48 protein-coding genes, 2 tRNA genes and 1 pseudogene (1 of these 51 cut by a window edge) are annotated in these 57,671 nt (G+C 46.4%); 30 read left to right on the forward strand and 21 right to left on the reverse strand.

The genetic code is table 11. From position 1 onward, the window contains the following. Positions 1-243 precede the first annotated feature (243 nt). From hutU to hutC, 4 genes are all read right to left on the reverse strand, one after another. On the reverse strand, positions 244-1,929 hold the full coding sequence (hutU, locus tag H511_RS0109690; protein WP_027252107.1) for a urocanate hydratase: 1,686 nt from the start codon (positions 1,927-1,929) through the stop codon (positions 244-246). 24 nt (positions 1,930-1,953) lie between these two features. Beyond that, on the reverse strand, positions 1,954-2,961 hold the full coding sequence (gene hutG / locus H511_RS0109695) for a formimidoylglutamase (protein WP_027252108.1): 1,008 nt from the start codon (positions 2,959-2,961) through the stop codon (positions 1,954-1,956). Positions 2,962-2,973: 12 nt separating this feature from the next. Further along, entirely contained in the window at positions 2,974-4,203 is a 1,230-nt protein-coding gene (hutI, locus tag H511_RS0109700) for an imidazolonepropionase (protein ID WP_027252109.1), read from the reverse strand. Positions 4,204-4,465: 262 nt separating this feature from the next. Further along, complete coding sequence (gene hutC / locus H511_RS0109705; protein WP_027252110.1) at positions 4,466-5,173, reverse strand: histidine utilization repressor; 708 nt, start codon at positions 5,171-5,173, stop codon at positions 4,466-4,468. 285 nt (positions 5,174-5,458) lie between these two features. Between hutC and thrS the strand changes: the two genes are divergently transcribed. The 11 genes from thrS to H511_RS0109760 all read left to right on the forward strand — a co-directional run bounded on the left by thrS (position 5,459) and on the right by H511_RS0109760 (position 16,533). Then, positions 5,459-7,387: a threonine--tRNA ligase gene (gene thrS / locus H511_RS0109710; protein ID WP_027252111.1), complete on the forward strand. Its 1,929-nt coding sequence runs from the start codon at positions 5,459-5,461 to the stop codon at positions 7,385-7,387. A 3-nt stretch (positions 7,388-7,390) separates the two neighbouring features. Continuing rightward, on the forward strand, positions 7,391-7,942 hold the full coding sequence (infC, locus tag H511_RS0109715; protein WP_081669239.1) for a translation initiation factor IF-3: 552 nt from the start codon (positions 7,391-7,393) through the stop codon (positions 7,940-7,942). A gap of 95 nt (positions 7,943-8,037) precedes the next feature. After that, complete coding sequence (rpmI, locus tag H511_RS0109720; protein WP_027252113.1) at positions 8,038-8,232, forward strand: 50S ribosomal protein L35; 195 nt, start codon at positions 8,038-8,040, stop codon at positions 8,230-8,232. 40 nt (positions 8,233-8,272) lie between these two features. Then, entirely contained in the window at positions 8,273-8,626 is a 354-nt protein-coding gene (gene rplT, locus H511_RS0109725) for a 50S ribosomal protein L20 (protein ID WP_027252114.1), read from the forward strand. Between the two features lie 330 nt (positions 8,627-8,956). Beyond that, complete coding sequence (gene pheS / locus H511_RS0109730; RefSeq protein WP_027252115.1) at positions 8,957-9,940, forward strand: phenylalanine--tRNA ligase subunit alpha; 984 nt, start codon at positions 8,957-8,959, stop codon at positions 9,938-9,940. Positions 9,941-9,960: 20 nt separating this feature from the next. Then, entirely contained in the window at positions 9,961-12,348 is a 2,388-nt protein-coding gene (gene pheT, locus H511_RS0109735; RefSeq protein WP_027252116.1) for a phenylalanine--tRNA ligase subunit beta, read from the forward strand. A 439-nt stretch (positions 12,349-12,787) separates the two neighbouring features. Beyond that, positions 12,788-13,084: an integration host factor subunit alpha gene (gene ihfA / locus H511_RS0109740; protein ID WP_027252117.1), complete on the forward strand. Its 297-nt coding sequence runs from the start codon at positions 12,788-12,790 to the stop codon at positions 13,082-13,084. A 261-nt stretch (positions 13,085-13,345) separates the two neighbouring features. After that, positions 13,346-14,392: a succinylglutamate desuccinylase gene (locus H511_RS0109745; RefSeq protein WP_036759427.1), complete on the forward strand. Its 1,047-nt coding sequence runs from the start codon at positions 13,346-13,348 to the stop codon at positions 14,390-14,392. A 163-nt stretch (positions 14,393-14,555) separates the two neighbouring features. Continuing rightward, the gene (btuC, locus tag H511_RS0109750; RefSeq protein WP_027252119.1) at positions 14,556-15,548 is read left to right on the forward strand and encodes a vitamin B12 ABC transporter permease BtuC; all 993 of its coding nucleotides are present in this window, start codon (positions 14,556-14,558) and stop codon (positions 15,546-15,548) included. Between the two features lie 4 nt (positions 15,549-15,552). Then, entirely contained in the window at positions 15,553-16,335 is a 783-nt protein-coding gene (gene btuD / locus H511_RS0109755; RefSeq protein WP_036759429.1) for a vitamin B12 ABC transporter ATP-binding protein BtuD, read from the forward strand. Between the two features lie 124 nt (positions 16,336-16,459). Continuing rightward, positions 16,460-16,533: transfer RNA gene (locus tag H511_RS0109760), tRNA-Cys, on the forward strand. Positions 16,534-16,619: 86 nt separating this feature from the next. Here the strand turns inward: H511_RS0109760 and H511_RS0109765 are convergent. Further along, positions 16,620-16,931: a high-potential iron-sulfur protein gene (locus tag H511_RS0109765; protein WP_027252121.1), complete on the reverse strand. Its 312-nt coding sequence runs from the start codon at positions 16,929-16,931 to the stop codon at positions 16,620-16,622. A 308-nt stretch (positions 16,932-17,239) separates the two neighbouring features. On the opposite strand from H511_RS0109765, the gene H511_RS0109770 reads away from it, so the two are divergent. The 7 genes from H511_RS0109770 to H511_RS0109800 all read left to right on the forward strand — a co-directional run bounded on the left by H511_RS0109770 (position 17,240) and on the right by H511_RS0109800 (position 22,490). Then, positions 17,240-17,896, forward strand: coding sequence for an HAD family hydrolase (locus H511_RS0109770; protein ID WP_027252122.1), 657 nt, complete (start codon positions 17,240-17,242; stop codon positions 17,894-17,896). A 159-nt stretch (positions 17,897-18,055) separates the two neighbouring features. Then, positions 18,056-18,439 (forward strand): hypothetical protein, encoded by a 384-nt coding sequence (locus tag H511_RS0109775; RefSeq protein WP_155804852.1) that lies wholly within the window; start codon positions 18,056-18,058, stop codon positions 18,437-18,439. A 212-nt stretch (positions 18,440-18,651) separates the two neighbouring features. Then, positions 18,652-19,062, forward strand: a complete 411-nt coding sequence (locus H511_RS0109780; protein WP_027252124.1) for an ester cyclase — start codon at positions 18,652-18,654, stop codon at positions 19,060-19,062. A 474-nt stretch (positions 19,063-19,536) separates the two neighbouring features. Beyond that, positions 19,537-20,247 (forward strand): helix-turn-helix transcriptional regulator, encoded by a 711-nt coding sequence (locus H511_RS0109785; protein ID WP_027252125.1) that lies wholly within the window; start codon positions 19,537-19,539, stop codon positions 20,245-20,247. A gap of 279 nt (positions 20,248-20,526) precedes the next feature. After that, complete coding sequence (locus tag H511_RS0109790) at positions 20,527-21,327, forward strand: transporter substrate-binding domain-containing protein (protein WP_036759432.1); 801 nt, start codon at positions 20,527-20,529, stop codon at positions 21,325-21,327. An 88-nt stretch (positions 21,328-21,415) separates the two neighbouring features. Continuing rightward, entirely contained in the window at positions 21,416-22,027 is a 612-nt protein-coding gene (locus H511_RS0109795) for an HAD family hydrolase (protein ID WP_027252127.1), read from the forward strand. Between the two features lie 127 nt (positions 22,028-22,154). After that, on the forward strand, positions 22,155-22,490 hold the full coding sequence (locus tag H511_RS0109800; protein WP_051288043.1) for a hypothetical protein: 336 nt from the start codon (positions 22,155-22,157) through the stop codon (positions 22,488-22,490). Between the two features lie 72 nt (positions 22,491-22,562). Here H511_RS0109800 and H511_RS0109805 read toward each other — a convergent pair whose 3' ends face one another. Further along, the gene (locus tag H511_RS0109805; RefSeq protein ID WP_027252129.1) at positions 22,563-24,956 is read right to left on the reverse strand and encodes an ATP-binding protein; all 2,394 of its coding nucleotides are present in this window, start codon (positions 24,954-24,956) and stop codon (positions 22,563-22,565) included. A 942-nt stretch (positions 24,957-25,898) separates the two neighbouring features. On the opposite strand from H511_RS0109805, the gene H511_RS0109810 reads away from it, so the two are divergent. Next, entirely contained in the window at positions 25,899-27,101 is a 1,203-nt protein-coding gene (locus H511_RS0109810; protein ID WP_027252130.1) for an EAL domain-containing response regulator, read from the forward strand. 20 nt (positions 27,102-27,121) lie between these two features. Here H511_RS0109810 and H511_RS23090 read toward each other — a convergent pair. Further along, a pseudogene (locus H511_RS23090) lies at positions 27,122-27,952 on the reverse strand (ISAs1 family transposase); the annotation flags it as partial. A 387-nt stretch (positions 27,953-28,339) separates the two neighbouring features. Here H511_RS23090 and H511_RS23095 point away from each other — a divergent pair. The 6 genes from H511_RS23095 (at position 28,340) to H511_RS0109850 (ending at position 35,181) form a co-directional block, all read left to right on the forward strand. Beyond that, complete coding sequence (locus H511_RS23095) at positions 28,340-28,705, forward strand: tail fiber domain-containing protein (protein WP_051288046.1); 366 nt, start codon at positions 28,340-28,342, stop codon at positions 28,703-28,705. Positions 28,706-28,720: 15 nt separating this feature from the next. Further along, the gene (locus H511_RS0109825; RefSeq protein ID WP_081669240.1) at positions 28,721-29,698 is read left to right on the forward strand and encodes a threonine/serine dehydratase; all 978 of its coding nucleotides are present in this window, start codon (positions 28,721-28,723) and stop codon (positions 29,696-29,698) included. Between the two features lies 1 nt (position 29,699). Continuing rightward, entirely contained in the window at positions 29,700-30,659 is a 960-nt protein-coding gene (locus tag H511_RS0109830) for an ornithine cyclodeaminase family protein (RefSeq protein WP_027252132.1), read from the forward strand. 684 nt (positions 30,660-31,343) lie between these two features. Further along, positions 31,344-32,030 (forward strand): response regulator, encoded by a 687-nt coding sequence (locus tag H511_RS0109835; RefSeq protein ID WP_027252133.1) that lies wholly within the window; start codon positions 31,344-31,346, stop codon positions 32,028-32,030. A gap of 1,059 nt (positions 32,031-33,089) precedes the next feature. After that, complete coding sequence (locus H511_RS0109845; protein ID WP_027252135.1) at positions 33,090-34,736, forward strand: methyl-accepting chemotaxis protein; 1,647 nt, start codon at positions 33,090-33,092, stop codon at positions 34,734-34,736. Positions 34,737-34,806: 70 nt separating this feature from the next. Next, positions 34,807-35,181: a DUF1090 domain-containing protein gene (locus H511_RS0109850; RefSeq protein WP_027252136.1), complete on the forward strand. Its 375-nt coding sequence runs from the start codon at positions 34,807-34,809 to the stop codon at positions 35,179-35,181. Positions 35,182-35,395: 214 nt separating this feature from the next. On the opposite strand, the gene H511_RS0109855 is transcribed toward H511_RS0109850, so the two are convergent. After that, on the reverse strand, positions 35,396-36,877 hold the full coding sequence (locus H511_RS0109855) for an alanine/glycine:cation symporter family protein (RefSeq protein WP_027252137.1): 1,482 nt from the start codon (positions 36,875-36,877) through the stop codon (positions 35,396-35,398). A 743-nt stretch (positions 36,878-37,620) separates the two neighbouring features. After that, positions 37,621-37,697 (reverse strand) — tRNA-Pro (locus H511_RS0109860). Between the two features lie 555 nt (positions 37,698-38,252). On the opposite strand from H511_RS0109860, the gene H511_RS0109865 reads away from it, so the two are divergent. After that, on the forward strand, positions 38,253-38,558 hold the full coding sequence (locus tag H511_RS0109865) for a hypothetical protein (protein WP_027252138.1): 306 nt from the start codon (positions 38,253-38,255) through the stop codon (positions 38,556-38,558). Positions 38,559-38,618: 60 nt separating this feature from the next. Here the strand turns inward: H511_RS0109865 and H511_RS0109870 are convergent, their stop codons facing one another. The 5 genes from H511_RS0109870 to H511_RS0109890 form a co-directional block, all read right to left on the reverse strand. Beyond that, the gene (locus tag H511_RS0109870) at positions 38,619-38,822 is read right to left on the reverse strand and encodes a helix-turn-helix domain-containing protein (protein ID WP_027252139.1); all 204 of its coding nucleotides are present in this window, start codon (positions 38,820-38,822) and stop codon (positions 38,619-38,621) included. Positions 38,823-38,938: 116 nt separating this feature from the next. After that, positions 38,939-41,761 carry an Hsp70 family protein gene (locus tag H511_RS0109875; protein WP_027252140.1) on the reverse strand — a complete coding sequence of 941 codons (2,823 nt, stop codon included), beginning with the start codon at positions 41,759-41,761 and terminating at the stop codon, positions 38,939-38,941. 123 nt (positions 41,762-41,884) lie between these two features. Then, positions 41,885-43,720 carry an Hsp70 family protein gene (locus H511_RS0109880; RefSeq protein ID WP_027252141.1) on the reverse strand — a complete coding sequence of 612 codons (1,836 nt, stop codon included), beginning with the start codon at positions 43,718-43,720 and terminating at the stop codon, positions 41,885-41,887. Then, complete coding sequence (locus tag H511_RS0109885; RefSeq protein ID WP_027252142.1) at positions 43,720-44,334, reverse strand: DUF2760 domain-containing protein; 615 nt, start codon at positions 44,332-44,334, stop codon at positions 43,720-43,722. Before H511_RS0109885 ends, H511_RS0109880 begins: the two co-directional genes overlap by 1 nt. 398 nt (positions 44,335-44,732) lie before the next feature. After that, positions 44,733-45,026, reverse strand: a complete 294-nt coding sequence (locus H511_RS0109890) for a winged helix-turn-helix domain-containing protein (protein ID WP_027252143.1) — start codon at positions 45,024-45,026, stop codon at positions 44,733-44,735. Between the two features lie 569 nt (positions 45,027-45,595). On the opposite strand from H511_RS0109890, the gene lpxL reads away from it, so the two are divergent. After that, positions 45,596-46,525, forward strand: coding sequence for an LpxL/LpxP family Kdo(2)-lipid IV(A) lauroyl/palmitoleoyl acyltransferase (gene lpxL, locus H511_RS0109900; RefSeq protein ID WP_027252144.1), 930 nt, complete (start codon positions 45,596-45,598; stop codon positions 46,523-46,525). A gap of 63 nt (positions 46,526-46,588) precedes the next feature. Here lpxL and H511_RS0109905 read toward each other — a convergent pair whose 3' ends face one another. The 5 genes from H511_RS0109905 to H511_RS0109930 form a co-directional block, all read right to left on the reverse strand. Further along, positions 46,589-47,431, reverse strand: coding sequence for a pirin family protein (locus tag H511_RS0109905; RefSeq protein WP_027252145.1), 843 nt, complete (start codon positions 47,429-47,431; stop codon positions 46,589-46,591). 122 nt (positions 47,432-47,553) lie between these two features. Then, positions 47,554-48,171 carry a DNA-J related domain-containing protein gene (locus tag H511_RS0109915; protein WP_051288048.1) on the reverse strand — a complete coding sequence of 206 codons (618 nt, stop codon included), beginning with the start codon at positions 48,169-48,171 and terminating at the stop codon, positions 47,554-47,556. Between the two features lie 239 nt (positions 48,172-48,410). Then, entirely contained in the window at positions 48,411-50,030 is a 1,620-nt protein-coding gene (locus tag H511_RS0109920; protein WP_027252147.1) for a glycoside hydrolase family 19 protein, read from the reverse strand. A 272-nt stretch (positions 50,031-50,302) separates the two neighbouring features. Next, positions 50,303-50,788, reverse strand: a complete 486-nt coding sequence (locus H511_RS0109925) for a YajQ family cyclic di-GMP-binding protein (RefSeq protein ID WP_027252148.1) — start codon at positions 50,786-50,788, stop codon at positions 50,303-50,305. A gap of 85 nt (positions 50,789-50,873) precedes the next feature. Continuing rightward, positions 50,874-51,926: a 3-deoxy-7-phosphoheptulonate synthase gene (locus H511_RS0109930; protein WP_027252149.1), complete on the reverse strand. Its 1,053-nt coding sequence runs from the start codon at positions 51,924-51,926 to the stop codon at positions 50,874-50,876. 270 nt (positions 51,927-52,196) lie between these two features. On the opposite strand from H511_RS0109930, the gene H511_RS0109935 reads away from it, so the two are divergent. Then, on the forward strand, positions 52,197-53,120 hold the full coding sequence (locus H511_RS0109935) for a putative PEP-binding protein (RefSeq protein WP_051288050.1): 924 nt from the start codon (positions 52,197-52,199) through the stop codon (positions 53,118-53,120). Positions 53,121-53,205: 85 nt separating this feature from the next. Here the strand turns inward: H511_RS0109935 and H511_RS0109940 are convergent, their stop codons facing one another. Together H511_RS0109940 and H511_RS0109945 are read right to left on the reverse strand one after the other, a co-directional pair. Then, positions 53,206-54,675, reverse strand: coding sequence for a protein adenylyltransferase SelO (locus H511_RS0109940; protein ID WP_027252151.1), 1,470 nt, complete (start codon positions 54,673-54,675; stop codon positions 53,206-53,208). Between the two features lie 153 nt (positions 54,676-54,828). Beyond that, positions 54,829-56,172 (reverse strand): hypothetical protein, encoded by a 1,344-nt coding sequence (locus H511_RS0109945; protein ID WP_027252152.1) that lies wholly within the window; start codon positions 56,170-56,172, stop codon positions 54,829-54,831. A 301-nt stretch (positions 56,173-56,473) separates the two neighbouring features. On the opposite strand from H511_RS0109945, the gene H511_RS0109950 reads away from it, so the two are divergent. Then, entirely contained in the window at positions 56,474-57,313 is an 840-nt protein-coding gene (locus H511_RS0109950; RefSeq protein WP_027252153.1) for a CvfB family protein, read from the forward strand. Between the two features lie 211 nt (positions 57,314-57,524). Beyond that, on the forward strand, positions 57,525-57,671 hold the beginning of the coding sequence (locus H511_RS0109955; RefSeq protein ID WP_027252154.1) for a peptide ABC transporter substrate-binding protein. Its footprint extends 1,470 nt past the window's final position; only the first 147 of its 1,617 coding nucleotides appear in the window; its start codon is at positions 57,525-57,527; its stop codon lies off the right edge, out of view.

Below are 57,671 nucleotides of genomic sequence, written 5' to 3' on the forward strand. Positions count from 1 at the left end.
TCATCACAGCATAGACTATATGTTTACCGCTCAGCTGACTTAAATAACAAAAACAGTCAATTAAAAAGTGCAGGGCAGTAAAATTTATATCAAAGCAGTTTTAATAACAGAATCAGATAAAAAAAGCCGGGAAGGATCCCGGCTTGGTTGTGTAGCTGAATTTGATGGCTTTGAATCAGAGACTTGGCGCAAAAGGTTCCGTCGTATTACTGCCAGAATCACCCGTGAGTATTCGTGCTGGAGTTATTTATCTGTGATCATTGGCAGATCAAGGCCCTGCTCTTTGGCGCAGTTGATCGCAATGTCGTAGCCGGCATCAGCGTGACGCATCACACCAGTGCCCGGGTCGTTACGCAGTACGCGGCGGATGCGCTCTTCGGCTTCATCGGTACCGTCACATACGATCACCATGCCAGAATGCTGAGAGAAGCCCATTCCTACGCCACCACCGTGGTGCAGAGAAACCCAGGTCGCACCGGATGCCGTGTTAAGCAGGGCATTGAGCAGTGGCCAGTCGGAGACAGTGTCTGAACCGTCCATCATGCCTTCGGTTTCGCGGTTAGGGCTGGAAACAGAGCCTGAATCCAGGTGATCTCGGCCAATTACGATAGGCGCTTTCAGTTCACCGTTACGCACCATTTCGTTAAATGCCAGACCCAGACGTGCACGGTCTTTCAGGCCCACCCAGCAGATACGTGCCGGCAGTCCCTGGAACTGAATACGCTCGCGCGCCATGTCCAGCCAGTTGTGCAGGTGTGGGTTATCCGGGATCAGCTCTTTGACTTTCTGATCGGTTTTGTAGATGTCTTCCGGGTCGCCGGACAGGGCAGCCCAGCGGAACGGACCGACGCCTTCACAGAACAGCGGACGAATATAAGCCGGTACAAATCCCGGGAAGTCGAATGCGTTTTCAACGCCTTCTTCCAGCGCCATCTGGCGTATGTTGTTGCCGTAATCGACGGTTGCAGAACCTGCTTTTTGCAGATCCAGCATCGCCTGTACCTGTACCGCCATCGACGCTTTTGCCGCTTTCACCACCGCGGCTTCGTCTTGCAGACGCATTTCTGCCGCATGCTCCATGCTCCAGCCCTTAGGCAGGTAGCCATTCAGCGGATCGTGGGCTGATGTCTGGTCAGTGGTGCAGTCTGGCACGATGCCGCGCTTCACCAGCTCAGGGAAGACATCAGCCGCGTTACCCAGCAGGCCAACAGAAACCGGTTTGCCGGTTTGTCTGGACTCTTCAATGATAGCCAGTGCTTCGTCCAGCGTGGTGGCTTTACAGTCAACATAACCGGTACGCAGGCGGTAATCGATACGTGACTCATCACACTCAACGGCGATCATAGAGAAACCCGCCATGGTGGCCGCCAGAGGCTGAGCACCACCCATGCCGCCCAGACCGCCGGTCAGTACCCAGCGACCGGATGCATCGCCATTGAAATGCTTGCGCGCCATAGCAACGAAGGTTTCGTAGGTGCCCTGAACAATGCCTTGTGAACCGATGTAGATCCAGCTGCCCGCAGTCATCTGGCCGTACATCATCAGGCCTTTTTTATCCAGCTCGTTGAAGTGTTCCCAGTTTGCCCAGTGTGGCACGATATTGGAGTTAGCGATCAGTACGCGAGGCGCGTTGCTGTGCGTTTTGAACACCCCGACAGGTTTACCGGACTGAACCAGCAGGGTCTCGTCATCTTCCAGGCGCTTCAGGACTTCAACAATCTTGTCATAACATTCCCAGTTACGGGCTGCACGGCCAATACCACCATAGACCACCAGAGAGTGAGGGTGTTCAGCCACATCTGGATGCAGGTTATTCATCAGCATACGCAGCGGTGCTTCTGTCAGCCATGACTTGGCATTCAGTTTGGTGCCAGTTGGTGCTTTGATGGTGCGTGTCGTGTCCAGACGTGGATTCTGTTGTTGCGTCATTTTGCTCTCCTTGCCGCTCTTCGGTTAACGAATAGCGCGGGCGATTGTCCAGGCAAGCCGTGCAGCTAACCGTGCAGTTTGATTATCAATGTCAAAACGCGGGTTATACTCAGCCAGATCCGCGACCAGGATCTTCGATTCCCCTTTCGGCGTTCTGGCTTTTAAAATCGGTTCCAGCAGCATTTCAACGATGTCGAATGGCACACCGCGTGCAGCCGGGGCACTGACTCCAGGCGCCACGGAGGCCGGGAAAACATCCAGATCAATGGTCAGATAGAGGTAATCACACTGATCAATAAATCGCTGCAGCTCTGTCAGTGTTGGTTCCATCTTGTGATGAACCAGTTCATGGTCATCTTTGTAAAACACCCCTAAACGGTCGGCTTTTTCATACAGCGCCTGGGTATTACTGGTACGCGCCAGTCCCAGACAGGCATATTTGAATGGCCAGTTATGCATTTCGCAGAAACGGGCAGCCTGATGGAACGGGGTGCCTGAGCTGCCTTTCTCCGACTGCTTGCCACCCGGTGGATTACGCAGGTCGAAGTGGGCATCAAAGTTGATGATGCCGACACGCGGTGGTTGCTGTGCTTCATTCTCATTGCCGGCAACATGCTGCTTTTGCACCAGATAATTGCCTATGCCCTGAAACGATCCCCAGGCCACTTCATGCCCGCCGCCAAACACGATCACTTTGTGGCGCTGACGCAGGGCGCGGCTTACATCTTCTGCCAGCCGGTATTGCGCCAGTTCCAGGTTGCTGTCGTCGCAGCTGATGTTGCCGCCGTCATAAACGGGCTCTTCGTGGTGCCAGGCGAGGTTGGCCAGTGCGCGGCGAATCGCGACCGGAGCATCATAAGCACCGGTACGGCCTTTATTGCGCGAGACCCCTTCATCACAGGCGAAGCCGAGCAGCATGATGCCGCTTTCATTGGCATTATCGGCAGGTTGCACTTTCTGGTGCCAGCGCAGGCCTTTGTTACCGTCTTCAGGATCACTGCGTCCTTGCCAGATACTCATATCAATAGGCATACAGCCTCCTGTTTACTGATTCTTGGGTTGATAAAATACGTTGCCATCCACAACCCGGGCGATTAAATCCGGCACACCCATGCGATAGGACAGCTCTGCTGGCGAGTCAAGATTCCACAGTGCCAGATCGGCGGCCATACCCGTGCGAATCTGACCACATTGCTCACTCAGACCCAGCGCCTGTGCGGCATGCGCGGTAACGCCTCTCAGGCATTCTTCCGGTGTCAGGCGGAAGAAGGTGCAAGCCATGTTCATCATGGTACGCAGCGAGGCAATCGGTGAGGTGCCGGGATTAAAGTCGGTGGAAATTGCCATCGGCACACCTTTTTCACGAAGCTGAGCGATCGGTGGCTGCTGGGTTTCACGCAGGAAATAGAAAGCGCCTGGCAACAGGGTAGCGACTGTGTTGTGGGCGGCCAGTGCTTCAACACCGGCTTCGTCCAGGTATTCAATATGGTCGACAGACTTTGCACCCATGCTGGCTGCCAGTGCACTGCCGCCCAGATTCGACAGCTGTTCAGTATGGCCTTTAATCATCAGGCCATGGGCTTTGGCCGCAGCAAAAACCCGCGCACTTTGTGCGGTTGAAAAACCGATGCCTTCGCAGAAAACGTCTACTGAATCTGCAAGGTTCTCTTTTGCTGCTGCAGGAATAATTTCGTCGCATACCAGGGTGATGTAATCGTCGCTGCGTCCGGCATATTCGGGAGGCAATGCGTGTGCGGCCAGCAGTGTGGTTGAGACTTTGATATCGGCCTGCTCGCCAATACGGCGGGCAACCCGCAGCATTTTCAGCTCATCTTCGGTCGTCAGGCCATAGCCGGATTTAATTTCGACAGTGGTGACGCCGTCACGTTTCAGGCCGGCCAGGCGCTCTGAAGCCAATGCAAACAGTTCATCTTCGGTGGCTGCGCGCGTGGCTCTGACTGTCGACAAAATGCCGCCACCGGCCTTGGCGATATCTTCGTAAGGGACACCGTTCAGACGCTGTTCAAATTCGTTAGCACGATTGCCCGCAAACACCAGGTGGGTATGGCAGTCGATCAGACCCGGCGTGACCAGAGCCTGCTTGCAATCCACAATCTCAGCTTGGCTGTCGGCTGCGTCCTGCCAGTTTGCCTGCTGCGGACCGGCGTAGCTGATCTTACCCTGACGGATAATCACCATGGCATTATCAATGATCTGATAACCGTGTTCCGGTTCCATGGTGACGAGTTTGAGATTGATCAGAATACGTTCCATAGCGAGCAGCGTCTCTCTGGTTGTTTGATATGTATATACAAATTAAAGTCTGAATTCGGATAAAACTCAAGATGTGACGTAATGAAAATGTGATCAATGTTGAAGGATTCTATTAACAGTAGCGTATGTAGCAGCGGGAGAGGGAAGCATCAGGTGGAAATGATGAGTTATTCAAAAGCCTGGTCACAGAGTGAGCAGGCTTGTTAATCAATATGACAGGTAAGAAACAACGAGGCTTGCAGCGCCTGAAAACGAACCAGAGTTAAATGACGCGGGTTCTGGAGCTGAGTTTGTATTTATCACCGGGGTGGTACAGCAAAGCTGTACTGATGAGATTGGTGTTACTCCAGGTACGGCGATTGAGTAATAAACATGGCGACTCGATCGCCATTTCGAGTAACTCACTGATATGTGAAGGGGGCAGAATGGCTTCGACAGTATGCTCAATATCACTGAGCGGGCATGTTTGCATCAGATACTCATTGGGTGTCTGAGTCGTAAAATCCTGCTGGATATAATCGGGGGCAAAGTGCGGATTCACCCAGCGTTCTTCCAGCTGAATCGGCACCTTATTTTCGTAATGGACGATTTGAGTGAAATAGACAGTCGTGTCATGCCGTACGCCTAAGCGTAATGCAATTTCATCGCGGGCTTTGACCTGCTGCTGCGTGATCACTTTGCTGGAATACTGATGGCCCCGGCTGGTGACTTCCGCTGCAATGTTCCGAATTTCCATCAAAGGAGATTCGGCTTTTTTATTGCAGACAAAAGTGCCTAAACGGGGGGTGCGTTCCAGAAACCCTTCATTCACCAGTTCTTTGATAGCTTTATTGGCCGTCATCCGACTGACTTCAAACTGCTCTGACAGCTCAATTTCGGTGGGGATCTTATATCCGGGTGGCCATTCACGACTCTGGATTTTCCGGTCGAGGTACTCTTTGATTTGCTGATAACGCGGTGCGCTTGCCATGGTGTTGTCTCTGCGTCATTATTGACTCTAAATTGCCTATACAAATGAAAGCAACTTTTCCCTTATTTTGCAAGTGGCTCACAGGTCACTGGCTTTTCTATCTTTAGTTTTGTGAGTCAATCCATTACAATTCGCCCTCTGTCTGGGGTCAGCAATTTTGATTTGTACCAAAATTCACACCGAAACAGACATTATCTCATCACCGTACTGCACCTTGGCAGGCGGTAAAATACGAAATTGCATGTGCTACTTGGTATGTGGCACCACTGAACAAAGGATCAATGAATGCCTGTAATTACTCTTCCTGACGGCAGTCAGCGTCAATTTGATAACCCGGTTTCAACTCTCGATGTGGCGCTGTCTATCGGCCCTGGCCTGGCGAAAGCCTGTATCGCCGGCCGTGTTGACGGTGTTCGCGTTGATGCCTGTGATTTGATTGAAAACGACGCAAAACTGGAAATCATCACCGCAAAAGATGAAGACGGTCTGGAAATCGTTCGTCACTCTTGTGCTCACCTTTTGGGTCATGCGATCAAGCAATTGTACCCGGATGTGAAAATGGCGATCGGTCCGACGATTGATTCCGGTTTCTATTATGACGTCGATCTGGAGCAACCATTGACGGCTGACGATCTGGAAAAGATCGAAAAGCGCATGGTCGAGCTGGCGAAAACCAAGTACGACGTTATCAAGAAGAAAGTCAGCTGGCAGGAAGCACGTGATACCTTTGAGTCTCGCGGCGAACCGTACAAAATGGAAATTCTGGATGAGAATGTCTCTCGCGATGATCGTCCGGGTTTGTACCATCACGAAGAATACATCGACATGTGCCGTGGCCCGCACGTGCCGAACATGGGCTTCTGCCAGCATTTCAAACTGCTGAATGTGGCTGGCGCTTACTGGCGTGGTAACAGCGATAACAAGATGTTGCAGCGTATTTACGGTACAGCCTTCCATGATAAGAAAGCACTGAAAGCGCATCTGACGCGTCTGGAAGAAGCGGCTAAGCGTGACCACCGTAAACTGGGTAAGCAGCTTGATCTGTATCATATGCAGCAAGAAGCGCCGGGTATGGTATTCTGGCATCACAACGGCTGGACCGTGTTCCGTGAGCTGGAAGTGTTCGTCCGTGACAAGCTGACTGAGTATGACTACCAGGAAGTGAAAGGTCCGCTGATGATGGACCGCGTTCTGTGGGAGCGCTCTGGTCACTGGGACAAATACGCAGAAAACATGTTCACGACTGAGTCGGAAAAGCGTGAGTATGCGATTAAGCCTATGAACTGTCCGGGTCACGTTCAGATCTTCAATCAGGGTCTGAAATCATACCGTGATCTGCCGTTACGTATGGCCGAGTTCGGCAGCTGCCACCGAAATGAACCATCAGGCGCATTGCACGGTCTGATGCGTGTGCGTGGTTTTACTCAGGATGATGCGCACATTTTCTGTACCGAAAACCAAGTTCAGGAAGAAGTCACTTCCTGTATCAAGATGGTTTACGATACCTATGAAACTTTCGGCTTCAACAATATTGTGGTGAAGCTGTCTACACGCCCTGAAAAGCGTGTGGGTTCCGATGAAATGTGGGATAGAGCCGAGTCTGATCTGAAAATCGCACTGGAATCAATGAGCATTCCTTACGATATTCAGGAAGGTGAAGGGGCGTTCTACGGCCCTAAAATTGAATTTACTTTGCATGACTGCTTAGATCGAGCTTGGCAGTGCGGTACAGTTCAGCTAGACTTTGCTCTGCCTGAGCGTCTGGGGGCGACTTATGTCGGTGAAGATAATGAGCGTCATACGCCGGTTATGATTCACCGCGCCATTCTTGGCTCCCTGGAGCGTTTCATCGGTATCCTCATCGAAGAATACGCGGGTTATTTCCCAACCTGGTTGGCGCCACAACAAGCAGTTGTCATGAATATTACTGACAGTCAGTCAGAATATGTTCGCGAAGTTGTAGAAAAACTGCAAAAAAGTGGAATCCGAGTCAACGCGGACTTGAGAAATGAGAAAATTGGCTTTAAAATCCGCGAACATACTTTAAAGCGAGTTCCGTATATGCTTGTCTGCGGTGACAAAGAAGTCGAAGCAGGTGAGGTTGCGGTCCGTACTCGCAAGGGTAACGATTTGGGTAAATTTAAGATTGATGACTTTGTTGCGTACATGCAACAAGAGATTAGCAGTCGCAAGCTCAATGTTTTGGAGGAATAAGGTATTAAAGGCGGAAAAAAAACTCAAGCACCAGTTAAGCAAAACGCACACCGTATCAATGGCGAAATCCGTGGCGTACGCGAAGTTCGTTTAACTGGTATCGATGGTGAGTCTATCGGTGTTGTTTCTATTGAAGAAGCAATTAGTGCAGCGAATGAAGCTGGTGTCGATCTGGTTGAAATCAGCCCTAATGCCGAGCCACCAGTCTGTCGAGTGATGGACTATGGCAAGTACCTGTTCGAAAAGAGCAAGGCTGCTAAAGAGCAAAAGAAAAAGCAAAAACAAATCCAGGTTAAGGAAGTTAAATTCCGTCCTGGTACAGATGAAGGCGACTATCAGGTAAAACTGCGCAACCTGACTCGCTTTTTAGAAGAGGGCAACAAGGGTAAAGTCACACTGCGTTTCCGCGGTCGTGAAATGGCCCACCAAGGTCTGGGTATCGATCTTCTGAACCGTATTAAGGATGAACTGGTCGACATCGCTGTCGTCGAGAGCTTCCCTAGTCGTGTAGAAGGTCGTCAAATGACCATGATGCTTGCCCCTAAGAAGAAGTAATTCAGGCCTTCAAGTAGCAAAAGCGCTGCTCAGTGCAGCGCTTTTTGTTCGCCTGATTACTATGTTATTAACTATCAACAATGCGGAGTCTCATCATGCCTAAGATGAAATCCAACAAAGGTGCTGCTAAGCGTTTCAAGAAAACTGCTGGTGGTTTTAAGTACAAGCGTGCGACCAAGCGTCACATTCTGACTAAGCGTACTACTAAGAACAAGCGTCAGCTACGTCCAAACTCTCTGCTTCCTGCATGTGAAGTAGCAGCAGTAGCACGTATGCTTCCGTTCGCTTAATCGTTTTTAGTTATCGTATTTAATTAGTTAGGAGTTTCCTATGCCTCGCGTAAAACGTGGTGTACAAGCGCGTGCACGTCACAAAAAAGTTCTTAAACAAGCTAAAGGTTACTACGGTGCACGTTCACGTGTATATCGTGTAGCTTTCCAAGCAGTTACTAAAGCCGGTCAATACGCTTACCGTGACCGTCGCAACAAGAAACGTACTTTCCGTCAACTGTGGATTGCACGTATCAATGCTGCGGCACGTCAAAACGACATGACCTACAGCACCTTCATCAATGGTCTGAAGAAAGCATCTATCGAAATCGATCGTAAGATCCTGGCTGATATCGCTGTTTTCGACAAAGCGACTTTCACCGTTCTGGTTGAAAAAGCGAAAGCTGCACTGTAATTTCAGTTCAGTTTGATGAAATAAGGAGAGCCTAGGCTCTCCTTTTTTTCGTTTCAATATACAAGTCCTCTCAGGATCACTTGAGCCAGTGAACCGTTACGACCAGTCTCTGCTTGCCCAAGGGCTCTCGGTTATCTGAGCTTTCTTACCCCCTGAAACGTGCCTAAATGCTTTCTGGCGTTGTTCAGGGCTATTTTTCTGGAAAATTTTTTAGCAAATACACAGCTAAGTAGCGATTGAGTTTGGATTTAGCACCAGCTTTCATTAATATGTATCGTTACGCGAATTTATCTCCCTGAAGGACGCCACCAGTGTGTGGATGAGGAAACGATGCAACATCTAGAAGAGATTATTGCCAACGCAACGGCAGCAATTGAGCAGGCTGACTCAGTCGCTGCTCTGGACGAAGTCCGTGTCCATTATATGGGTAAGAAGGGTGAACTGACCCTTCAACTGCAAAGCCTGGGTAAATTGCCACCTGAAGAGCGTCGCGAAGCCGGTCAGCAGATCAACCTGGCAAAGCAAGCTGTTCAGCAGGCAATTGCCGCTCGTAAAGACGCACTGCAGCGTGCTGAACTGGAAGCCAAGCTGGCTGCTGAAACCATCGACGTGAGCTTGCCGGGTCGTCGTATTGAAAATGGTGGTTTGCACCCGGTAACCCGTACTATTGAGCGTATCGAAAGCTTCTTTGGTGAACTTGGCTTTACCGTTGAGTCCGGCCCAGAGATCGAAGACGGTTTCCATAACTTTGATGCTTTGAACATTGCCAAAGATCACCCGGCTCGTACCGATCACGACACTTTCTTCTTTAATCCTGAGCTGATGCTGCGTACGCATACTTCTGGTGTACAGATTCGTACCATGGAAGCCAGCCAGCCGCCGCTGCGTTTTATCGCTCCAGGCCGGGTGTACCGTAACGATTACGACCAGACGCATACTCCAATGTTCCATCAGGTTGAGGGTATGCTGGTTGATGAGAATGTGAACTTTGCTCAGCTGAAAGGTATCCTGCACGACTTCCTGCACAACTTCTTTGAAGAAGATCTGGAGATTCGTTTCCGTCCTTCATATTTCCCGTTTACTGAGCCTTCAGCTGAAGTGGATGTACGCCGTAAAGGCGGAAAATGGCTGGAAGTGTTGGGTTGCGGAATGGTCCACCCTAATGTACTGCGTGCCGTTAATATCGATCCTGAGAAGTATTCAGGTTTCGCATTTGGTATGGGTGTCGAGCGTCTGACCATGCTGCGTTACGGCGTGAATGACCTGCGTGCATTCTTCGAAAACGATCTTCGTTTCCTGAAACAGTTCAAGTAAGTATTAGGGGCTAGCAAATTATGAAATTTTCTGAATCTTGGCTACGCGAGTGGGTCAATCCTGCTAACAACAGCGAAGAACTAGCTCACCAGATCACTATGGCAGGTCTGGAAGTTGACGGTATTGAACCTGTATCAGGCAGCTTTAGCGGTGTTAAAGTCGGTCAGGTGGTTGAATGCGGTCAGCACCCGGATGCGGACAAACTGCGTGTGACCAAAGTGGATGTGGGCGAAGAAGAGCTGCTGGACATTGTCTGCGGCGCGCCAAATTGCCGTCAGGGCCTGAAAGTTGCTGTGGCAACTGTGGGCGCTGTTTTGCCGGGTGATTTTAAAATCAAGAAAGCGAAACTGCGTGGCCAGCCATCTCATGGCATGCTGTGTTCTTTCACTGAATTAGGCATTGATGTTGATTCAGATGGCATTATGGAACTGCCGGACAATGCTGTGATTGGGACAGATTTCCGCGAATTCCTGAGCCTGAACGATGTCATCATTGATGTTGATCTGACACCCAACCGTGCTGATTGTTTGAGCATTGCAGGTCTGGCGCGTGAAGTTGGTGTATTAAACCGTGCTGAAGTGACTCCGCCATCTTTTGATGCTGTTGCACCGGCTATTGACGATAAGATCGCTATCGAAGTGAAAGCGCCGGAAGCGTGTCCGCGCTATCAGGGACGTATCGTTCGCAACGTGAACGTGAAGGCGGAATCTCCGTTGTGGCTGCAGGAAAAGCTGCGCCGTTGTGGTGTTCGCTCTATCGACCCAATTGTTGATATTACCAACTATGTGATGCTTGAGCTGGGACAGCCAATGCATGCGTTCGATCTGAACCAGATCGACGGCGGCATTGTTGTTCGTATGGCGGAGCAAGGCGAGAAGCTGACCCTGCTCGACGGCACTGAAGCGGAACTGAACAGTGACACACTGGTGATTGCTGATCAGTCAAAAGCGCTGGCTATGGCGGGAATCTTTGGTGGTGAGCACTCAGGTGTAAGCGAAAACACCAAAGATGTGCTTCTGGAGTGTGCGTTTTTCACGCCGGATGCCATTCGTGGCCGTGCTCGCAGCTACGGTTTGCATACTGATTCGTCTCATCGATTTGAGCGTGGCGTGGATGCAGGCCTGCAAACCAAAGCAATGGAACGTGCAACTGCGTTGCTGATTGAGATTTGCGGTGGTGACGTTGCGCCAATCGTAGAAGCCGAATCTGAACAGCATCTGCCTGAGCAAAACAGTATCGTATTGCGTCGCAGCAAGTTGGACAGCCTGCTGGGCCACTTTGTCTCTGATGAAGACGTCGTTGAGATTCTGAGCCGCCTTGGCTGTATGGTCGAACCTACTGATACCGGCTGGCGTGCAGTTGCACCAAGCTGGCGTTTTGACCTGGCCATTGAAGAAGATCTGATAGAAGAAGTTGGCCGTATCTACGGATACAGCAATATCCCGACTCAGTCGCCGGTGGCGGCGTTGAGCATGAATCTGCACCAGGAAGCCAACCTGCCACTGAAACGCGTTCGCGATCTGCTGGTTGACCGTGGCTATCACGAAGCGATTACTTATAGCTTTGTTGAGCCAGAGCAGCAGAAACTGATCGTGCCGGATGTGGACGCGATCATTCTGCCGCACCCGATTTCTGCTGAAATGTCGGCAATGCGCCTGAGCCTGTGGACGGGTCTGCTGAATACGGTTGCCTTCAACCAGAAGCGTCAGCAGCCTCGTGTACGTCTGTTCGAATCTGGTCTGCGTTTTATGCCAGATGAAAATGCTGAAAATGGTATCCGGCAGGAATCCATGCTGGCTGGTGTGATTGCGGGTGCCCGCAGTGAAGAGCACTGGGATATCGCAACAAACACCGTTGATTTCTTTGATCTGAAAGGTGATCTGGAAGCGGTTCTGGAACTGACTGCCAACGATGCTGAATTTACATTTACTCCAGCCAAGCACCCGGCTCTGCATCCGGGACAGTCAGCGGCTATCATCGTAGATGGTAAGGAAGTTGGCTTTATCGGTACGGTTCATCCTGAGCTGGAGCGCAAGTTCGACCTTAACGGACGTACTATTGTGTTTGAAGTTGAGTGGAATGCTATCGCAAGTCGAGCGATCCCTCAGGCTAAAGCTGTGTCTAAGTTTCCTGCGAACCGTCGTGATATCGCCGTAGTGGTTTCAGAAGATGTTGCCGCTGGTGATGTGTTGCAGGTTTGCCTGGCGCAGGGCGGCGAGCTACTGACAGATGTGAATCTGTTCGATGTTTACCGCGGTAAAGGTGTTGAGGAAGGTCAGAAGAGTCTGGCGATTGCTTTATACCTTCAGTCTGCTGACCGAACGCTGGAAGAAACGGATATCAATGGTGCCGTAGAGGCGATTGTTGCGGTTCTCGGCGATCAGTTTGGCGCAACGCTTCGCGATTAACTCACTGTTATCACTTAACAATTGATGAAAAAGCAGCCGAAAGGGCTGCTTTTTTTTGATTTTTTTTCAGTTAAAGCTAAGATTTTGATAAATAGTAAAAATTCTCTGTACGATACATGTTTGTGGTTTTATTGACTGCAACTGACTTTAATTTTGGTTTTTATTGTTGCTGCTCGACAAGCGTAAACACAACAAGGTGCATGTGAGCATGCTTGTCAGGAATGTAAGAGTCAATCATTTTACGGTAAGTTTACCTAAAAAAGTTGGCGGAAATCAGCTAGTTGGCATAAACTTGTCTCTAGTTAAGGTCAGCCACTGAAGTGAAGGCTATAATGCATTTTAGTGCATAGGTGGGCAGCCTGGCTACACATGAAGTATTCGCAGTAAGCATAAGTGATATGTTTACTATTTGTTCAACATAGTCTTGAGGGAGTTATCTATGGCGCTCACAAAAGCCGAATTGGCTGAGAACCTGTTTGAGAATGTCGGACTAAGCAAACGGGACGCCAAGGATACGGTGGAAGTCTTCTTCGAGGAGATCAGAAAGGCACTTGAGTGTGGCGAACAGGTTAAGTTATCAGGTTTTGGTAATTTTGATCTGCGCGATAAAAACGAGCGTCCCGGACGAAATCCTAAAACCGGTGAAGATATTCCAATCTCGGCACGGCGAGTGGTGACCTTTCGCCCTGGTCAGAAGCTTAAAGCACGCGTTGAGAATATCAAAATCGAAAAATAAGTGGTTTGAGCCGACAAGAAACCCAAGTAAGCGAGTTGCTTACTTGGGTTTTTCATTATCAGCTCTGAAAAGAGTATACCCTGGTCTCATTCTTGTCTGCAGTTATCAATATAGTGTTGAAACTATGTAGCCAGGATGTATAGTAAAAGCAGTTTATTTCACTGATTTTCTTTCATCTTTTAGTGTTCTTTATTGGTTGTTATTCGTGCAATCATGAAATCGCCTGTAAGAACATGCCTGTTACAAGGACGAGGAGGTATAATGGCTTTGTTAAAGGCAGTGCAAAACGGGGAATTTCTTTCTGCGACCCTGGATTTATCTTTGCCGTTTGAGGCGGGGGAGTGGCAGTTAGAAAATGGTGTATTGTGTCAGTTGACGGCGCGTGGTGTTTTAACCGTTATTCCACCTGACTTATCCGCTGCCAGTAAAGACATCATTATTTCGGCAGGGGTACACGGTGATGAAACCGGCCCGATTGAACTGCTGCAGCAGTTAGCGGAAAAAATCCTGCTTGGTGATTTGATGCCCGAGCATCGTTTATTGCTGATCATTGGTCATCCTGAAGCCATTAATGCCCATACCCGCTTTATTGATGAAAATATGAACCGGCTATTTGGCGGTATCAATGATGAAAAGAATGTTGATCGTATTCGCGCGAACTTACTTCAGCGCTTAGTGGATGCATTCTTTCAGAACTCGCCATCAGAGAATGCCGAACGCTGGCATTTGGATCTGCATAGTGCCATCCGTGATTCACAGCACTACACTTTTGCGGTCAGCCCTTATAGTGAACATAAAACGCGTGGCTTAGCGCTGTTTAATTTTCTGCATCACGGTGAGATCGAGGCAATGATGCTCTCTGGTTCTGCGGCACCGACATTCAGCTGGTACAGTGCTCAGAATTATGGCGCGCAGGCACTGACGATGGAGCTGGGCAAGGTGGCACGGCTGGGTGAGAACGATTTAGAGCGGCTTGAAGCCTTTAACCAGGCGATGCTCGCACTCGTTTCACAACAATCACTGCCAGACTACCAGGGCGACAAACAAGTGTGTGTGTATCGGGTGACCCGTACTCTTACTAAGCACACAGATCAGTTCGCTTTCACCTTTCCGGCTAATCAGGCTAACTTTACCTACTTTGAAGAAGGTACGGTGCTGGGGAGCGATAACGGTGAAGAATTCGTGGCTGCCAAAGGGGGAGAGTCTGTTGTTTTCCCTAACCCCAATGTGGCGCTGGGACAACGGGCATGTTTGCTGGTCAAGCAATCAGAGGTTGATCTCACAGATCAGGTCGTTGCTAAATTCTAAGCGCTGAGTGCTCAGGCTCTGAAGGACTGAAAACCGTCAGATAATCAGCAGCCGCAGTATAAATACTTCTGAAAGCAAGCCAATTTAACTGGCTTGCTTTTCATTTTTTGAAAGACCCTGTATGTTTCCTCTTTGGTTCTCACTCACGAACACACACGACATCATGCACTTAGACCGTATTCTTCATCAGCGTCGCCATAAATGGAAAGTGAGCTTCTGGCTTGTTGCGATTTTGCTTATCAGCTGCGGTCTGTTTTCATTGTCGGTGGGTGAGATCTGGCTGAAACCCTGGCAACCTTTTGGCGAGCTTGAGAAGCAATTGTTATGGCAGCTCAGACTGCCAAGGCTAGTGGCCGCCATGGCAATTGGGGCTGCGTTGGCAGCTTCCGGTGCTGTGTTGCAGGTATTGCTGGGCAATCCGCTGGCGGAGCCCGGTGTGCTGGGGATTTCGGGTGGGGCCAGCCTGGCGCTTGTTCTCTTACTGTTTTTGCTTCCTTCGGTGCCGAGTCCCTGGCTGACAATGCTGGTTGCTATGGCTGGCGCACTGATCTTTACTTTGCTGCTTGTTGGCCTTGCCCGTATCCGAAGGGTGTCTACCGCGCGTTTGCTGCTCATAGGTGTTGCTCTGGGTATTTTGTCCGGGGCAGTGGTGACCTGGGCATTTTATTTCAGCGACGATCTGAACCTCAGACAACTGATGTACTGGCTGATGGGAAGTGTTGCCGGTGTTTCCTGGGCGCAGCTTAGCGTGCTGCTCATTCTCCTTCCTGCATTGATCTGGTTATGCTCCCGTGGCCGGCAGCTGGACATTCTGATGCTGGGGGAAACCCATGCACGACAGTTAGGGCTGGATGTGGCTGCACTGCGCTGGCGATTGATATTGATTATCGCCCTGTTAGTGGGAACATCAGTCGCTATGGCAGGTGTGATTGGCTTTATTGGTCTGGTGATTCCTCACTTGCTGCGTTTGGCGTTGGGGGCGGAAAACCGATACCTGCTACCGCTTTCAGCCTGCTTCGGGGCTTTACTGCTGGCAGTTGCGGATGTATTGGCACGGGTCCTGCTGCCTGCTGCAGAATTGCCTGTGGGCGTTGTGACCACGACATTGGGCGCCCCTGTGTTTATCTGGATGCTGTTGCGTTCGCAAGTGGAGTAGGCAGATGGTAATCCGTTCAGATCTGGATTGTGTATTACAAGCTGAAAATATATCGCTGGGCAGAAGATTACTGCCGGTCAGTTTTTCAGTAAAGCGTGGTGAAGTGGTCCATCTGATTGGTCCTAACGGTAGCGGGAAAAGCACAGCTATCCAGTGCTTATCCGGGCTGTTTCAAGGTGCCGGCAAGGTAACACTGGCAGGGCAGTGTCTGTCAGAGATGGATCTTCGCGATATGGCCCGGTATCGCAGTTATTTGTCGCAGCAGGATAAACCGGGTTTTGCCGTCGGTGTTTATCATTACTTGCAGTTAGCTGTATCCGCGATTCCGGAAGCAAACATAGAGAAGGTTACTCAGGCTATTCAGGATGTCAGTCAGTGGCTTTCTATCGATGACAAACTGGATCGCCACATTCAGCAATTGTCCGGAGGCGAATGGCAGCGGGTCAGATTAGCGGCTGCCTGTTTGCAGGTCTGGCCGGGACTGAACCCGGATGGCTGCCTGCTATTGCTGGATGAACCGGCAACAGCGCTCGATATCGGGCAGGAAGTTTCTTTATACCGACTGTTGCATTATATGGCTGAGCAAGGCATTGCTGTCATTATGGCGAACCATGACCTGAACCGGACGCTGCAATTTGCAGATAGCGTGATCCTGCTGAAAGGGGGAAGCTGTGTTGCAAAGGGAAAACCTGAAGAGGTGATGTCGAATGAACGGCTTGAGCAGACGTTCGCCACTCAGGTTGAGCGTGTAAACCATAACGGAAGAATTGGGTTGTTTTTTAGCTGATTCCCCGTTGAAAGTCGTTGTTGGCCGGAAAAGTAATCAGTTAAGTGATTTCAGTCAGAAAAGGCTTGTACTTCTTAGCAGGATTTGGATAATCCGCTTCGTCTTCTGAGACAAGCTTCATTAAGGCGCGTTGGCAGAGTGGCTATGCAGCGGATTGCAAATCCGTGGACCTCGGTTCGACTCCGGGACGCGCCTCCATTCTTATCGAACTTCACCTCCTGCAAGCAAAATCTGCATGTCGTTTGAGGGGAAAAGCCCGCAGTAACTACGGGCTTTGTCATCTGTTAAGCAGGTTTGGCCGTCCAGGCAGAGCACCAGCCATTTACATTCACCGCTTTACCGGGAAAGATTGAGCAGGGTCTCCATTCATCACCTTCATTACCTTGTATCAGCATACAGTTACCGCAATGGTTCTCTTCATGAGGCGACTTATGCGTGTATTGCAAGGCAGTTGCCTGAGCATCATCTTCTGCCAGATGTGGCAGTTCTTCACTGGCCAGCGCTTTACGCTGCAGGATCTGATCACCCAGTGTGATGCCTATGATGCCTGCCATAGTCAGGCGCAGAAAGCGCCGACGGTCAGTTGAGGTTTTCATCACATTTTCCTTTTATAGTCATTTATTGCTCACATGCTGTTCACCGGATTTACTCAGCGAACTGAGTAATTGTGGGAAAGAATCGGCAAATCCGCTAAAAAATCACAGTGTTAAGTTTTTGAGGTAGGTTGCGCTTTATTATTAATTTCTGACCCGCGAGGGATCTGAATTGCTTAGAGAGTCCATTAAGAGTTTGAGATTACGCAAAAAAAGATAATTTTTAACAAATCACTTGTTGAAACATTTTGTTTACATCCCCATTCTGTACGGCATTATCACCGATGATAAAAATCAATGAAGGTATAGGGATGAATCTGTTGTTAGTGGATGTGGATGGTGCTTTGGTGAATGCCAGGGAAATGGATATGATGTGTTTTCAGCAAGCCGTCGAAGCCGTCCTCCACATCACTTTGGATAAATCGCGCTATCAAGAGCGGGGGGTGACGGATTCGGCAATGTTAGATGAGATCCTTCATCAGTATCCTGTGCTTTCGAGCCGCTCAATTGTTCACCGTCAGGTAGAACAAAAGTATCTGGAGAATCTCACGGCCAGACTGCATTCAGTCCCTCAAGAGATTGTGCTGAGTAAAGGTGCCAGAGAGTTTCTTGAGCAAATGGCTGTCCGGGACGATACGCATGTTGCTATTACCAGTGGCGGATGGGCAGCGGCAAGTCGCCTGAAATTGAAAGCGGCAGGAATAGATGTAAGTAAAATGACTTTTGCCTCGTCGTCTGATGCTGCCAGCAGAACGGAAATCATGGCGCTTGCTGCATTCAGAGCGAAGCAGGATACGGGAATGACGTTTAAGCGCCGGATAGTGTTTGCGGAAGGTGAGTGGAATCAAAGAGCTTCTCAGGAGCTGGGTTATGAATTTGTCGCTGTCGGTAAAAAGTTAAGTCACCATACTTATATTCCCAGTTTGTCGTTTTATCAGGCTGTTCTTCCCAAGTTCGACATCAATTAATGGCTGAAGAATGTTACCAGGCCGACAAAATGTCTGGTAACACGGTGAAGCTATTACGCAATGATGAGAGTGTATTACCATGTTTGGATGTCAGTCTTCGTATGGCGTGAGAACACATGATAATGATGGCTCTGATTCAGCATAGGGAGCCAGGTGGTTATGATGTCTTTCATCCGTCAGTCTGTGTTTATTGTGGCTCTGCTGTGTGGTTCCGGCACTGTGCTCGCAGCCGGCAGCAATACATTCTGTGCAACTCCATTACAAACGTTAAGGCCTGATTTATCTCAAATCATGGCGTCGAATACACCAGAAACAAGCATAGTCATTTTCCAGTCTATGTTGCGGCAGGCCAGTACCTATCATGACAAAACAGCCCTGATTGAGTTGCTGGGCGCAATCGCGCATAACTATTATCTGGTTGGGAACAACGAGCAAGCACGCTTCTATCTCAAGCAGGCCGAACCATTTGTATCCGATGCTGCCGATACCACGAAAACAAACACCAGCCTGGTTAATACCATGCAGAACGTAAGAAATCAGTAATCTGATACTCATGGTTGTTCATAGGATACAAGGCAATTGATAAATTTGACATTGAGCGAAGTTATTTGTTTGTTTTACATCCCGGTATAGGATCTGATGAGTGCCTGGGATAAATTGGCGTTACGCTAATGTTGCTGCATCTTTGCAATGAAGATGGGTCTGTTTTCTTGTGGTAGATGTTGATGTCTGAAAGTGGTGAGGTGAGATCTGTAATGGCAAGGGAGGATTGGATTGATGCCTGGTTTCTGGATATCTGGGCCAATGCGAGTAGCTCCAGTCTCGCTGAGTATGTCTCTGATCCCTTTATTTTTCACTTGCCGGGCGGTCGCCGGCATCCTCTGTCTCATGAAAGCTACCTTTCATACCTGCTGTTATGGCGGCAAAAATTCAAGTCTGTCGCTTTCTCGATCTCAGATGTCATTAGTCAGCCGCCACTGACAGTGGTCAGATATCGCTGTCAGGCTCAATATCATGGCGGATGGTTCAATTTGCCGGGTAAAAAACAGACGATACAGATGACAGGTATGATCCAGTTCCGGCTGGAAAACGGCCTGATTGTTGAGTGCTGGCTGGAAGATAGCAGCTTTGAGCTCTATAAACAGTTATCAGGTACCGTGAAGTAATTTATGTCAGCCATACTATAAAAGTGAAGAACATACGGCTGAAATAACAGTATTTTAGATATCAAAAGGCCATGTTTATACACCTTTGTGTCAGACTTTTTTGTCGTAGAGACTTTTTTTGCGACAATGATGGAATGTCAAAAAGTTAGAATTCTTTGTGATAAAAAATGCACCTATATAATCCTAGGTAATAATAAACCCCACATAATCGCCATTGGAACTTGTTCAACTTATTGAAGTCTTATAGGTAGCAGAGTTTTTATTCATTGTTGCTTATATTTGAAACAAACACGAACGGCTGGATTTATTTAGTTTATTGATCGTTAATTATTATAAGTAAATACATTTTTGCCCTGATATTCATACGAATTCTTATCAGTACATTTTTATTCATCGACAAGGAGTGTCAACCACCATTCATGCACTTGATCATAAGAGCATGGGAATATGACACTAGCAGTTTAAGGTGAATATGTGATTTGGGTTAGCAGTAGTCATCATGACAAGCAGGTTGAAGCTAAAGAAAATTTGAAGCTTTCGCACAAGGTCATTGAGATTTCTCCTTATGAGTTATTGTCATCAATGACGGGGCAAGAGCTGATTTTTCTTGAAGTGATTGATTCGACATCGGAAGGGTTTGAGCTGCTGCGTGCAGTGAAAAATCGCTTCCCGGCCGCAAAGGTTGTTGTCGTATACCATAACCTGGATGGGAATCTGGCCCTTAATGTTTTAAGGGCCGGTGGTGAAGATGTGCTGGCGGCCAATGCCAGCAGGCAAGAGCTGGAGGAGTGTTTTAGCAGACTGCACACACACAATATTGAAAACGAATCTGAGCCTGGTTTCGAAAACCGTGAGCTTTCAATCCGGCCTGCACTGAAAATTATTGATGAAAACCTGAGTTCTCCACTGCGCGAGGAAGAGCTGGCAAGTGCTTGCCATTACTCACCGACTTACTTCTCCCGTTTATTCCATAGTATTATGGGAGTCACGCTGAAACAGTACATTATAAAGAAACGGCTGGATCTGGCGTGTGGTTTATTAAGCTCTGATCGAGAGAAAATTTCTCAGATCGCTAATTCTTCTGGTTTCAAGGATGTTTCCTATTTCTCCCGTGTTTTTAAAAAGCACATGGGATGCTCACCGGGTGAGTTCAGAATGAGGAAGCACAATTTAAATCACAATTAATCTGTTATCGGAGTGCTTAGTGGTGTGTCTGGAAATATAAGCACGCCTGTATGAATTCCTTCATTGTGTTTACTGCATTGCGAAACAATGCAGTTTTTTTGCGTACAATTTCTCACAAATAAGACAATGTGTTGGCATTAATGGACATCACAAAAAAACACAGAAACTTTCAATTCTGACACACAATTATTCTGTCCTCAGATGAAAATGATCACACAGACACTGCTATCTTTATTTCAATGCTGAGTATGCGTGTTCTGTTGTGTCCGGAGGTGTCCGATGCGATTCACCTTATCTTTTAGGTTGCTGCTGCTGTCTTTAGCACTGTTTCTGGTGTGCGTCAGTCAGGTTCATGCGGCGTCGAGCCGATTACAGAAAGTCATGGACAGGGGAGTACTCCGGGTGGGTACCACCGGCGACTGGGGGCCGATGACTATGCGGGATCCTGCGACAAATTTCTACAAAGGATACGACATTGATATTACGACTGAGCTGGCCAAGGATCTCGGTGTGACTGTTGAATACGTCGCCACGGACTGGAAAGCCCTGGTCAGCGGGATTGTCACGGAAAAATATGACCTGACCGGCAGTGCGGCGCTCAATATCAGCCGGGCTAAGATAGTCGGCTACAGCCAGCCTTACTATTACCTTGCCTTTGTGCCGGTGACGCAGAAAACGAACCAGACTCGTTTTCGCTATTGGGCCGATTTTAATTCCTCATCGGTCACGGTGGCTTCCCGCCGGGGGGCCGTTGAGGAAACCATGGTAAAAGAATTCTTTCCCAGAGCCAGACAGCAGGTGATAGAGAATGGAAAATCTTATCAGGAATTACTGGCAAACCGCGCCAATGTCATTGTGACGTCCAATATTGAGGCCGCAATGCTAATCAGCCGGTTTCCGCAGTTGACCATTCCCAACGTGCAGGGGATGCGACGGGCAACACCGTTGGCAATGTTGATGCCAAGAGATGATCAAGTCTGGATTAACTTCATCAATCAATGGATAGAGTTAAAGAAAACACAGGGATTTTTTGACCGGATAGCTGAAAAATGGGGACTGGCCGTCATGGATATTGAGTAACCAGTCGTTGTGTGTCGGAATAACAGTCATTCACTCTGGATCTGTACTGGCCACTTGCGTCACTATGGTAAAACGTACTGATTTGGAGGTGGATATGGATTTGTCACGGTATCAGGGATTAATTTTCGATATGGACGGCACACTGATTGACTCAATGCCAGCCCATATAACAGCCCGGCGCTATGCCTGCGAGCAATTCAACATTCCTTTTGATTCGCAGTGGCTGATGAGTCTGGGTGGCTCACCCACGATCAAAACCGCGCAAATGATGAATGAAAAATATCAGACGGATCATGATATCCGGGAAGTGGCTGATACCAAATGGCGTTTTTTTGAAGCGCTGGAACACAAGGGAGAGGCCATTCCGGCCACTGTTAATCTTTTATTGCAGTATAAAGGCCAGAAGAAAGTGGCCGTCGGTACCGGATGCCGCAAGGTTAATGCAGAAAATTTGCTGACCATAACCGACCTTTTACCTTTACTTGACGCCTTAGTCACTGCTGACGATGTGCGGAACCATAAACCTCATCCGGATACTTTCCTTGAAGCCGCTAAACGTATTGGGCTGGCGCCTCATCAGTGTGTGGTTTTTGAAGATACCGATTTAGGACGGCGGGCGGCATTGGCTGCAGGGATGGATTGTTTTCTTGTTGTCGATGGCGCCATCGCAGAATTCACCTCAGCAACGCCAGTGCGATAGCACTACATTAGCGTTGACTAAATTTATGATTCTATGTGATTTATTTTTTATTTAGTGGCAGGATTTTAATGCGTTTTTATGCTGGTCGCACTACAATCAAAATATAATATTTAGTAAGGAGGTGATTGTGAAAGCCTTAACAACAATAGTAGTGGGATTATCTGGTCTGGCTTTGGCAGGATGCAGTGCATCAATCGATGAGCGTGCTAATGACTTCGTCGATGTCAGCTATTCCTTATGCGGTGCAAAAGTGAAAGCGTTTTCTCAGAGTGATGACGGAAAAATCCGTGTGGTGTGTGAAAACGACAGCTATTTTTCTGTCAATAATCAGCAAACGCTGACAGTCATGAATGAGATTAACGGCGCATATTGCCATGGACGAGGTTTCAGCCATTTTAATGAGCGCTCAGATTTTTATACGTTCACCTGCATGAATGATAAAAACTTCAATATTCCGAAATAATCTATGCGCTAAAGTTGCTTGATTGCCAGACTTCGCTTGCGGGTCTGGCATCCTTTGTGATCGGATTATAGATCAGTTTTCGTTGCTTGCGTTTAGGTACCACCGAGTGAGTTGCCGTTCGTAATCATCCAGCCAGGAAAGCAGTTCTGTCACTGACCATTGTTCATTAGCGAGCAAATGATCTTCCATCTCTTTAACTGGCTGAGCGAGAGTATTCTGCCCGATAGTCAGTGCGCCGCCTTTCAGACGGTGAACATAGTGTCTTATATCCACCCACTCACTTTGCTCAATTGCCGTTCTGAGTTTTTTCATGTCTTCTTGGCATGTTTTCCAGTAGAGTTCTTCCAGTGTTCCACGGTACTGGGGCGTTGTTGGGGAGGCGGGGGGAGATGATTCTGGTTCAGGAAGCCACAAACTGAGAATATTTTCCAGATCATTGAGGGTGATGGGTTTTGTTAGTATCCCATCCATTCCAAACTCAATGCAACGAAGTTTGTGCTGTTCACTGGTTGCAGCTGAAATCGCGATAATTGGAGTGAGAGGTAAACCGTTTTTCTGCTCAAACTTGCGGATACGTTCAGTAACCTGATAACCATCAATGTCTGGCAGATTGCAGTCCATCAGAATAAGATCGAATTGTTCTCCGGACTCAAGTTTACGTAGTGCTTCCTCACCATGCTCAACAAAGGTGCTGCGTTGGCCAAGTTCACACAACTGCTCATGTAGCACTTGTCGGTTTGTGGCTAAATCTTCAACAACTAGAATGTTTGCTGTAAGTTCAGAACTCGGTATCGCTGTTGGGTAAATATCTGACTGAACAAAGGTACTGTTGTCTTGAATGCGGCAAGCTATTTTCACAGGAATCTTAATGTAAATCGTGGTGCCTGAATTAGGTTGACTCTGTAGACTTATGGTACCACCCATCAGAAGCACCAGTTGCTTACAAATACTGAGTCCGAGACCTGTTCCACCATACTTATTAGCAATGGTATTATTTGCCTGTTGATAGGCTTCGAAGACTTTACTTTGTTTATCCGGTGTTATACCGATACCTGAATCTTTAACAGAGATCGTCAAAGTTGCCGTAGTCCTGTCCGTGGAAATCTCTACCAGAGAGAGGCTAAGAACGATGTTTCCTTGATCAGTAAACTTAACCGAGTTGGAGAGAAGATTCGTTAAGATTTGTCGAAGCCGCATTGGATCAATATAAACATCAACAGACTCTAGTTGGCTGGTGAATAGCTGAAGGCGGACGCCTTTTTTATTTGCTGCTAGACGCTGACTGTCAGAAACACTTTTGGCGAGTTCCTCCAAATTACATGGCGCAAGAGAGAGTGTGAGATTGTGTGATTCGAGTTTCGAGATATCCAACACATCATTAAGTAGTTCAATAAGGTTAGTCGCTGAAGATTTTGCAAGCTCGGTGAGTGCTTTTTGTCGGGGAGACAGAGGTGTTCTGAGCAACAAGTCTACCGGTGCAAGAACAGCATTCATTGGTGTACGAATTTCGTGAGACATAACAGCTAGGAACTGCGATTTTTGGTTTTCACTTGCTACTGCGCGCTGTTCTGCAATTCGAGCCTTCAGATAGAGAAAAACTATGATAATGGAAAATACAATCAACGCGATGATTTCATGCAAATAGTAATTTACGATGACACGCCAGGACGGTTGACCTATCTGGGTATCTTGCAGCCAAAGTTTATATATATTGTCCCTTTCTTTTGAGCTGATGTTCTCCAGTGACTTATTAATAATGGATTGCAGAATAGGGTATTGGGGAGCAATTGGCATTTGGAGTGAGACGTACATGTCGATTAATGTGCCAGAAAGGCTGAGTGTGTTGTAGTAATTTTTTTCAATAATGGCTCTGAGTAGAGCTTCTCCATCGACGACAGCAGACACTGAACCATCGTAAAGTGCCTTAAGTGCTTCACGAGTGTCATCCTTTATTACTAAATTAATATCAGGGTGGTACTTTCTCAGATAGTACTCCAGTCCACCTCCACCTTTTACTGCGACTTTCATACCACTAAGTTTTTGATACCCGAATACTAGGTTTTGATCTGAGCGTCTAACTATTACAGTGTCGGAAAATAAGTAAGGATGAGAAAATAGCATCTTTTCACGTATTGATTCGTGTAAAGTTGGATTGGCGATGGTAGACATATGTATTTTACCAAGTTGGACGTTACGTAGAACTTGATCTGTATGTGCAGGTATCAGTTTAAACTCAAGCCCTGTCTGTTCCGCGATTTTATCCAGAAAGTAATAACTTAATCCTTTATGTTGACCGTTCTGAGTGTATTCAATTGGCCAATAGTTTTGTATTGAATAAAGAACGACAGGGTTTGATTTGATCCAAAGCAGTTCTTCCTCAGAAAACGGGATTTTAGACTTAGCATGCACAGAAAAAAACATTAAGCAAAGCGGTAGGAGCGAAATGATATACTTATGTTTAGTCACAGTATCACTATAGAGACAATAAGAAATGCTGTTATTGTAGTTACTCGATGTTTAGATTGGAAGGGAGGAGGGAATTTAGAGGGTGTTCATAGCTCTGTGTCAGCGTAAATCACAGATTCACTACATCGAATCTGCCCAGGAAGTGGATGCTCACCGGGATAGCGCCAGGTTCCAGTTCTGTCTCCAATACGCTTCGTGATCTGTTTGAAAAGCAGTGATGGCAACGGAAACCTGTCGGCTAGTGTATCTCGATCAATTGATTTTGGCATTACTCCTCAGTTCTATGCAGCTTCATAAGCTGGTAAATAAAAATGATTTTTTGAAACTGAACTGACTCTTAGCCGTGACTTTACCCTCGTGAACTCACTTACATTAAGTGTAATTCAGCGGGGTGGATATCAGGGATAATCAAGTATTGGCCTCATATACCAAAAATTCAACCGTTAGTCAACGAATGATTTTTCTAAAGATTATCTTGTGGGCATAAAAAAAATTCAGATTATTCTTAAAGTACGGGGCGCTTCTATTGGTTAATTTTCTCGGCCAGAAGTTCAACGAAGTGATGGTTCTGCCCATTTAACTATACTGAGACAGTTCTGTGCCATCGGGAGTAGTGGGGTTACATCGTCTAAAGATCGATCTCAGTCTCGACAGCATAGCCTGCCGGAGGGAAGGTTTTTTTAGTGGAAGGTGGAATGTATAGCGATGATAGCGAAGACATTTTAAATCTGGCTTAATGGAATGCCATGGCGAACTGATCTGATGAATAGCGTGCTTACCAATATTCAACCTTTGGTAGTGTCCACTTGGTTGGACGGAATGTTTTAATACGACAGAATTAATGATTAACTTAATAATTATATAAAAATCACAGGGTTATGTACGCATTAGTTATGGAGTAAATAAAATTAACATTAACTAATTTTTATTTGAGAAAGGTAAATGAATACTGAAAAATCAGTTCTGATAATCGAAGATAATCCCGTTGATCGCATTCATGCTTATCATCTTATTAAAGGTTTTGATTTAAATGAAGTTGTATGTGTTGAAAGTGGTAACCAGGCTATAGAGCAACTATCTAAACAACATTTTGAAGTTATTCTATGTGATATTGATATGTCAGATGGTGATGGATCTGATGTACTAAAATTTTTGTCTCAATATAACAAAAAAAATCAATGCGTTTTTGTATGGGTGAGTGCTTATCCAGGACGTATTATTCAAAGTATGCACAGAATTGCTTCTAGTGCGGGGCTGGAAAACGTACAATCGATTTCGAAGCCATTATCTTTTTCGAGTTTAGAGTCGCTGTTTGCTGTTGATTTTAAGTTGAGTCATCAAAATTTAGAAGGTGATACTTGTCCATCGGTGTTATGGAGTAATGACGATTGGAGGAATGAGCTGCAAAGAGCTTTGGATGATGAGACAATAAGAGTTGTATATCAACCACAGTATAGCATAGTCGAAAAGACAATAATTGGCGCTGAATCGCTTGCTCGCTGGCACCACCCGGAGTGTGGATTTATCTCACCAGAAGTTTTTGCCAGAAAATTTGATGAGTGTGGTTTGGGTAAGTATTTCATGATTTACGTGGTGAAGAAAACCGTGAAGTTACTAAAATCCTTAAATGTGTTAGGAAAACTAGTTCCTGTTTCGGTTAACGCATCGGCCCCGTGTTTGTCTGATCCTTTCCTTCCGGAAGAGATTGAGAAGTATATGGATTTTGTGGGGGTAAGCAATCACTTTTTAAAAATAGAATTAACTGAGCAAGTTGATACTGAGAAACAGCTAGATTTTGGGGTTTGTTTAAACAGGTTGGCTGTAAAAAATTTTACATTATCAGTTGATGATTTTGGTACTGGAATATCTGGATTGAAACTCTTGATCGATTATCCTTTTAAGGAAATTAAAGTAGATCGGCACTTTATTCAGGATATTGTTAAAAATGAAAATCAACAGGATTTAGTTGCCTCAATATTGAAGATTAGCAAAGATTTCGGGCTGAAAGTGGTTGTAGAAGGTGTTGAAGAAGAAGGACAGGTCGATAAATTAAGTAAGTTAGGAGTAGATTATATACAGGGCTATTGGTTCTCTAAGCCCATTAATGAAAGTGATTTTGTTGAATTGATGAAAAATAATCTATAACTTACTTTGCGATGGGGGATAATGTAGTAGCGGTACTCCAGCGACTCTTTCCCTGCTGAGTCAATACGATAGCCAATAGCAACACCGACGCTTTTAAGCCCTTTCCAATCAGGGAAATCTGTCGTCAACTCCTGCGCTGACATGACGTGGTATTCGCGCGCTTCAATACGCCCATGTCCGCGCTCGATGTCACACGCTGGGCTTTTTCCGAGCAATGGCGCCAATGCTTTTTGTGCCGCTTTAGCCAGACTTTTTTGGTTGCCTTTGACTGCTAATAGGTAATCGCCACCTTGCTCAACTATCTGCTTGGCGATATCGGTTTGACAGCCCATCGCATCGATAGAGACAAGACAACCTTTGATATCTAACAGCTTGAGCAGCTCAGGGATGGCGGTGATTTCATTGGACTTATCTTGGGTTTTAACTTGTCCCATGACAACGCCGTTGGCTGTCGCAAAAGCACTGACCATGTGGAGCGTTGATTGCCGATCTTCTCGGTTGTAGGAGCTGCATAACACCTTGCCGTCAATAGCAATAAGCTCGCCATTCGAATGGACGTTGGCTGCCTGCATCCATTTTAAAAAGCAGTCTTGAAACTGGTCAGGTTCAATGGAAGAAACAACCCTGGCAATAGTGTCATGAACAAGGATGCCCTGGCGAAAAAGTCCTTTGTCCTGTAGCCAATCGAGGTGAGCTTCGCCAAAGTCTTCGATATCTTCCCAGCCCTCCATGCCTGCAATGGTGGCGCATACGGTCAGAAACAAAATGTCGAACAGTGGGTACGATATTTTTGCTGACTGCCGTGGGTCTTGAATAACTGAAAAGAATTGAGAAAAAGCATCGATATGCATCAGGAACTCCCGTAAAAAAGGAGTATATGATCACAACCAGCCCTGATCGTCAAACTGATCTATTTTGTTCAAAAAACGTTCGTGATCTTGCCCTGGGGAAATAGTCATTTATTGTTGATATTTTTTTTTGATCTTACCATGGTCACTGATAAGTGTTGAAGGTGTTTATCTCTGTGTCAGCGTAAACTATAGATCAGCGTCTGCCGTACAGATCTAACATGTGCTCTCGGTTATCTCAGCCCAGAGAGTTACGAGGTCAAAAAAATTAATTACGGTGTGTCAGAATTACTGGTGAAGATCACTAAATCAAGATTTAAGAATATTCTCATTTCATGAATTGTTATTGATTGATAAAAGATAGGTTCTTTTATTAAACTGAGTAATACTATGAAAATTTTCACTTATACAACATTGTTTACAATACTATTTTCTTCTTTTTCTTTTGCCAGTTCTACTTGCTGCCCCTTCAGTGATATGAATCTAAAGAATAATATTAAAGACATTTCTTATGCAGAGGCTGAATTAATTCTTAGTTTGAGTAGTAAAACATATAACTGGAAGGAAAGCGGGAAAAAGGATATGGGGTTAATAGCTCAAGATGTTCAAGAATATTACCCATACATTGTTCATGATAAAGATGGTTTAAAAACTGTTGATTACGATAAACTTATAGCACCAATGTTAGTAATATTAAAAAATCAAGAAGAAAGAATTAAAACTCTAGAGTCAACAAAGAAAATTAGCCAACATTAAATAAGACAAGCATACATGAAAGAAATCATTAATAAGATCAAGAATCTAGTTGATAATAATGAATTTTATAGCAGATGTGGGGTAAATGAAACACCAATAATTTACTCCAAAGTTCTCTCAGATATATGTCAATGTGAAACTTACTTAAAGTGTGAAAACCTTCAGGGTACTGGTAGTTTTAAAATAAGAGGTGCTACGAGCGCAATACTAAACTTACCAAAGGATAAAAAGGACAAAGGAGTAATAACCGCAAGCTCTGGAAATCATGGTACTGGTACTTCTGCAGCAGCTAAAGAGTTTGGTATACCAGTAACAGTATTCGTTCCTTCTTCAATTAGTTTGTTGAAGGAAGAAAGAATAATATCATTTGGTTCAAAAATAATTAAAGTTGATGGTGATGCTGGTTTTTCAGAATTAATTGCGTTACAAGAATCTAAGTTACAATCCAAAACCTATATTAGTCCTTATAATCACTCTGACGTAATCGCTGGTCAAGGAACCATCGGTATTGAAATAATGGATAGGAAACCAAGTACAGATGTTATTATCGCAAGTGTAGGAGGCGGAGGGATGATAAGTGGTATTGCTTTAGTAGCAAAAGATATAAATCCTAATCTTTTGATTATTGGTGCTTACCCCGAAAATTCTCCAGTAATGAAAGAATGTATTGAAGCTGGTGAAATAATTTCAGTACAGGAAAAGTCAACATTATCTGATGGCACTGCTGGACAGATAGATCAAGGAAGCATTACATTTGACATTTGTAATCGATATGTTGATCGCCATGAGACAGTTAATGAGATCGAAATTGCTAGTGCGATGAAGCTAATTAAAGATCATCATGGGATGATTATCGAAGGTGCAGCGGGAGTTGCTGTTGCAACTTTGATCAAATTAGGTGATCAGCTTAGAGGTAAAAAAGTATGTGTCGTCCTTTGTGGAATGAATGTTTCTGATGATGCTTTTGAATCAGCTATGACAATGGTTAGTTAATATGAAATTTATTAATATAAACGAAATTAAAAGTCATTTACCTGGTAAAGACCAACTGATGACCATCATGAAACAGGCGTTTATAGATTACTCCTCAGGGAAATATACTATTCCCGCTGTTGGTCATTTACCTTTAGACCATGGAGAGCTTCACATAAAATATGGTGCTGGAAATCCATATAAATATGCAACTATTAAAATAGCTTCGGGAAGTTATAAAAACATCGATTTTGGGTTACCAAACTCTTCCGGTTGTATATTGTTGATAAATCAAGAAACTGGATATCCAGACTACATACTAGAGGACAAAGGCTTACTAACCGATCATCGCACTGCCGCTGCTGGTGCATTAATGTCGAAAGAAATAATGCCTGCTGGTTCAATCCCAAATTTCGGTATTATTGGGTGTGGTATACAAGGATTTCATCAAACTATCTATACCTGTCATGCTCTTGGATTAAATAAAGTATATGCTTACGATATTCATGTGGAAGCCATTGAATTCCTCTATATGCAATTAATCGAGCACGATATACAAGTTATTCCGTGCTCTGATGTTAAAGAGTTATGTTGTAAATGTGATTTAATTACAACTGTCACACCTGCAATATCAGGGTTTATTCATTCAGAATGGTTGAATGAAGGTACTCATATTAATGCTTTTGGTTGTGACACTAAAGGTAAACAGGAGTTGACTGATAGTGTTATTCAATCAGCATCAATTATTTATGCTGATTGCTTGAGACAGTGTAGTACTGAAGGGGAATTGCAATATCTTTATAACGATAGGCAGAATCGACAAATTAAACGAAAAACTAGAGAGTTTGGACAGTTTTTAGCTGATACGCATCATTCTAAAAATAAAAAAGGTATTACTGTTGCTGATTTTACCGGGATAGCCGTACAGGACATTGCCATTGCTAACTATGTTGTTGATTCTATAAATAAAGAGTTTCAATAAATATAAGCATACTAATTCCGATTCTTTTTGAGTCGGAATTTTCAATAAAAGCTAATTAATATATAATCCTAATTGTTATTTGTTTTTATTTTTATCTTATTTCCGAAAGAATATATGCTCTATAAGTCTCAGTAATTTCAATGCCGTCTTTGATTAAATTTAAAAAGAATATTTTTTAACCAAAAGATAAATTTACTGGATTAGTAAGATAGTTTTCCAGCTATTCTCCAACTATATTTTCATCTCTTATTCTTATCTGTTGTATTATGTTTATCATGGTTTAGTGGATTGGTGTACTGTCATTTATTCATTAAATCTTCTGCAAATGTGTTTGTTTTTAGAATAATGGATTTTTATAGTATATTGAATTCTGTGCGATCAGATATTTGTAGTAAACTTTGTTCGCTTGATTATGGTTCAGATCGAACAAATTATTACGAATTATCTTTCTTTATTGCATACCAGTGTTCTACCATTTATTTATGGTTATTTGTTATGCAATTCAAGATAATGAAAAATAACAATAAAATAATTAAGTTAATATAGCATGTATATACACATATACTGCTTTCAGCTTTGTAAATACATGTATAAAACAACAAATATTATCTTTGTATTCTAAAATGATGATGCTATGATAGTATGTATATCGGTGTAATAAATAATATCTAGGCAAGAGATTAAATGACAACTCCTTTACGCACACTTAAGATCATGCTTTTAGACGACCACGATGTCGTGGTTCATGGTATTTCTTCGCTTCTTTCATCACAGAAGCACCTTCAAGTCATAGGTACATTCACACAAAGTCGTGCGTTGTTGAATGCATTGAAAGTGAGAGAACCAGATATATTGCTGTTGGATTATGCTCTTTCTCCAAAAGAAAATGACGGTGTTAACCTAATTAAAGTTATTAGTGCACGCTATCCAAAGATCTCAATATTAGTCGTATCTTCACACTATAATAGTGCAACTGTTGTTCTGGCTCTTCGTGCAGGAGCTAAAGGCTTTTTCGGAAAACACCAGAACCCACAGGATCTTATTACCGCCATTGATACTATTAGTAAACAAAAAATCTATCTTGATTCGGAAATGGCTCGAAAAGTTACAGAGTCCAAAAACACTGCACATGTACCAGTAAACTCTCATTCTCATACACCTGATAGTATTGGTAAAATAACTAGAAATAAAACACTTTCTGTTAGAGAACAAGAAGTCCTGCGTTGTATTTTGGAAGGAATGACAGTTTCTGAGATAGCAGAGAAATTCTCAAAAAGTATTAAAACCATTAGTCGACAAAAGCAAGATGCGATGAAAAAGCTAGGTATATCTTCAGATCATGAACTTTATATTAAATTGAAAAGTGGCTAAACACATCTCAGTTCATCAAACGATTGATTTATCGAGATGCTCATTTCCTTCTTAGAGAAGGAAATGCTTATAATAAACACGATTTAATTTCTATTATTAATAGCCAAAAAATCAATTTAATATCCCTTCGATAAATCAGCACAATGATCAAACCTAAATCTACTTTAACGACTTCTGTCAAGTTTTATATATCTTCCATTTAGCATTACTGAAGGTTAGATCTCATACCCTGATCAAATGTATCAGTTAATATATAGTCTTTTGAACTTCGAAGCAGCAGCCAGGAAGGCAAGCACCGGGATTGTAAATATCAGTGATATAAAGCCATAAATTGACATCAAACCATCTGTGTTCAATGTGAAGATAGTGATTGCTGTAATTAATATAAAGAATAATGAAACTGTAACAGTGTGACACTGCTTGTTGTTGTGTGAAAATTTAGCGTATTTTCTTATCATTATTTTCTTTCCTATCTGACTTACTATTTATTTTTGGTTAAAAATAACTGATCCATTGGGAGTTTAGTCTGTGTAACTTTTGAACACACAGGATGCTTCCCAATCACTCTGGTAAATGAAAGCAGTGTTGACGTATAACTTAGCATCACTTCTCAATGAGTCCCTAAGCACTTTCTGTATAAAAACTGTGTGCGATCTCGACTTGGATGTAACGCTACCATCTCCCATAATAAAGAACCATCGCTTCATTGAACATCTAGATGATAAAATTACCTAACATAGACGTCCTGAACTTTAAGAATAATCTGAATTTTTTATTGCTACTTATAAGGTAATCTTTTGGGTATGTTGTATTGATTAGAGGTGTGCTTTTTCAGTATATGGTGATTAATATATGAAATAACTTTCATGATTGGTTTCACTAAAAATCAATATTTCTTATGCTAAGAAGTATCCTCTTGTCTTCAACTTTTTATGAAGAAGTCATGTAATATTGATGTTCATATGAGCTGCGCCAAAGGGAGCTGTAACACCAAAAATAGATAATGATTTATTTTTTCAACATAAAGTTTATATTTGATTGATTCAATGAAGGAAAAACATGTTTACTGACAAGTTCACATTAAAATCACAGTTTCTAGTTGCCATTTTAATACCATGTACAGCACTTTTGGTAATTGCCATTGCCAGTTTCAACAGCATGTCTGTTATTTATAAACAGTCAAAAGAGTTGTATAGCAGCACTTCGGCTCCAATGCGCTATATGTCCGAGGTTGCATCAAGACTACCTAGAATGCGTGCTGGAATTGATATGATTTTTTTGCAAGAAACTCCGTTAAAAGACTCAAAAGGAATTGAAATTCGAGTCCAAGAAACACGGGGAATAGACATGCCTGAAATGGAAAATGCAATAGAAAAAGCACTGGAATCTCAGGTGAAAATAGTTAATAAGCAGGAAGTGGAAAAACTTCAGAACATGTATAATCAGATGTCAATTGGAGTATTGAATCCAATGATGAAAGCACTTGAAAACCATAATTTTGATGCTGCACGTAAAATATACCGTGAAGACTATACCGTACAATATAGCCTGTTAGTTAAAGACACAAATCAGATTCTAGATAATCTATTACAGCAAGGAAAAGAAGAGTTTTCACTAAGTAATCAGAGTTACAAATCTGGTCAGAAGACAATGATTACGATCATCATTTCGGCCATATTAACTTCTTTTGTGGTTTCATTTGTTATTTTATCCAGCCTTAAAAAACGAGTGGCAATTTTACGAAATTCGATATCTACAGCGGTAGAAACGAAGGCACTGGATACTCCTATCAATCTTCCTGGTCGTGATGAGCTTTCTGATATAGGAAACAGTTTTAATATTTTTCTAGGAAGTATAAATGCTTCTATCAAAGAAGTTTCAAAACGCTCAAAAGATATAGCGTTAGCAGCCGATCAGCTGTCTGAACGTGCTGGAATCACACAAAATAATTGTACATCGCAGCGTGACCAAACCATCCAAGTAGCAACGGCAATAAGCGAACTGAACGCTACCGTCACTGAAATTGCGTCAAGTGCAGCTCATGCAGCAGAAGGTGCGAAGCAGGCAGCTTACCAAACTGAGAGCGGCAGTGTTGTCGTAGCTAATACCAGCCAACAGATTGTCAGTTTCACACATGAGATTGAAGAGGCCACCATTGTGATTCAATCATTAGCCACACAAGTGGAAGATATTAGTTCAATTTTAGATACTATCCGAGCAATTTCAGAACAGACAAATTTGCTGGCACTGAATGCGGCCATTGAGGCTGCACGGGCTGGCGAACAAGGACGAGGATTTGCCGTAGTCGCGGATGAAGTTCGCAACTTGGCAAGTCGCTCAGCCGATTCAACTGAAGAGATACAACTGGTCATAAATCGATTACAAGACGAATCTAAAAGAGCAGTACAGGCAATGATGCAAGGTAGAGATCAAAGCATATTGGTTGTTCAAGAAGCAGATAAGGCGAATCAAGCGCTAAAAAAAATCAACTTGCATATAGAGAGTATTAATGATCTGAATATTCAGGTCGCAACGGCAACGGAAGAACAGGCCTGCGTTGTCAACGATATTAATCGCAACTTGGAAGACATTAATTTATTAACAGTAGAAACCACACAAGTAGCAGAGCATTTGACTGAGAGTAGCGAACATTTGCAAGAAGTATCTCAACAACTGGACGGCTTAGTCGCCAGTTTTAGGATATAAATCAAGCGAGGAGTAAATGGCAGCAATAGATGCTTTTTACTACCCTTCTGAAATATTTTAAGAGAGCCCCATGTTTAATAAGTTGATTTATATTGGTATTTATATCACCATTCCGACCTTTTCAAGCTTAGCTCAGGAGCCCCTTCAATTATGTCAAGCCAAAGAGTATGAAATAAAACAACAAATTGAATATGCGAAAAACTATGGTGATGACTACCGTCTTACAGGATTAGAAAAAGCTCTTAGTGAAGTACAGAATCACTGTACAAATGAAGTTTTGCTGGAAGAAAGAAGAGCCAAGATTAGGGAAAAGGTACAGAAAGTTACAGAACGCTCTCAAGAGCTTCAAGAGGCCAGGAAGTCAGGTCGATTGGATAAAATAGAGAAGAAAGCGAAAAAATTACAGGAGGCAGAGGAAGAGCTGATAGAAGAAAAAATGAGCTGAAGCTTAGACAATTACACAGAATTCAGGACAGTCTCGATTATCACTCTGAGAATCCAAGTTCGGCGACATGGACATCTCATCAGCCAAGTATTTTCTGAGATTGGTCAAACAACAATGACAGAAGTACGTGATCTGAAAGAAAAATGCCAATCAGTATAGCTGATTGGCATTACAGAAAAATACCGTCTTGTTTTTATTGAAATTGCTATCTGATTTAGCGTGGTTCTTTTGCCGTATCAGGCTTAGGATGCCAGGCGCCGTCCAGCTTATCTAGTTCCGGGAACTTACCGCGGTCAAACGTTGGTACTTGACCGTTTTTCACTTGCAGTTCGTAATCTTTGATTACCTTGATAGCCAGATTAGACAACAGCACCAGCGCGGCAATGTTGATCAGCGCCATCATGCCCATGGAGGCATCGGCCATGTTCCATACGACAGGCAGTGAGGCTATTGAACCAAACAACACCATAGCCAGTACAATGATTCTGAATGTGAACAGGCCTTTCTTCGTATTGCCGTTCAGGAACATGATATTTGTTTCTGCGTAACTGTAATTAGCAATAATGGAAGTAAAGCAGAACAGAATGATAGCGGCTGCCATGAAATAGGTTGTCCAGCTACCTAACTCATTCGTCAGTGCTTGTTGCAGCAGACCGATACCAGAAGCCGCATCAGGCTGGTCCATCACACCTGACAGCATGATCATCGCGGCTGAGGCAGTACAAATAACAATGGTGTCTGCAAACACGCCGAGCATCTGTACAAAGCCTTGCGATGCAGGGTGGTTAGGGTTGGGTGTTGCGCTGGCAGCAACATTGGCTGCTGAGCCCATACCGGCTTCATTGGAGAACAGACCACGAGCGATACCGCTTTGCATTGCCTGAGCAATGGTATAAGCCACGCCGCCGGCTGCAGCTTCCTGCCAGCCGAAAGCACTTTTAACAATCAGCGAGATTGCGGCAGGCAGTTCAGACATGTTCATGATGACAATCAGACAGGCGATAGCCAGATAGCCGACCGCCATAACCGGCACGATACGAGCAGAAGCTTGCGCGATAGATTTTAATCCGCCCATGATGAAGAAGGCAGAACACGCCACAATAACCAGCCCTACATACTTACGGTCGATCTCAAAAGAATGGTTGAGCGCAGCTGTTATCGTGTTTGCCTGAACGGCATTGAAGACTAACCCGAAAGCAATAATCAGACAGACAGAGAACAGAGTACCCATCCAGCGGGCACCAAGTCCCTGCTCCATGTAATAGGCTGGACCGCCGCGGTATTGTCCGTCTACGTCTTTGACTTTATAGACTTGCGCAAGTGTGGATTCCACAAAAGCGGTCGCCATTCCCAGCAGGGCCATCACCCACATCCAGAAAATGGCACCCGGTCCGCCGACTGTCAGTGCGACAGCGACACCAGCCATATTGCCGGTACCCACACGTGCCGCCATCGAAGTGCAAAATACCTGATAAGAGCTGATACCAGATTCTACATCTTTGCCTTTTTTCAAGACACTGATGGCATGACGAAACTGTCGAACCTGAATGAAACCGAGGCGAAAAGTAAAATAGATACCTACAGCAACCAGCAGATATACAAGAAGGTGACCCCATAGCAGTCCGTTAATGTCGCCAATGATGAGCATTAATTGTTCGTTGAGAATGGCGAGCCAATTGTTAATCGTTGCATCCATAGAATGATCCTGTGATGTCATATTGACTAAGAAGCAGGACAACAAGCATTGTCCTAAATGAAGGGAATGATTCAGCCCACTGGCTTATGCAGTGAGATGAAAAGATGTTCCCGAATGTGTAATAGTGACTTAATTTTCGTGCGAGAAGGTAGCACAAAATCCCGCAAATGGCTCAGGATATAGATCACGTTTTTAATGGATTTATACTGCTTTACATGAAGTTTATTACATTGGAATTATTTTTTTATTCATTAAAAACAGTTACTTATTTAGTTTTTGTTATCTGTGTTGTAGGTGAAAAACCAAAATGAGATTAATTTGCTGTTAACGGAATTTTAAACTAATTTTAACGACATTTGTCAAATTATAACACTGTTATGTGGTGGTTGAGATTGTGCTTTTACCTGATTGCGGGGGTCTCTTCATTGTGGATTATGCAGTCTGTTTAATGGACCTGGTAATCGAAAGGTGGGGAGGGGGTGGGGGGCGCCATAGTGTTTTTCTTGGTGCTGATTGAGATACAGCTGAATTGGTAACCACATATGCAAACGAACAGATGTTCATCGATGACAATGAACTCTTCGTGTTGTCCGCATTCTTTGCAATATGGTGCCTGTTCCATATCATGCTCCTTGGGGAATCGAGCCAATGATAGACTGAAGCAGCAGTTGCTAAAAAAAGTTTTGAAAAAAATTCGAGGGGAAACAAATAAAGAAGTGAAGAATGAAACAAAAAAAGCCTTTTGGTCGGACATACTGGATTTGAACCAGCGACCCCTACTCCCCCAGAGTAGTGCGCTACCAAACTGCGCTAATGTCCGCCAAAAGGCTTGCTAACTGGCGGGTATCATATCAATACTGTTTGCTTTTGGCAAAGCTAAATTGCTGAGAAACAGGCTATTATTTCATCGATTGATTGGCTGTTGGCTGATTTTGAGGGTGAAAGGGTATTTGCGGTGGCAGCAACAGCATACAGAGTATCCGGCAGATTCGCTAAAATAAACATGCTGGAGTGGCGACTGAGAAACTTAGCCCGATAAACGCTGAAATGATTTTTTGGTCAGAGAATTGTCAAGGACACAAAAATTATGTTCACAATAACGAAGACTGAGAGTATTATTTAATTACTGCTGCTACTCTTACATCCTCGTTAGAGTTCTCTATTATAATTAAGTGAGCGTACTACTCTTCTCACATACGCGCAGCACAAGTCATAGCGTTAGTTTTTCGGCAGAATACGGTCTTATGAGATATCTTGGGATCTTGGTTTAATTTTATTAATTTTGCTCTATTTCAATTAGCACAACAAGTGTCATGAATCTGTTAGTCGATGGCAAGAAAGTGCTCTTTATAAGAATAGTGTTTAGAGGTAATTCATGGCTAACTTTTCGGATGCGGAAAAAGCACTCAGTGCGATGCTCAAGAATGTTGAGAACGGGAAACATCTGCAAGAGACCAGAACTGACTATCGTCAGGCACTGATTGACTTTGCAGACGAAGTACCAGGCAGACAACGTGCTGTCATTAAGCGAATTCCGCTACAGAAAATAAATGATTTGATAGCTGTATTGAACGAATTTAAAGAAGAAGCTCGTCAGGTAAGAATGATTGAGATTCTGGCATTGATGGAAAAAGACGGTGTTCACCCTGAAGAGTTGATGGGTTCTCAGACTGAGGAATAGCCGAACGTCTATCTGATTGCTGCTTATAATAAAAAAGGAGAGTAATACTCTCCTTTTTTATTATGCTTCAGTGACTGTTGTGATGTAGTCAACTTCATTTTTATATTTGCGGACATTCCGTGAGAGAGTCCCTTTCGGTACGCCATATCGCTTCTCGGCTTCATAGCTTGATAAACCTTCGAAGACGACAGCCTCAACAGCAGTACGTTGATTTTGGGACTTGAAAATGCGCTCTGAGATTACTTTAAATTGTTCACGTGTCATAGCCAAAACTACTCGCTTGTTATTCCTTTATAGGCCTGCTGGGTATGACTGACCGGCAGTTCTGATTCCCGTTATAGTAGCAGTCATACCCTAACGTAAGCTTAATAAGCGAATATTTACTCCAGGAGTATAAGGCCGGTGGGGAGCGAATCGCCGTAAACACGCTGGTTTTCCTCCTGGGTCAACACCTTATGCTCTGCGACCATGTCGATCCAGCGTTCTGGCGCCTTGCTTGCCTGCAGTTTACTGATGACTTTACGGCGTAACTCGTCATCAATATCAAGCGTTCTGTCGCCAGTTTTTCGGCACATCATCACGGCGGCAAGAGCAATATCAGGTTCATTTTTCCAGTCTGAATCTAATAATTCTGGCAGGCAGTAGCTGATATGCTGAGCCGTTAACAGGTTATGCCGACTTCCATAGAGCGGGAAGCGACTGCCAATCCTGCCAATTGCCCACCAGTGCGCCTGCGCAAATTGCGGTTTTTGCAATCGTGAGAATAACCACTCGATCAGTTGCAGTTTCTTTTCAAATGCGATGTGCTCAAGAGAAGCTGCTAAACGCACCATTTGCTCATAGCCCCGCTCTTGCATCTCTTTTGCTAATTTAGAATTGCGGGCCGCGCTCGGATTGATGTATTTGGCGATGTCTTTGTAAATGATTTCTTGCTGCACCTGATCGAGACCACCTGCCACACGGCGCCAGAATATCCACCAGTCATTCCAGCTCTGAGCTGACTGGTGAAATTGCAGGTTGTGCTGATACAGCGCCCAGACTTGATTCATTCGCCAGTCATCAACCGGGTCACCAAAACCGGGTCTTAAGGTATAACCTGTCAGTTTCAGCCAGTTTCGCTCATGCACAGCGGAACGGCGTCGCCGCTTTTTGCTGTCAAGCAAGGTGTCGGCCAAGGCTCGTAATGCTGGCATTTCCCAGTCTTCACGCTTACCGAGGTACTTTTCCAGATCGCTTCTGAGTGTTTTGACGGGTTTGTCATCGGCGTGTTTTTTGCTGCCGCCATACGCTTTCTGAATGGCGATTCGGGCTGATTGCAAAGCACTTGGGTGGGGCATGTCTTCACTTGCATCAGGGGCATTATCGACAGCGGCTGTTTTCCGTACGGAAAACTCGACCTGCCAACGTTTGCCTGGCCTGTCTGCGCTGACGCATTCCAATTGTAATGTGCCCACTTCAGTGAGCTGACAGGCCAGGGTAACATCAACTCTGTCCTTCTGGTTTGCGGCCAGTGATTCTCTGTCAGTCTCGCTGTCCAGGGTAATAACAAAAGGGGGCAGCGAGGTCATATGGGGTTTATCCAGAGGAAGGATATCCCCGGCCGAGATCGGCGTATCATCTGAAGAGGCATACAGATCAAAACGAACCGGCTCGCCTAATGTCAGCGCGAATTTTCTGTCTGACAGTGCCACTTCAACACCTTCTTCAGTGCCTCGCGGTAACAGGCAAATACCGGAATGAGCGGCTTGAGTGTGCAGGTCGAGGAAAAATGAGCGCGCCGATCCTCCTCCAATCTTCAGCTGCGCGCCGTGTCTGGCTTTTGCATACGCGACGGCGCCGTATGCGACAGCAAGGTCGGGGTGCGGATTGTCCAGGCAGGTGACGTTTGCTCCTTTCCAGTGGGCAAAAATAGCCTGAATACGGTCGGACAAAACAGGGCTGTTGAATACACCACCATTGAGCAATATGGCTGGAGGAATTGCCTTAATGGATGCGTCGTTGCTGGCTTCGGTTAACCCCAAAGCCTCACGGCAGGCGGCATGATGTTCACTGATGAAATGGGCCAGATGTCTGGAGATGGCCGGATCTGAGGCGTAGGGTAAACCGAATTCCACAACGGCACTTTGACGTTGGCTGGGATGTTCATCAAACGCACTGACAGGGAAAAATCCGTCGAGTGCAATGTGGCTGACCTGCGCCTGAGTGAGTACCGCAGAGCGGCTGCCGCCAATCAGTTTCGAGCCACTGCCAAGCAGCGTCACGTTCACCTGATCGGGTGCATGTTCTGCCAGCAGTTGCTCCTTCGCACGACGTGTCTGCTGAATGAGCTTCGACAGGCCAGCAGCGCTTAGCCGTTTGCCGCCGGTGTGCAGGTTATTCTCGGCCTGATGGGCGAGTGCCAGATCCAGGTTATCCCCACCCAGCATCAGGTGGTCACCCACGCCGATGCGATCAAGCTTAAGTCTTTCATTCTGGTAGCTGACTTTAATCAGGCTGAGATCTGTGGTACCGCCGCCGATGTCGCACACCATCAAAAGTGGTATATCTTGCAACAGAATTTCCGCTTCATTGTGGTGACGGGAATACCAGTCGTAGCACACAGCCTGTGGCTCTTCGAGCAACACCATATGACTCAGCCCGGCCAGTCTGGCCGCTTCTACCGTTAACGCTCTGGCGCTTTCATCGAAAGAAGCGGGTATGGTGATAACAACATCCTGGTGGGCAAGTTTGTCTTGCGGATGGTGGTAGTCCCAGCACTGACGGACATGGTTCAGGTAACTGGCACTGGCAATAACCGGGGATACTTTTTGCACACCGCTGCTGGCTGCCCATGGCAGAATCGGTTGATTGCGATCTACGCCCGTATGAGATAACCAGCTTTTCGCACTAGTGACTTGCCGGCCTTCAACTTTGGCCCCTAATTCGCGGGCATATTCACCTATGAGCGCCTCTGGAAAGTCGCCATTAACGGGGTTGTTATCCCAGGGCAGAACACACAGATCAGGTGCTATTTCACCGCTTGTCGGATGGTATCTGAACGAGGGTAAAAGGGGTTTGCGCGCCACTTCACCAGGGGCGATGAGCTGGTCGATGTCAAAAATCTTTACAGCTTCATGTTGAAGATCTGAAGTAATAGGGCAGTAGGCGACAACGGTATGTGTTGTACCTAAATCTATACCCACTAAATATCGGGGAGAAGACATGTAAGACTCCGTGCCTGTTTTTACTCAGAGGTTACCGCGTAACCAGCATGTGACTGAGACTGGGTAAGCCGGGTAAAATAACGGCGCAATGAATGCGCCGTCGAAATTTCATCTGAGAAAGCATTAACTTTCCCGAACGTCAAACTCTACTTGCCACTTCTGTCCGCCGTCGGTCGGAATGGCTTCCAGGCAAAGGGTACCCAGTTCTGTCACCCGTGCCGCCAGTGAAACAGGAACGATTTGCCCCGCAGTACGGCCATCGGATACCGGTAGGGTCACTTGAATGGCTGGCAGTTCCTCCAGTTCTTCCGGTTGCCACCAGTCAAGCAGGACACCCGGCGCATCTTCCCGGCGAACGGTTGAACCGAAGAAACGGAAGGTCACGGGCTGACCAATGATCAAGCCGAATTCTCTGTCTGGCACTTCTGCATGGCTGCCTTCTTCCATACCAAAAGGGGCCACACAAAGCGCTTCTACAGGTGGCTCCATACCTGGAATGGCCGGCATGGCACTCTCAATGCCAACGTAATAGCTGCTGGCAATGCCACCGCGAATGCGAACGCCTTTACCCTGGCGTACGGAACCGTAATAGGAAGCGCCGTGGGCAACCGCCAGATCCAGATCCAGACCCTGCAGGCGCTTGGCTTCCGGGCTGCCGGCCTGAGTCAGCCATTGATTGATGGTGGACATCAGGCGCTGAGAAAGCAGATCGGATTTCAGCACGCCGCCGTTGAACAAAATTGCAGTCGGGCGAATGAAGCCGTCATGAATTTGCTCAAAGCTGTCAAAAAGCTCATCCACCGCGGAGGATTGACGACTCAGAAAACCGGCAATATGACGGGTAATAGCGGCATCTTGTGCGTAAGGCAGTCCCATTTGTGTCAGGGCACCGCGCTGCATTTCAACCGGATGTTCTTCAATACTTGTTTGCGGGAAGAAGCCTTCAACCAGTGTTTGCTGTACTTCCTCCTGGGTCAGTTCGGTTTGCAGTGTACCGCCGAGCAGCTTTGAACCCCGGCTTGGCACCACAATGGGAACAGCCTGCAGAGTATTGTCTGTCAGCAGGGCTTCTTTAGCATCACGGCAGGCGTGGGTAATGGCTTGGATCTGCCAGGGCTGCAGCGGTTTGCCTTCCTGCGCCAGTTTGGCTTTCAGGCGGTAAGCCAGCGCCAGATCCATGTTATCGCCGCCCAGCAAAATATGATCACCGACAGCCACGCGATTCAGCGTCAGGTTGCCGTCTTCTTCTGTCACGGCGACCAGAGAGAGGTCGGTGGTGCCCCCACCGATATCGACAACCAGAACGACATCGCCCACGCTGACCTGATCACGCCAGGTGTCATCGTTATTTTTGATCCAGCTGTATACCGCTGCCTGTGGCTCTTCTAACAGCGTCAGGTGTTTGAAGCCAACTTCACGCGCCGCTTCTGCCGTTAAATCGCGTGCCGCCGGGTCGAAAGAGGCCGGTACGGTAATGGTGACATCCTGATCGAACAGTGATGCATCAGGGTGTTTGTGATCCCAGGCTTTCGCCAGGTGGGACAAATACGCGCGGGTCGCTTCCAGCGGTGAAACCTTTGTCACTTCTTCTGGCGCATTCAGCGGCAGAAAAGCATCACGGCGGTTAATACCACCATGGCACAACCAGCTTTTGGCACTGGCGATTAAACGGATCGGGGTTTTACTGCCTAAATGACGCGCCATCGCACCGACAATCGCATTTGGTTGGGCATCCCACGGCAGGGTGGTATCCCCGGGTGCCAGCTCAGATTCGTGTGCCTGATACATGAAAGAAGGCAATTGCGATTTTTCTTCTACATTGCCCGGGGTGGTTAGCTGGGCGATTGGCATCACAGTGACCGGTGCATCGTCCTGTTGTAAATCAACATAAGACAGAACGCAGTGGGTGGTGCCAAGGTCGATACCCACACTGTATTTATGTTCTTGATGTGCTTGCATTATAGCTCAACCTCAGCAGCCGACAGGATACGCGGGTCGTGTCCGTCTGACATTTTAGGTAAATGAATTTCTGTGACTTTCCAGCCGCGGTGAATGAGGGTGCCAGTGAAAGGCGCATTACCCACCACATTGCCTGTCAGGCGGACTTCAGAGGCATTAAAGCCTTCTGGTAGGGTGATGCGGGTTTCTTCTTCTTCACTGCGCACTGGTGCGAACCGGAAATATTCATCCAGTACTTTTTTACCGCCTTCGTGAATAACCCGGGCAGCCGCGCCAATTTCGGCATCGGCAAAGCCTTTCAGATCTTCTTGCATAAAGTCGATGAAACGCGCTTCTTTTTGCAGCAGAGACAGGAGCTGAAGTGCAGCGTCAGGCGTTGCGGTTTTGAGTTTAGATTCCACCTCAACAATTTTCTCTACTTCCACAATCTTTTCGACCGGTTTTTCGACTTCGACAATTTTTTCAACCTGGACTTCTTTCTCGACGACTTTCTCAACTTCTACCGGTTTGCCTTTCTTTGTCACGTATAGCAGTAAAAGAATAACAACCAGAGCGGCCAGTACGCCATGTGCCATATCTATAGTGGTTGGCATTGCGGATAAATCCACCGTCATTTTTGAAAAGTCTAAAGCCATATTTATCTTCTCTTTTGTCCGTGACAAGCTGAAAAATTTTGGCCCGAATATTAACACAACATATTGCTAATATAGCCAGTAAACGCGCCATTTTTAGCGCTGGTTTCGCGAGAAACTGTCTCTTAGGTTACTTTACAACCAAGTCAATATGACATTTTTCTGTCACAGGCTACATACTCTTATGATAAGAGCGGCAGTGGTAAGGCTCAAAATTGCTCAATGAGGCTGGAGTTTACCGCCCTCCATTACTTTTTAGTCTATTTTTTGAGCCTGTGTGGAATTCGCGTTCACTTTACCGGGGTGTCTGAAAATCAGACAGGCAAAATGCAACGCAATATGAGTTGCAGGCTGCGAGAATTTGCGCAGCAGATCGTTTATCAGGGGTAATCAAGCACCGCTTTTATGTCTGTGAGGTTGTCGGCAATCCATTGTTTGTTGATTGCGCCCCATTCCTGAATTTCATACCGTCCGCTTCGGTGGCGTTCTCCCTCTGCCTGTTTAAATTCACACACAATATCGAGATCGGAGAGGCTTTTAATGGTGTCTTGCGCTGTACGCCTCGGCATACCCGTATATTCAAGCAAAGCGGGCACTGTCGCGATACCCTGGTCGATCAGGTGGGCGACGTATAAGCGACGATAAAAGCTGGATTTGGTTTTACTGATGGACATAGCTGCCGTGTTAACTCCGTTTAAACATCTTAACTGACGATGCCAGAGTATCACCAATTTCAGCCAGGATGAACGGCGTTTTATGTAGCCTGGCAGACGTTGTTACTGTCAGAGAGTTTTACAGTTCTCTGAAGTCCTCAGCTTTGTTTAACCGTAACACACTGAAATTCATAACTGGATAAAGTTGGCCCGAATAGTGCAAATAAAGAATGAAACCAGACACAGCAGAAACAAAGCGCGTATAGCGACCATGTTAGTGTAGTGATGTGGAAGAAGAGGGAGTATCTGAGATCACTGCTTCAGGGCTTAGGGGAAGCGCTGATACTGTGCAGGGATTCAGAATAATAATAACAACAGACTAAAACTATAATTTTCAACTGGCCACCTGCGGGTGGCTTTTCTTTTTTCTTTGTTTGGCACTGCAGGGATAGTCGCCAGGTGAACAGACCAGGTGCTGTGGTTCTTGCAAGCTTGCCATGCTGGTATACAATACATTGTTCTTTTCCTGTCTGCCCACGACGATGACAGTGCAGGCTTCGCTTCAAACAATAAGGAAAATCGTCTCTGTTATGAGCAAATTGACGGCACCGGAATTTAAGGCCGAACTTCTTCACCCCCGATACTGGCCGACCTTGTTGATGATTGGCACAATGAAACTCATCAGTTTACTCCCTTACCGTATTCAATTTCTGATGGGTAAAGGTGTCGGCAGGCTGGCAATCAAGCTGCTCAAAAAGCGCCGCTATACCATTGAGCGTAATCTGGAACTCTGCTTTCCGGACATGCCAAAGGATGAGCGCGATGCGTTGATTAAGAAAAATATCGACAATGCCGGACTGGCTTTGTTTGAAACCGGTATGGCCTGGTTCTGGCCTGAATGGCGGGTGAAACGACACATTCGGTTTGAAGGTGTTGAGTATCTGGATGAGCTGGATAAGCAGGGGCGAGGTGTACTGCTGGTGGCCGTTCATTCCATGAACCTGGAAGTCGGAGCCCGCGCATTTGGCCTTAGAGCGCCGGGTGTCGGTGTTTACCGTCCGAACAATAACCCTTGTTTTGACTATTTCCAGTTTAAAGGCCGGGTGCGTTCTAACCGTTATATGCTGGATCGCAAAGATGTCAAAGGGATGTTCCGTGCCTTGCGTGAAGGGGAGCGGGTCTGGTATGCCCCTGATCATGATTATGGTCGTCGCCGTTCAACCTTTGCGCCTCTGTTTGCCGTTGATAAGGCGTGTACGACGGTAGGAACCAGTTTACTGGTTGATGCCACTGATTGTGCCATTGTACCTATTGCCCTGGTCCGCGACACCGATGATGGTATGTATACACTCAGAGTGTTTAAACCGTTGGAAGATTTTCCGCATAACGATCCGGATGCGGCAGCAGCGTATATCAACAAATACGCGGTAGAACCTATGATCATGCAGGCCCCAGAGCAGTATATGTGGCTGCACCGGCGGTTTAAGACCCGTCCCGAAGGCGAGGCCAGTTTATACTGATTGGCGAAAGATAAAAAAACAGCCCGCATTGCGGGCTGTTTTCACAGGGCGTGTGGATATCAGCTAGTCGGTCAGCTGGCCGGTCTGATAATCACGAATCGCTTGCTCGATCTCTTCCATGGTATTCATAACGAAAGGGCCGTAATGTGCCACTGGCTCATTTATCGGGGTGCCCGATAGCAATAGCAGCCCGGTATCTTCTGTGGCCGTTATTGCCAGACCTTCACCGGCGGTTAACATCACCAGTTCACCGGCCTTGGCATGTCGTCCCTCGATACTGATTGCTCCCTGGTAAACATACAGCATGGCCTGAAAATCCGGGTTCAGGCAGCTGTTCAATTGCTCACCGGCCGCTGCACGCCAGTCTGCAATAGTGGTGGGGACGCCTGTTTCTTGTAGCGGACCTGTCAGAGTGTCACCGTCAATGGTGAGATCACCGGCAATAACACGAATCAGGTTCTGCTCACTGAGCTGTTTCTCAGTAATAACGTCAGACTGGAAGTCATGGTACTGAGCGGGCAGCATTTTTTTGCTGGCGGGCAGGTTTATCCAAATTTGAAAACCATGCAATTGCCCGTCGGACATGATGGGCATCTCACTGTGAATAACCCCTTTACCTGCTGACATCCATTGCGCGCCACCGTCTTTCAGTTCACCTTTGTTGCCCATGTGGTCTTGATGCTGAAAGTGACCACGCAACATGTAGGTCAGCGTTTCTATGCCTCGGTGCGGGTGGGGGGGAAACCCGCCGATATAGTCAGCGGCCTGATCAGACTTGAGCTCATCAACCATCAGAAATGGCGAGAATGCCGTATTGTCGAAACCATGCACGCGTTGAATTTTGACACCATCACCATCTGACGATGGGTGAGAGCGCAGGATATGTTGAATGTGTCTGATTGCCATGATTGCCTCCGAATATCAGCTTCCGGCGTATTTTGAAAAAGTGTACGCCGGGCAGAGGCAACAGAACAGTTCAGGCTGACGAACAGCTTATTAGAAAAAATTGAATGAGTTGGCGTTTGGGGTTAGTTGTGGAGGCGGCTTTGAATGCGCTGCCAGGCTTCGCAGGCCTGCCGGAATTTGTCTGTATTTCCTTCCGGGCGATCAGGGTGCCAGCGCAATGCCAGCCTTCGCCATTGTTTGCGTATCTGTGCCGGACTGGCATCAGCGGGAAGCTCAAGCACGGCCAGATCCTGTTGCCATGAGGTGTTTGTCGTGACACTCAGATTGCCAATGTGCTGCTGATACCTTTGCCAGAACGCCGACAGCAGGTCGCGGATAGTATTGGTATCCGAGTGATAATTCTGCCAGTCCAGATAATATTCCCTGAGCGGGTCTTGCTCGTCGATTTGCTGATCACCCTGATTTTGCATCAGTTTGATGTTCATAGCCTGAGCCTGCAGCCACTGCCGGGGCAACAGCATGTGCTGCAGCTGGTATAACGCATTCATCAGCAGAAAATTTCGTTTGAAAAGATCCTGCTCGGCAACCTCGTCTAAGGTGTTCAGTAAACCTTGTTGCTTCAAGGATTCTGCCAGGGTGTGCACCATCCATCCATCGGGTTGCTTTTCCAGCAGGCCGAGAATGGGCCAGATAAGCGGATTTTCAGGTTGTTCGTCAGATGGACGCTCTGGCAGGGTCATTCAGTCTTTCCGTCAGTTGTGAAAAAGGTGTCGCCTGATCACCGTCTGCGACGATGGGCAGTGGCACTCTAACAAACTCGGGTGTGAGACAAAAAGAAATCAAGGCACAGAAAGCGGATAGGGGAATCGGTGTCACAGCTTGTACATTTTCAAGTTGTTGCATGAAAAAATCCGGGATAAGTGCATGACGCTGTTCATTATCCCGGAATCTTTATCTGATGTTGCCGGAGTGAGTGGTGTTACTCAATCGTGACGCCGTAATATTTCTGGATACACTTGGCATAATCGCCTTTTTTCAGCGTAGTGTGCGCGGTTTGATAACCGGATTCAATCCGGCAGGCAAAGCTGCTGCCGCCCGGGTTATCCGGGTAATAGCTCCAGTCATTTTCCCAGTACAGGCCAAAGGTGCTGTCACCTGTTTTCTTGAACGCTTTCATACCCGCACAGCCCAGTTGTTCGTCAGCGGGAATGGCAACACCCAGAGCGGCAGCGTGGCCACGGTAGTATGTAATACGGTTGACTGACTGAGGTTTCTCAGTGTCAAGCGTACACTCAATACCGCCATTGATGATCATAGTGGTGACACCAAAACCGGGCACGCGCTTCTCAGCAATATCTGTTGCTGTTGGCTGCCATGTACCGTCAATGACATGCAGCATGGAAGGTTTCGGTGGCTGCGGATACACAAAGAAGAACACGGCAGACGCCAGGTTCAGCCAGCTGTCAGCAACACGATCCGGATCTTGCAGCAGTACGTTAACGTCGTTAAAGATAAAATCAGAGAAGGGTCCGTAGTTGTAGTGGTAAGACAACTGTTTAGCACCACGACCGAAGTATTTCACATAACTGCCGTCGGGGTTAGTCCCGCACGGCCACTGCTCAGTCTGCCAGTTACTGGCGGCACATTCACTGTTGTAGCCGCAGGAAGAGGCTTCTTCCGAACACCCGGCTTCGCGTACAAAGAACAGGCCCTGCCGCCATTCTTCGTAAGGAGAGTGAGGGTTATGGGCGCCGGTTTCCTGAGTGAAATGCGCAAACATGACGGCCAGCGATTTGGCACAGATGGCATCTGATTGCGCTGTACGCTCATCGGTATAGGTGGCACAAAAACCTTTGAATTTCGCGACCGCTTTCAGAAAGTTAGAGTAGGTATAGGCGGCGTTGCGCTCCGGGAACAGCGCATCCCATTTTTGCTCGCTGATTAAAGCTTCAACCCGTTTGACGTTATCCGGGTTGGTAGACAAGCCAGGAACAACGGCTTCTACAATGGCGTTGTCGCGTGTGCTGATTGAAGCCAGCACTGCAGCGAATTCCGGTGAGCTGGTCAGTTCGGCTTCACGGGCATCCAGATAGGTTTTGCTCATGATATAGCTGCCGTCCGGGTTCTGACCAATGATACCGTTGGCCGGTGTCGGTTCCGGCGTTGGATCAGGATCAGGGCCGGGGCCAGGATCGGGGTTGTTGTCTGCACTGACCCACTCCCACACGCCTGTGCCGGGTGTGGCGTCTGGTGCTTCTCCCTGCGTCCACCATTTTGCTTTATAAATCTGACTGTTGTAAGAAACGTGGTCGCCCCCTACATAGACAGCACTGCTTTGGTAGGCCGGGTACGTCGTTGTTGCTGAAGTTACGTTCAGCGCGTTGACCTGCTGCCAGGCATCCCCCAGATACGTATCGGGTGCCTCGTTTTCTGTGCTGCGCAGCGCCTGATAGGTGGCTCCCTGATAGATGACTTGTTCACCCGCGCTGTAAACGCCATCGGGATTATAATTCGCCGTGGCCATGACACTGGCGGAGAGTAAAGCACTGCTGATCAGGACTGTCTTCAGCGTCCTTTGCAGTAAGTGTCTGTTATTCATTGTTGGTTCCTTAAGTGCAGTAAAAGCCGGTCAGTTGACCGAAAAAATGTACTGCAAATTAAGGTATCGCTTATAGCGGTTTTGTCGTGAGGCGAAATGACAAACTGTGATAGCAAGCAATAGGAATCAGTGAAGAAGTCAGAGACTTGCTGAGAAGTTGTGATTACGCACGACAACTTAATTGGAGTGGTGTAAAAAGTGTTGATGCTGACATTGTGGCTGCTCAGGAAGGCATGTATCGCCTTCCTGAAATCAATGGATAAAGCGGTGAATCAGTCGCGGAAATTTTCGAACTGGAAAGGCTTATCCAGCTCTTCTGAGCTTCGTACCAGCGCCATTGCCGCTTGCAGGTCATCGCGCTTTTTACCGGTTACCCGGACTTTGTCGCCCTGAATGGAAGCTTGCACTTTGATCTTGGAATCTTTAAGCATTTTGACTATTTGCTTAGCAACAGGGGTATCAATCCCTTGTTTAAACATGGCTTCCTGTGAATAGGTTTTCCCAGTGTGAACCATGTCTTTGGTTTCCATTGCGCGGGCATCAACGCCGCGCTTGGCTAAGTTTCCGCGAAGGATATCGCGCATTTGCAGCAGCTGAAACTCAGCTTCAGCAGACATTTTCACGATTTCTTTATTCAGACTGAAAGTGGCTTCTACATTGCGGAAATCAAAGCGGGTGTCCAGCTCGCGGTTACTGTTATCTACCGCATTTTTCAGCTCAACGGTATCGACTTCAGAAATAATATCAAAAGAAGGCATGGTGTATTCCTGCTCATCATTGTTAATGGGCGCTTTTATATCATAAAACGCCAGATTATTGTAACTAGTGGCTCTAGGGCCTGGTTTATTGTTTTTGGACTGCAGCAGCGAGCATGGCAAGCATCTCTTCCGTATCTTCCCAGCTTATGCAAGGGTCTGTGATAGATTGCCCATAAGTCAGGCCTTTTTCCTGACCGCTTTCCAGTGACTGATTACCTTCGACAATAAAGCTTTCTGCCATAATGCCGGCAATGTAGCGGCTGCCGTCTGTCAGCTGTTTGCAGATGTCGGCAGCCACATCAAGCTGGCGTTTATGCTGCTTCTGACAGTTTCCATGACTGAAATCGACCACCAGCTTAGTTGGCAGCGCAAACTCTTCCAGCGCGTCACAGGCCGCCTGAATATCTTCTGCGTGATAATTTGGCATTTTTCCGCCACGCAGAATAATGTGGCCATGGGGATTGCCTGCGGTTTTGTAAATCGTCATCTCGCCATTTTTTGCCGGGGAGCAAAAAACGTGCGGTGCGCGGGTGGCACGAATCGCATCTATCGCAATTTTGACATTACCATCGGTGCCGTTTTTAAATCCTACCGGGCAGGAAAGCGCAGAAGCCATTTCACGGTGTATCTGAGATTCAGTGGTCCGTGCGCCAATCGCTCCCCAGCTGATTAAATCGGCAATGTACTGGCCTGTGATCATATCAAGGAATTCGGTCGCCGTTGGCATGCCCAACTGGTTAATGTCGAGCAGTAATTTTCTGGCTTTGTACAAGCCGGCAACTAAATCCAGACTACCATCAAGATGGGGATCGGACACCAGGCCTTTCCAGCCAACAACAGTACGCGGTTTTTCGAAATAGGTGCGCATTACAATGCATAATTTTTCCTGGTATTTGTCTTTCAGTGTCAGCAGGCGACGCGCATAGTCCAGAGCAGCTTCTGTATCATGGACTGAACACGGACCCACAATGACCAGAAGGCGGTTATCTTTGCCTGTCAGAATGTTTTCGATCTCACGGCGGGAATGAGCGATGTGTTCGGCGATGGGATCTGTCATCGGGTGGGCGGCTTCCACTTCGTCTGGAGAAGGCATACGTCCGAGACTGACGGTACGAAGTTCATCGGTTTTTTGGGGCATTTGGGCGCCTGCTTTTCAGGTGTAACATTGATGACGGATAAAGATAGCCTAAAAGGCTGCAGGAATAAACCAAACGATTAATATCCATCACCTTTATGGCCTGATTTTACTGGGATCTGCAGAAAACCTGAATAATGGTTGCGTTGGATAAAAGTGAATTGTTATGTTCCCTGTGAGCATAAAAATGATGCTTGCCTTTCAGGGTAACTCGGATGCTGAGCTACTTTGGTTGAATAACAGATAATAAACAGCAGTGTAAGGGAGATGGCTATGATGTCCGCAGAGGAGTGGGCGACCAATGTTGTCGCGGGTAAAGAAATCGCATTAACGCGCTCGCAATTGGTATCAAGGTCAACAGATGAAGTCAGCAATACAGCCTTGATAGGGTTGGATGCGTTAATGGCAGAAACCGGGATTCATCTCAGCGCTGTGTGTCAGCCGGATGCACTCAATGACGGTGAGAAAGCGGCATTGTCTGCGATAACAGGCTGCAAAGATACTGAGCAGTTTCTGGTTGACCGGCTGGTCAGTGATTTGTCTGAATTTGCTCAGAAACGTATTGCGGCAGGACAGACCAAACCGGTACTGAAGCTGAGACTCAGCGGAGCGGAGATTGTCAGCGAGAGTTCGCAGATTGGCGGCCATTTAATGCCGAAAGAAGAAAACCCCATGATGGGGCTGCGCGGTGTGGCTCGCTACCTGCACCCGCAGTGGGCCAGGATGTTTGCACTGCAGTGTAAAATTATAAAGCAGCTGCGCCTTGTTACCGGTGATCTGCCGATAGCTATAGTGATTCCTTTTGTCCGGACATACAGCGATGCGGCATCCGTCCATGATTTGCTGGCAGAGCAAGGCTTGTTTCGCGGAAAGTCAGGTTTGCAGGTGCATCTGATGTGTGATTTACCGGCCAATGCTGTGATGGCGGATAAATTTTTGCATTACTTTGATGGCGTGGTGATCGATCTGGATCATCTGGCACAACTGACGCTGGCGACAGACCCGGCAAATGACATGCTGGATTACGACGAACCTTATAATGACGCTGTGTTGTTTCTGGCGGAACGTACGCTGAAAAAAAGCCGGGAAGTGAATAAGCCCTGTGAGTTACTGTCACGCTCTGTCACTGTTCAGCCAAAACTTCAGCGCTGGCTATCGGAACACGCCGTAACGAGTCTTATCTGCAGCCCGCAATAATTACGAAGAGCCTGAGTATTCAGGCTCTTTTTTTGCTTGCCGCTCTTTTCTATCGTGTCGGAATCGTGCCGGAAAAGCGTGCTTGCTAAGACGAGCAACTGATTTCCAGCTCTTTTCCCCATTGCGGTGGTTTTTCAGCCAGATGCCCATAGTCAGGGTGTTCATCATAAGGATTGGCCAGAACGTTCAGCAGGGTTTCAACCATGGCATAGTCGCCACTTTCCGCCTGCTCAATGGCTTGCTGGGCTAAATAGTTCCGCAGTATGTATTTAGGATTATGCAGCCGCATGAGCGCTAAGCGATCGGCGTCTTTGTTCTGTTCGAGTGTCAGTCGCTTCGCGTAAGTGTTAAGCCAGGCTTGCAGGGGGGCGGGATCGTTAACCAGATCCGAAAACAGGTGGCTGCTGTCCGTCAGTTTTTCGGCAGGAATGCCAGTCAGCGTTCTGAAGAACAGGGTGTAATCTATCGCCTGATTGGCGAGCAGTTCAAACATTTCACTGAACAGGGCACTGTCTTCTTTATGGCGTTCCATAATGCCCAATTTATTGCGCATCCGGATGCTGTATTCCTGTTGCAGGCTTGGCTGGTAGCTGTGCAATGCGGCATCAATCTCTTCTTTGCTGAGCAGCGGGGTTAATGCATAACCAAGCGCAGATAAATTCCACAGCGCGATGGACGGTTGCTGGTTAAACGCGTAGCGGCCTGAATAGTCTGAATGGTTACAGATATAACCTGGCTGATAATCGTCCAGGAACCCGTAAGGACCGTAGTCGAATGTCAGTCCGAGCACTGACATGTTGTCGGTATTCATCACACCATGAGCAAAACCCACCGCTTGCCAGTCGGCGATTAAGGTGGCTGTCAGATCGACGATGCGCTGGAACATGGCCGCATACGGTGTGGCATGGGGGAGTAGATCAGCAAAATGATGCCTGATCAGATAATCCGCCAGCAGCTTCAGTTCCGCGTGCTGCCGGGTATAAAACAGGTATTCAAAGTGACCGAAACGCAGGTGGCTTTCTGCGACACGGATCAGTGTGGCGCCCGGTTCTACTTTTTCCCGGTAAACGGGGGTGTCGCTGGCTAACACGGCCAGTGCATGCGTGGTTCGGATACCCAGGCCTTTCATGGCCGCACTGGCCAGATATTCACGGATGCTGGAGCGTAACACCGCGCGTCCGTCTCCCATGCGGGAATAAGGGGTTTGCCCGGAGCCTTTCAGATGAATGTCCCATTTTTTGCCTTGTGATGTGATCACTTCTCCCATTAACAGGCCGCGTCCGTCGCCTAAATCCGGATTGTACTGGCCGAACTGATGGCCTGTGTATTTCATGGCCAGCGGGTCTAGTCCGTGCAGTGCCTCGTTGCCGGTAAACAGTTCGGCAAAGAAAGGGGTCTGGGCTTCGGCAGGATCCAGCTCCAGCATTTCACAGACGGCAGGATTGACACTGACCAGATAAGGATTATCCAGCGGCTGGGGGATCACCCGGGTCCCGAACACACTGGGTAATTCACTGTAAGTATTATTGAAAATCAATTCGGTCAGTTTGCGCATAATGGCTGCCAGGAAGATGAAAGTGAGGGGTAGCGTATCAAGTTACGGCCTGTAAACAAGGCATAAAATGTAGGGTTAATGGCATCGGAAAGCGGGCCTCCTCATAACATAAGCATAGAAGAGGCCAACAATAGTGTCAGTTAGCGAAGGAAATCAATCAATCGCTTCAATATCGACGATCTTTGATCGGTTCATGATGATCTTCCAGCGCTGAATTTTAGGTTCCTGATCTTCGTCACTTTCCCGGGTGATCAGGTTAATCAGGTGACGTTTTTCAACCGATTCTCTCGCCACCTGGCCGTCACGCATGACGTAAATCTTCTGGGAGCCTTTTTCCATCAGGGTGGACAGAAACCGCAGATCAAAAAGAATCGATTCTTTAGTTTGTTCATACCCGGTCAGAAACTTGGTCGTCGACATCCTGGTGGTGCTTTTATAATGCAGAATGGCTTCTTCTTTCGCCGACACCTTATGCTTGCGTGCTTTTTTGATGTCATCATCCAGGGTGTCGTAACGCATGTATTCCAGCCATTCCAGCTGGCGGCCAATCAGCTTATTGCTGTCGCTGTCAAAGAACTGTTTACGCCACTTGGGCTTACCTTTTCGTACCCAGCGCCAGAGTGCGTGCTTAAGGTCGTCTTTAAACACCTCACGGGCGGCATAAATCACCGACAGCACCAGAATAAACGACGCGGTAATGTCACCAAGCACGCCGCGGGCCTCAATCAGCATGATGGTGACGAAGATCATCACAAAACCGGCGGCAAATCCCGTCACGACTTTTTTGGTGGTATTGCCCAAAACCGTCGTGCTCTCTTTCATAGTGACCGGGTATTCTATCAGGCGTCGTAACAGCCGCATTTTATTCGACATGCGCGTTGGATCAGCGGTTGCGCGCTCAGAGTTATAATTATTGGATAAACGATGAGCGGACTCTGCCTGGCAAAAATCCAGATACAGGTTTTTAATTTCGCTGTAGTTTTCCGCCCTTGGCAGGTGAGCGACCAACGAAAGGAAACGCTGTTCAGTAAACCAGGATAAATAGTTATCTATGTTCTGGTAATACTTGAGCAGTTCTTCATCACTTGGCACATTGCGGCGCAAACGCTTGAGGATACCCGCCGAGACGCTGGCGACTTCTTCCAGCTCCTCTGTGGTTCGTTCCGTTTTTTCATCCAGCAGCTGGTGGACGGTTTCTTCCAGAGCGACCGCAAACTGGTAAGCAAACAAACTCAGGCTCAAACGATACTGACCGGATGGCAAATTACCACGGCTGGCGAGACGACTGTGAACCAGTGGAAGGTGATGCACATCACTGAAGTAAGTCCGCTTACCGTGAATGACATTATGGTAGAACTCGTCTTCAGACATGATATTGGCGTTCAGGCCAAGTTCACCGGGAATGAAAAGAAATACATCAAGCTGACGATTTTTTGCCTCATGAATGACATGCGACATTTTCAGGTTATGGCCATCTTTCTTTTCAACGGTTATCACTTAAATTTGTTCCTCTCTGAAGGTTCTGTGGTGTGGCTTGGCTGGATTCAGTTGCTGTTAGAATTTTAGTGTAAACTCATGTGAAATAGCACTACCAGACAACGAGTTATGGCTCGACAGCAGAAATTTTGGCCAGAAACGCCTATTTTGGTCAGGCAGCCTGAATCAACATCACGTATAATGCGCGTTTCAAAATAGCGTGCTTTCTCCCGTACAGCGTTAGTTTTGTGTCAGAAACCCTGCTGACCGGAGATTGAGGCGGATAACCGCTGGAATAGTTTACCCTGAGAGTGACATATTTATGATTAAAATTGGTCAGTACAACACGTTGGAAGTCGTAAAAATTGTAGATTTTGGCGTGTTTCTGGATGGTGGCGAGGATTTTGGCAATATTTTGCTGCCGAAATCGTCTGTGCCTGAAGGCACATCTCTGGGGGATAATCTGGAGGTGTTTGTCTATTTTGACTCTGAAGATGACATTATTGCGACGACGAAAAAACCGCTGGCGCAAGTCGGCGACTTTGCTTTGCTGAAGATAGTTGGCATTTCTGGAGTCGGCGCCTTTGTTGACTGGGGACTGGATAAAGATCTGCTGGTGCCCTTCAGTGAGCAGCGACGCCGGCTGGAAGTCGGCCAGAATATTCTGGTACGAATCTACACCGATAAAGCGTCCGGTCGCATAGTCGGCTCGACCAAACTGAACCGTTTTCTGGATAAAACACCGGCACCTTATCAAGTGGGTGATGAAGTGAAAGTCCTAATCGCGGAAACGACTGAGCTGGGTTACAAAGCGGTGATCGAAGATTTGCACTGGGGACTTTTCTTTAAGACCGAAGCGTTTGGTAAGCTGTTTGTCGGTAAGAAACTGAAAGCCTATATCAAAGAAATTCGCCCCGATGGCAAGATCAACCTGTCGTTACAAAAAGCAGGCAAAGCGAAAGTGGACGATCTGGCGGATAAAATCCTGACAACGCTGGAGCGGCAGGGGGGCTTTCTGCCTTTGAGCGATAAGTCAGCACCCGATGATATCTTCAAAGCGTTCAGAACCAGTAAAGCTACCTTCAAGAAAACCATTGGCAGCTTATACAAGAAAGGCCTGATCATCATCGAAAATGACGGTATCCGTCTCAACGATAACTGAAAGTGCTGCAACCCTGACCTAAGCCGGTGAAACTCACCGGCTTTTTTGTGACCGCTGTTATTCTCTCTTGCTCAATATGAGCGTATGTTTATATACCTGAATGGTTACAGCATTGAGCCATTTATAGTCATTGATTGTGAGTAAAAAATTGTTAGGTCCCATCCAAGGCTTATCTAACCTGACAACACACTACAATTGACAAGGAATAAACATGCAAGGAATGAAAGTGAAAGCGCTGGCAGCAGGTATTTCGCTGCTGATGTCTGGCGCGGCTTACGCAGCCGACGTGCCTGCGGGTGTGACGCTGGCAGAGAAACAGGAAATTGTCTGGAGCCTGGGCGGTGAGGTGCCAACCTTA

Source organism: Photobacterium halotolerans DSM 18316, assembly GCF_000425165.1.
GTDB classification, from domain to species: domain Bacteria; phylum Pseudomonadota; class Gammaproteobacteria; order Enterobacterales; family Vibrionaceae; genus Photobacterium; species Photobacterium halotolerans.

Coding starts and splice junctions, on each gene's coding strand:
- hutU (WP_027252107.1), bottom strand. CDS start 1,929: ATGACGCAACAACAGAATCCACGTCTGGACACGACACGCACCATCAAA.
- hutG (WP_027252108.1), bottom strand. CDS start 2,961: ATGCCTATTGATATGAGTATCTGGCAAGGACGCAGTGATCCTGAAGAC.
- hutI (WP_027252109.1), bottom strand. CDS start 4,203: ATGGAACGTATTCTGATCAATCTCAAACTCGTCACCATGGAACCGGAA.
- hutC (WP_027252110.1), bottom strand. CDS start 5,173: ATGGCAAGCGCACCGCGTTATCAGCAAATCAAAGAGTACCTCGACCGG.
- thrS (WP_027252111.1), top strand. CDS start 5,459: ATGCCTGTAATTACTCTTCCTGACGGCAGTCAGCGTCAATTTGATAAC.
- rpmI (WP_027252113.1), top strand. CDS start 8,038: ATGCCTAAGATGAAATCCAACAAAGGTGCTGCTAAGCGTTTCAAGAAA.
- rplT (WP_027252114.1), top strand. CDS start 8,273: ATGCCTCGCGTAAAACGTGGTGTACAAGCGCGTGCACGTCACAAAAAA.
- pheS (WP_027252115.1), top strand. CDS start 8,957: ATGCAACATCTAGAAGAGATTATTGCCAACGCAACGGCAGCAATTGAG.
- pheT (WP_027252116.1), top strand. CDS start 9,961: ATGAAATTTTCTGAATCTTGGCTACGCGAGTGGGTCAATCCTGCTAAC.
- ihfA (WP_027252117.1), top strand. CDS start 12,788: ATGGCGCTCACAAAAGCCGAATTGGCTGAGAACCTGTTTGAGAATGTC.
- H511_RS0109745 (WP_036759427.1), top strand. CDS start 13,346: ATGGCTTTGTTAAAGGCAGTGCAAAACGGGGAATTTCTTTCTGCGACC.
- btuC (WP_027252119.1), top strand. CDS start 14,556: ATGCACTTAGACCGTATTCTTCATCAGCGTCGCCATAAATGGAAAGTG.
- btuD (WP_036759429.1), top strand. CDS start 15,553: ATGGTAATCCGTTCAGATCTGGATTGTGTATTACAAGCTGAAAATATA.
- H511_RS0109765 (WP_027252121.1), bottom strand. CDS start 16,931: ATGAAAACCTCAACTGACCGTCGGCGCTTTCTGCGCCTGACTATGGCA.
- H511_RS0109770 (WP_027252122.1), top strand. CDS start 17,240: ATGAATCTGTTGTTAGTGGATGTGGATGGTGCTTTGGTGAATGCCAGG.
- H511_RS0109775 (WP_155804852.1), top strand. CDS start 18,056: ATGATGTCTTTCATCCGTCAGTCTGTGTTTATTGTGGCTCTGCTGTGT.
- H511_RS0109780 (WP_027252124.1), top strand. CDS start 18,652: ATGGCAAGGGAGGATTGGATTGATGCCTGGTTTCTGGATATCTGGGCC.
- H511_RS0109790 (WP_036759432.1), top strand. CDS start 20,527: ATGCGATTCACCTTATCTTTTAGGTTGCTGCTGCTGTCTTTAGCACTG.
- H511_RS0109810 (WP_027252130.1), top strand. CDS start 25,899: ATGAATACTGAAAAATCAGTTCTGATAATCGAAGATAATCCCGTTGAT.
- H511_RS23095 (WP_051288046.1), top strand. CDS start 28,340: ATGAAAATTTTCACTTATACAACATTGTTTACAATACTATTTTCTTCT.
- H511_RS0109825 (WP_081669240.1), top strand. CDS start 28,721: ATGAAAGAAATCATTAATAAGATCAAGAATCTAGTTGATAATAATGAA.
- H511_RS0109830 (WP_027252132.1), top strand. CDS start 29,700: ATGAAATTTATTAATATAAACGAAATTAAAAGTCATTTACCTGGTAAA.
- H511_RS0109835 (WP_027252133.1), top strand. CDS start 31,344: ATGACAACTCCTTTACGCACACTTAAGATCATGCTTTTAGACGACCAC.
- H511_RS0109845 (WP_027252135.1), top strand. CDS start 33,090: ATGTTTACTGACAAGTTCACATTAAAATCACAGTTTCTAGTTGCCATT.
- H511_RS0109850 (WP_027252136.1), top strand. CDS start 34,807: ATGTTTAATAAGTTGATTTATATTGGTATTTATATCACCATTCCGACC.
- H511_RS0109855 (WP_027252137.1), bottom strand. CDS start 36,877: ATGGATGCAACGATTAACAATTGGCTCGCCATTCTCAACGAACAATTA.
- H511_RS0109865 (WP_027252138.1), top strand. CDS start 38,253: ATGGCTAACTTTTCGGATGCGGAAAAAGCACTCAGTGCGATGCTCAAG.
- H511_RS0109870 (WP_027252139.1), bottom strand. CDS start 38,822: ATGACACGTGAACAATTTAAAGTAATCTCAGAGCGCATTTTCAAGTCC.
- H511_RS0109875 (WP_027252140.1), bottom strand. CDS start 41,761: ATGTCTTCTCCCCGATATTTAGTGGGTATAGATTTAGGTACAACACAT.
- H511_RS0109880 (WP_027252141.1), bottom strand. CDS start 43,720: ATGCAAGCACATCAAGAACATAAATACAGTGTGGGTATCGACCTTGGC.
- H511_RS0109885 (WP_027252142.1), bottom strand. CDS start 44,334: ATGACGGTGGATTTATCCGCAATGCCAACCACTATAGATATGGCACAT.
- H511_RS0109890 (WP_027252143.1), bottom strand. CDS start 45,026: ATGTCCATCAGTAAAACCAAATCCAGCTTTTATCGTCGCTTATACGTC.
- lpxL (WP_027252144.1), top strand. CDS start 45,596: ATGAGCAAATTGACGGCACCGGAATTTAAGGCCGAACTTCTTCACCCC.
- H511_RS0109905 (WP_027252145.1), bottom strand. CDS start 47,431: ATGGCAATCAGACACATTCAACATATCCTGCGCTCTCACCCATCGTCA.
- H511_RS0109915 (WP_051288048.1), bottom strand. CDS start 48,171: ATGACCCTGCCAGAGCGTCCATCTGACGAACAACCTGAAAATCCGCTT.
- H511_RS0109920 (WP_027252147.1), bottom strand. CDS start 50,030: ATGAATAACAGACACTTACTGCAAAGGACGCTGAAGACAGTCCTGATC.
- H511_RS0109925 (WP_027252148.1), bottom strand. CDS start 50,788: ATGCCTTCTTTTGATATTATTTCTGAAGTCGATACCGTTGAGCTGAAA.
- H511_RS0109930 (WP_027252149.1), bottom strand. CDS start 51,926: ATGCCCCAAAAAACCGATGAACTTCGTACCGTCAGTCTCGGACGTATG.
- H511_RS0109935 (WP_051288050.1), top strand. CDS start 52,197: ATGATGTCCGCAGAGGAGTGGGCGACCAATGTTGTCGCGGGTAAAGAA.
- H511_RS0109940 (WP_027252151.1), bottom strand. CDS start 54,675: ATGCGCAAACTGACCGAATTGATTTTCAATAATACTTACAGTGAATTA.
- H511_RS0109950 (WP_027252153.1), top strand. CDS start 56,474: ATGATTAAAATTGGTCAGTACAACACGTTGGAAGTCGTAAAAATTGTA.